Origin of the sequence: Streptomyces flavidovirens DSM 40150 (assembly GCF_000429085.1) — a bacterium.
Taxonomy (GTDB): domain Bacteria; phylum Actinomycetota; class Actinomycetes; order Streptomycetales; family Streptomycetaceae; genus Streptomyces; species Streptomyces flavidovirens.
The window spans coordinates 227,789-284,741 of record NZ_AUBE01000001.1 but is presented as its reverse complement, the minus strand read 5'-3'; the positions used below and the strand labels follow the sequence as shown (position 1 = coordinate 284,741).

Annotated in this window: 53 protein-coding genes and 1 pseudogene (2 of these 54 cut by a window edge); 39 read left to right on the top strand and 15 right to left on the bottom strand. The window is 70.7% G+C overall.

What is annotated here, in order from left to right:
• The 5 genes and pseudogenes from G412_RS0101330 to G412_RS32845 all read left to right on the top strand — a co-directional run.
• Positions 1 to 704 carry the 3' portion of a 3-deoxy-7-phosphoheptulonate synthase gene (locus G412_RS0101330; RefSeq protein ID WP_028810483.1) on the top strand. It extends 469 nt beyond the left edge of the window, so 704 of the gene's 1,173 nt are visible here — the last part of the coding sequence; its start codon lies beyond the left edge, outside the window; its stop codon occupies positions 702 to 704.
• A pseudogene (locus G412_RS40400) lies at positions 661 to 1,548 on the top strand (isochorismatase family protein); the annotation flags it as partial. The gene G412_RS0101330 and the pseudogene G412_RS40400, both read left to right, overlap by 44 nt.
• Positions 1,549 to 1,650: 102 nt before the next feature.
• Positions 1,651 to 3,543, top strand: coding sequence for an anthranilate synthase family protein (locus tag G412_RS0101325; RefSeq protein ID WP_028810482.1), 1,893 nt, complete (start codon positions 1,651 to 1,653; stop codon positions 3,541 to 3,543).
• Positions 3,544 to 3,645: 102 nt separating this feature from the next.
• Positions 3,646 to 4,341 carry an acyl carrier protein gene (locus G412_RS32850; protein WP_051338039.1) on the top strand — a complete coding sequence of 232 codons (696 nt, stop codon included), beginning with the start codon at positions 3,646 to 3,648 and terminating at the stop codon, positions 4,339 to 4,341.
• Positions 4,342 to 4,354: 13 nt separating this feature from the next.
• Complete coding sequence (locus G412_RS32845; RefSeq protein ID WP_078606715.1) at positions 4,355 to 5,326, top strand: 4'-phosphopantetheinyl transferase family protein; 972 nt, start codon at positions 4,355 to 4,357, stop codon at positions 5,324 to 5,326.
• A 45-nt stretch (positions 5,327 to 5,371) separates the two neighbouring features.
• Here G412_RS32845 and G412_RS0101310 read toward each other — a convergent pair whose 3' ends face one another.
• The gene (locus tag G412_RS0101310) at positions 5,372 to 5,992 is read right to left on the bottom strand and encodes a ScbR family autoregulator-binding transcription factor (protein WP_028810481.1); all 621 of its coding nucleotides are present in this window, start codon (positions 5,990 to 5,992) and stop codon (positions 5,372 to 5,374) included.
• 170 nt (positions 5,993 to 6,162) lie between these two features.
• Between G412_RS0101310 and G412_RS32840 the strand changes: the two genes are divergently transcribed.
• Complete coding sequence (locus G412_RS32840) at positions 6,163 to 7,182, top strand: ScbA/BarX family gamma-butyrolactone biosynthesis protein (RefSeq protein ID WP_051338038.1); 1,020 nt, start codon at positions 6,163 to 6,165, stop codon at positions 7,180 to 7,182.
• 130 nt (positions 7,183 to 7,312) lie between these two features.
• Here G412_RS32840 and G412_RS0101300 read toward each other — a convergent pair whose 3' ends face one another.
• Positions 7,313 to 8,086 carry an SDR family NAD(P)-dependent oxidoreductase gene (locus G412_RS0101300; RefSeq protein WP_078606713.1) on the bottom strand — a complete coding sequence of 258 codons (774 nt, stop codon included), beginning with the start codon at positions 8,084 to 8,086 and terminating at the stop codon, positions 7,313 to 7,315.
• Positions 8,087 to 8,242: 156 nt separating this feature from the next.
• The gene (locus tag G412_RS32835; protein WP_078606712.1) at positions 8,243 to 8,848 is read right to left on the bottom strand and encodes a TetR/AcrR family transcriptional regulator; all 606 of its coding nucleotides are present in this window, start codon (positions 8,846 to 8,848) and stop codon (positions 8,243 to 8,245) included.
• A 186-nt stretch (positions 8,849 to 9,034) separates the two neighbouring features.
• On the opposite strand from G412_RS32835, the gene G412_RS32830 reads away from it, so the two are divergent.
• The 8 genes from G412_RS32830 to aroB all read left to right on the top strand — a co-directional run bounded on the left by G412_RS32830 (position 9,035) and on the right by aroB (position 18,922).
• The gene (locus G412_RS32830) at positions 9,035 to 10,225 is read left to right on the top strand and encodes an IS701 family transposase (protein ID WP_051338037.1); all 1,191 of its coding nucleotides are present in this window, start codon (positions 9,035 to 9,037) and stop codon (positions 10,223 to 10,225) included.
• Between the two features lie 93 nt (positions 10,226 to 10,318).
• Complete coding sequence (locus tag G412_RS32825; RefSeq protein ID WP_244282816.1) at positions 10,319 to 11,560, top strand: IS701 family transposase; 1,242 nt, start codon at positions 10,319 to 10,321, stop codon at positions 11,558 to 11,560.
• Between the two features lie 257 nt (positions 11,561 to 11,817).
• On the top strand, positions 11,818 to 13,920 hold the full coding sequence (tkt, locus tag G412_RS0101280) for a transketolase (protein WP_078606711.1): 2,103 nt from the start codon (positions 11,818 to 11,820) through the stop codon (positions 13,918 to 13,920).
• Positions 13,917 to 15,200 carry a 3-phosphoshikimate 1-carboxyvinyltransferase gene (aroA, locus tag G412_RS0101275; RefSeq protein ID WP_037647262.1) on the top strand — a complete coding sequence of 428 codons (1,284 nt, stop codon included), beginning with the start codon at positions 13,917 to 13,919 and terminating at the stop codon, positions 15,198 to 15,200. The genes tkt and aroA overlap by 4 nt, the downstream gene beginning before the upstream one ends.
• On the top strand, positions 15,200 to 16,093 hold the full coding sequence (locus G412_RS32820; protein WP_078606710.1) for a shikimate dehydrogenase: 894 nt from the start codon (positions 15,200 to 15,202) through the stop codon (positions 16,091 to 16,093). The genes aroA and G412_RS32820 overlap by 1 nt, the downstream gene beginning before the upstream one ends.
• Entirely contained in the window at positions 16,090 to 17,274 is a 1,185-nt protein-coding gene (gene aroC / locus G412_RS0101265; protein WP_028810477.1) for a chorismate synthase, read from the top strand. The genes G412_RS32820 and aroC overlap by 4 nt, the downstream gene beginning before the upstream one ends.
• Complete coding sequence (locus G412_RS0101260) at positions 17,271 to 17,798, top strand: shikimate kinase (protein ID WP_028810476.1); 528 nt, start codon at positions 17,271 to 17,273, stop codon at positions 17,796 to 17,798. Before aroC ends, G412_RS0101260 begins: the two co-directional genes overlap by 4 nt.
• On the top strand, positions 17,795 to 18,922 hold the full coding sequence (gene aroB / locus G412_RS0101255; RefSeq protein WP_028810475.1) for a 3-dehydroquinate synthase: 1,128 nt from the start codon (positions 17,795 to 17,797) through the stop codon (positions 18,920 to 18,922). Before G412_RS0101260 ends, aroB begins: the two co-directional genes overlap by 4 nt.
• On the opposite strand, the gene G412_RS0101250 is transcribed toward aroB, so the two are convergent.
• Positions 18,859 to 19,749 (bottom strand): NAD(P)H-binding protein, encoded by an 891-nt coding sequence (locus G412_RS0101250; RefSeq protein ID WP_028810474.1) that lies wholly within the window; start codon positions 19,747 to 19,749, stop codon positions 18,859 to 18,861. The two genes, aroB and G412_RS0101250, sit on opposite strands and share 64 nt — an antisense overlap.
• Before the next feature lie 337 nt (positions 19,750 to 20,086).
• Between G412_RS0101250 and G412_RS32815 the strand changes: the two genes are divergently transcribed.
• The 10 genes from G412_RS32815 (at position 20,087) to G412_RS0101195 (ending at position 30,416) form a co-directional block, all read left to right on the top strand.
• On the top strand, positions 20,087 to 21,592 hold the full coding sequence (locus G412_RS32815; RefSeq protein WP_425274427.1) for an MFS transporter: 1,506 nt from the start codon (positions 20,087 to 20,089) through the stop codon (positions 21,590 to 21,592).
• A gap of 79 nt (positions 21,593 to 21,671) precedes the next feature.
• Positions 21,672 to 22,295 carry a TetR/AcrR family transcriptional regulator gene (locus G412_RS32810; protein WP_279626749.1) on the top strand — a complete coding sequence of 208 codons (624 nt, stop codon included), beginning with the start codon at positions 21,672 to 21,674 and terminating at the stop codon, positions 22,293 to 22,295.
• A 169-nt stretch (positions 22,296 to 22,464) separates the two neighbouring features.
• Positions 22,465 to 23,307 (top strand): tryptophan 2,3-dioxygenase family protein, encoded by an 843-nt coding sequence (locus G412_RS0101230; RefSeq protein WP_028810473.1) that lies wholly within the window; start codon positions 22,465 to 22,467, stop codon positions 23,305 to 23,307.
• The gene (kynU, locus tag G412_RS0101225) at positions 23,300 to 24,517 is read left to right on the top strand and encodes a kynureninase (RefSeq protein ID WP_028810472.1); all 1,218 of its coding nucleotides are present in this window, start codon (positions 23,300 to 23,302) and stop codon (positions 24,515 to 24,517) included. Before G412_RS0101230 ends, kynU begins: the two co-directional genes overlap by 8 nt.
• A gap of 126 nt (positions 24,518 to 24,643) precedes the next feature.
• Positions 24,644 to 25,528: an alpha/beta hydrolase gene (locus tag G412_RS0101220; RefSeq protein ID WP_028810471.1), complete on the top strand. Its 885-nt coding sequence runs from the start codon at positions 24,644 to 24,646 to the stop codon at positions 25,526 to 25,528.
• A gap of 84 nt (positions 25,529 to 25,612) precedes the next feature.
• A complete protein-coding gene (locus tag G412_RS0101215; protein ID WP_028810470.1) occupies positions 25,613 to 26,440 on the top strand; it encodes an NAD(P)H-binding protein in 828 nt (275 codons plus the stop codon).
• A gap of 88 nt (positions 26,441 to 26,528) precedes the next feature.
• Positions 26,529 to 27,857 (top strand): sensor histidine kinase, encoded by a 1,329-nt coding sequence (locus G412_RS32805; RefSeq protein ID WP_051338075.1) that lies wholly within the window; start codon positions 26,529 to 26,531, stop codon positions 27,855 to 27,857.
• A complete protein-coding gene (locus tag G412_RS0101205) occupies positions 27,854 to 28,513 on the top strand; it encodes a response regulator (protein WP_028810469.1) in 660 nt (219 codons plus the stop codon). The genes G412_RS32805 and G412_RS0101205 overlap by 4 nt, the downstream gene beginning before the upstream one ends.
• Positions 28,514 to 28,604: 91 nt before the next feature.
• The gene (locus G412_RS0101200) at positions 28,605 to 29,198 is read left to right on the top strand and encodes a Uma2 family endonuclease (protein WP_028810468.1); all 594 of its coding nucleotides are present in this window, start codon (positions 28,605 to 28,607) and stop codon (positions 29,196 to 29,198) included.
• A gap of 9 nt (positions 29,199 to 29,207) precedes the next feature.
• The gene (locus tag G412_RS0101195) at positions 29,208 to 30,416 is read left to right on the top strand and encodes a cytochrome P450 (RefSeq protein ID WP_028810467.1); all 1,209 of its coding nucleotides are present in this window, start codon (positions 29,208 to 29,210) and stop codon (positions 30,414 to 30,416) included.
• An 18-nt stretch (positions 30,417 to 30,434) separates the two neighbouring features.
• Here the strand turns inward: G412_RS0101195 and G412_RS0101190 are convergent, their stop codons facing one another.
• The 3 genes from G412_RS0101190 to G412_RS0101180 all read right to left on the bottom strand — a co-directional run bounded on the left by G412_RS0101190 (position 30,435) and on the right by G412_RS0101180 (position 32,095).
• A complete protein-coding gene (locus G412_RS0101190; RefSeq protein ID WP_028810466.1) occupies positions 30,435 to 30,710 on the bottom strand; it encodes a hypothetical protein in 276 nt (91 codons plus the stop codon).
• A 15-nt stretch (positions 30,711 to 30,725) separates the two neighbouring features.
• Entirely contained in the window at positions 30,726 to 31,106 is a 381-nt protein-coding gene (locus G412_RS37060; RefSeq protein ID WP_208857826.1) for a hypothetical protein, read from the bottom strand.
• A 170-nt stretch (positions 31,107 to 31,276) separates the two neighbouring features.
• Complete coding sequence (locus G412_RS0101180) at positions 31,277 to 32,095, bottom strand: diacylglycerol kinase catalytic domain-containing protein (RefSeq protein ID WP_167546434.1); 819 nt, start codon at positions 32,093 to 32,095, stop codon at positions 31,277 to 31,279.
• A 165-nt stretch (positions 32,096 to 32,260) separates the two neighbouring features.
• Between G412_RS0101180 and G412_RS0101175 the strand changes: the two genes are divergently transcribed.
• The gene (locus G412_RS0101175) at positions 32,261 to 33,544 is read left to right on the top strand and encodes an adenylosuccinate synthase (RefSeq protein WP_028810464.1); all 1,284 of its coding nucleotides are present in this window, start codon (positions 32,261 to 32,263) and stop codon (positions 33,542 to 33,544) included.
• A 62-nt stretch (positions 33,545 to 33,606) separates the two neighbouring features.
• Here G412_RS0101175 and G412_RS0101170 read toward each other — a convergent pair whose 3' ends face one another.
• The 3 genes from G412_RS0101170 to G412_RS0101160 all read right to left on the bottom strand — a co-directional run bounded on the left by G412_RS0101170 (position 33,607) and on the right by G412_RS0101160 (position 36,717).
• Positions 33,607 to 35,589 carry a serine/threonine-protein kinase gene (locus tag G412_RS0101170; RefSeq protein ID WP_028810463.1) on the bottom strand — a complete coding sequence of 661 codons (1,983 nt, stop codon included), beginning with the start codon at positions 35,587 to 35,589 and terminating at the stop codon, positions 33,607 to 33,609.
• 82 nt (positions 35,590 to 35,671) lie between these two features.
• A complete protein-coding gene (locus tag G412_RS0101165; RefSeq protein WP_028810462.1) occupies positions 35,672 to 36,121 on the bottom strand; it encodes a MarR family winged helix-turn-helix transcriptional regulator in 450 nt (149 codons plus the stop codon).
• On the bottom strand, positions 36,118 to 36,717 hold the full coding sequence (locus G412_RS0101160; RefSeq protein WP_028810461.1) for a DJ-1/PfpI family protein: 600 nt from the start codon (positions 36,715 to 36,717) through the stop codon (positions 36,118 to 36,120). Before G412_RS0101160 ends, G412_RS0101165 begins: the two co-directional genes overlap by 4 nt.
• Positions 36,718 to 36,877: 160 nt before the next feature.
• Between G412_RS0101160 and G412_RS0101155 the strand changes: the two genes are divergently transcribed.
• From G412_RS0101155 to G412_RS0101140, 4 genes are all read left to right on the top strand, one after another.
• Positions 36,878 to 38,239: an aspartate aminotransferase family protein gene (locus tag G412_RS0101155; protein ID WP_028810460.1), complete on the top strand. Its 1,362-nt coding sequence runs from the start codon at positions 36,878 to 36,880 to the stop codon at positions 38,237 to 38,239.
• 118 nt (positions 38,240 to 38,357) lie between these two features.
• Positions 38,358 to 39,056: a GntR family transcriptional regulator gene (locus G412_RS0101150; protein ID WP_028810459.1), complete on the top strand. Its 699-nt coding sequence runs from the start codon at positions 38,358 to 38,360 to the stop codon at positions 39,054 to 39,056.
• Positions 39,053 to 41,482, top strand: coding sequence for a dolichyl-phosphate beta-glucosyltransferase (locus G412_RS0101145; RefSeq protein ID WP_028810458.1), 2,430 nt, complete (start codon positions 39,053 to 39,055; stop codon positions 41,480 to 41,482). Before G412_RS0101150 ends, G412_RS0101145 begins: the two co-directional genes overlap by 4 nt.
• Positions 41,483 to 41,576: 94 nt before the next feature.
• Positions 41,577 to 42,227, top strand: a complete 651-nt coding sequence (locus tag G412_RS0101140) for a hypothetical protein (protein WP_028810457.1) — start codon at positions 41,577 to 41,579, stop codon at positions 42,225 to 42,227.
• Between the two features lie 315 nt (positions 42,228 to 42,542).
• On the opposite strand, the gene G412_RS0101135 is transcribed toward G412_RS0101140, so the two are convergent.
• On the bottom strand, positions 42,543 to 43,298 hold the full coding sequence (locus G412_RS0101135; protein WP_028810456.1) for an SLATT domain-containing protein: 756 nt from the start codon (positions 43,296 to 43,298) through the stop codon (positions 42,543 to 42,545).
• 353 nt (positions 43,299 to 43,651) lie between these two features.
• On the opposite strand from G412_RS0101135, the gene G412_RS0101130 reads away from it, so the two are divergent.
• The 7 genes from G412_RS0101130 to G412_RS0101100 all read left to right on the top strand — a co-directional run bounded on the left by G412_RS0101130 (position 43,652) and on the right by G412_RS0101100 (position 50,109).
• Positions 43,652 to 43,987 carry a YbaB/EbfC family nucleoid-associated protein gene (locus G412_RS0101130; protein WP_078606709.1) on the top strand — a complete coding sequence of 112 codons (336 nt, stop codon included), beginning with the start codon at positions 43,652 to 43,654 and terminating at the stop codon, positions 43,985 to 43,987.
• A 79-nt stretch (positions 43,988 to 44,066) separates the two neighbouring features.
• On the top strand, positions 44,067 to 44,666 hold the full coding sequence (gene recR, locus G412_RS0101125; protein ID WP_028810454.1) for a recombination mediator RecR: 600 nt from the start codon (positions 44,067 to 44,069) through the stop codon (positions 44,664 to 44,666).
• Positions 44,659 to 45,327 carry a DUF5063 domain-containing protein gene (locus G412_RS0101120; RefSeq protein ID WP_028810453.1) on the top strand — a complete coding sequence of 223 codons (669 nt, stop codon included), beginning with the start codon at positions 44,659 to 44,661 and terminating at the stop codon, positions 45,325 to 45,327. Before recR ends, G412_RS0101120 begins: the two co-directional genes overlap by 8 nt.
• Positions 45,328 to 45,533: 206 nt before the next feature.
• A complete protein-coding gene (locus G412_RS0101115) occupies positions 45,534 to 46,805 on the top strand; it encodes an aspartate kinase (protein ID WP_028810452.1) in 1,272 nt (423 codons plus the stop codon).
• Between the two features lie 7 nt (positions 46,806 to 46,812).
• Positions 46,813 to 47,871 (top strand): aspartate-semialdehyde dehydrogenase, encoded by a 1,059-nt coding sequence (locus tag G412_RS0101110; RefSeq protein WP_028810451.1) that lies wholly within the window; start codon positions 46,813 to 46,815, stop codon positions 47,869 to 47,871.
• Between the two features lie 268 nt (positions 47,872 to 48,139).
• Positions 48,140 to 48,799: a SigE family RNA polymerase sigma factor gene (locus tag G412_RS0101105; RefSeq protein ID WP_078606708.1), complete on the top strand. Its 660-nt coding sequence runs from the start codon at positions 48,140 to 48,142 to the stop codon at positions 48,797 to 48,799.
• Positions 48,796 to 50,109, top strand: a complete 1,314-nt coding sequence (locus G412_RS0101100; protein WP_244282815.1) for a hypothetical protein — start codon at positions 48,796 to 48,798, stop codon at positions 50,107 to 50,109. Before G412_RS0101105 ends, G412_RS0101100 begins: the two co-directional genes overlap by 4 nt.
• Before the next feature lie 76 nt (positions 50,110 to 50,185).
• Here the strand turns inward: G412_RS0101100 and G412_RS0101095 are convergent, their stop codons facing one another.
• Positions 50,186 to 51,013, bottom strand: a complete 828-nt coding sequence (locus G412_RS0101095; protein WP_028810448.1) for an SURF1 family protein — start codon at positions 51,011 to 51,013, stop codon at positions 50,186 to 50,188.
• 178 nt (positions 51,014 to 51,191) lie between these two features.
• Positions 51,192 to 53,006, bottom strand: a complete 1,815-nt coding sequence (locus G412_RS0101090) for a S9 family peptidase (protein ID WP_051338035.1) — start codon at positions 53,004 to 53,006, stop codon at positions 51,192 to 51,194.
• An 86-nt stretch (positions 53,007 to 53,092) separates the two neighbouring features.
• Here G412_RS0101090 and G412_RS0101085 point away from each other — a divergent pair, with 86 nt between their 5' ends.
• The gene (locus tag G412_RS0101085) at positions 53,093 to 53,461 is read left to right on the top strand and encodes a VOC family protein (RefSeq protein WP_028810446.1); all 369 of its coding nucleotides are present in this window, start codon (positions 53,093 to 53,095) and stop codon (positions 53,459 to 53,461) included.
• A gap of 113 nt (positions 53,462 to 53,574) precedes the next feature.
• Here G412_RS0101085 and G412_RS0101080 read toward each other — a convergent pair whose 3' ends face one another.
• Together G412_RS0101080 and galE are read right to left on the bottom strand one after the other, a co-directional pair.
• Positions 53,575 to 54,129: a hypothetical protein gene (locus G412_RS0101080; protein WP_028810445.1), complete on the bottom strand. Its 555-nt coding sequence runs from the start codon at positions 54,127 to 54,129 to the stop codon at positions 53,575 to 53,577.
• 333 nt (positions 54,130 to 54,462) lie between these two features.
• Complete coding sequence (gene galE / locus G412_RS0101075; protein ID WP_028810444.1) at positions 54,463 to 55,449, bottom strand: UDP-glucose 4-epimerase GalE; 987 nt, start codon at positions 55,447 to 55,449, stop codon at positions 54,463 to 54,465.
• Positions 55,450 to 55,783: 334 nt separating this feature from the next.
• On the opposite strand from galE, the gene G412_RS0101070 reads away from it, so the two are divergent.
• Both G412_RS0101070 and G412_RS0101065 read left to right on the top strand, forming a co-directional pair.
• Positions 55,784 to 56,488 carry a beta-ketoacyl-ACP reductase gene (locus G412_RS0101070; RefSeq protein ID WP_028810443.1) on the top strand — a complete coding sequence of 235 codons (705 nt, stop codon included), beginning with the start codon at positions 55,784 to 55,786 and terminating at the stop codon, positions 56,486 to 56,488.
• 55 nt (positions 56,489 to 56,543) lie between these two features.
• Positions 56,544 to 56,953 carry the start of an NADH:flavin oxidoreductase/NADH oxidase gene (locus G412_RS0101065; RefSeq protein ID WP_028810442.1) on the top strand. 685 nt of this gene lie beyond the right edge of the window, so only the first 410 of its 1,095 coding nucleotides appear in the window; the start codon lies at positions 56,544 to 56,546; its stop codon lies beyond the right edge, outside the window.

Below are 56,953 nucleotides of genomic sequence, written 5' to 3'. Positions count from 1 at the left end.
GCGCCGCCAGCGACATCATCCATTTCCTGGGCTGGCGCGGCACCGAGAGCAGGAAGGACCTCGACGTACCGGTCTGGACGAGCCATGAGGCGCTGCTGCTCGACTACGAACTGCCCCTCCTGCGCCGCGAATCCGACGGCTCGCTGCTTCTGACGTCGACCCACTGGCCGTGGGTGGGGGAGCGCACCCGGCAGCTCGACGGCCCGCACATCGGACTGCTTGCCGCGATCTCCAACCCGGTCGCCGTGAAGGTCGGGCCCACCATGACGCAGGACGAGATCCTCGCGCTGTGCGACCGGCTCGACGCGCAGCGGCAGCCGGGCCGGCTGACGCTCATCGCGCGGATGGGCGCGGAGCAGTCCGCTCGCACACTTCCCGCGCTGGTCAAGGCGGTTCACGAGGCAGGGCACCCGGTGCTGTGGCTGTCGGACCCCATGCACGGCAACACGGTCAGCGGTCCCGACGGGATCAAGACCCGTTTTGTGAAGACGGTGGTTCAGGAGGTCCGCAACTTCCAGGAGGCCGTGACCCAGAACGGCGGAGTGGCGGCCGGGCTCCACCTGGAGACCACCCCCGAGAACGTGGTCGAGTGCGTGCACGACGACACCGAGACCGGGCGTCTCGGGGAGAAGTACGTGAGCTTCTGCGACCCGCGGCTGAATGCCCAGCAGGCGGTCGAGGTCGTCTCGGCCTGGCACGGCTGAGCCGGCGTATCCGGCGGGGCTGTGGGCCCGCCTCCCGTGTTGGCGCCATGGGCAGGCCGGTCGCCCCTTGCGGGCCGCGCCCTTACCGGTGGCCCGCCTGGCGGTGGCCCCCTGCCCAAGATCTTCCCCTTGGCCGGCCGAGCCCACGGCCGGCCAAGCGGCGCCCCGGCGCCCGCGCCGCGACCGCGCCCGCGCCCCGAACCGCGCCCCGCGCCTCGTCACCGAAAGGACGTCATCCCCCATGCCGAGCATTCCCCCCGTTGAGCCCTACCCGCTGCCGGGAGAAGGGGACCTCCCCGACAACACGGTGAGCTGGGTGCCCGACCCGAGTCGGGCCGTGCTGCTCCTCCACGACATGCAGGAGTTCTTCCTCCGGCCGTTTCCCCGTACCGGCGAACCCGGCGGCGCCCTGGTCTCCAACGCCACACTCCTCCGGGAAAGCTGCGCCGAGCTGGGCATTCCCGTGGCCTACACCGCGCAGCCCGGTGGCATGACCCCGGAGGAGCGCGGCCTGCTCAAGGATTTCTGGGGGCCGGGCATGAACCCGACCCCGGAGCACCGCAAGGTCGTCGACGGACTCGAACCCCGCGACGGCGACTGGATGTTCACCAAATGGCGGTACAGCGCCTTCCATAAGTCCAGCCTTCTGGAACGCATGCGCTTCCACCGGCGCGACCAGCTGATCGTCTGCGGTGTGTACGCACACATCGGCGTATTGATGACCGTGGTGGAGGCCTTCACCCATGACATCCAGCCCTTCCTGGTCGCCGACGCCACAGCCGACTTCTCGGCCGACGACCACCGGCTCGCCCTGAACTACACCGCACAGCGCGCGGGCCGGGTGCTCACGGCCAAGACCGCGCTGAGCGAACTGCGCCGGTCCGGGATGCCCAGTGAACACGCCGTCCCGACGCCTTACTCGACGCCTTCCTCAAGGGGGAACACCATGACATCGCCGAATGAAGTTCCCGAGCTCCTGGCACGGATACTCGACGGCAGCGCGGAGGAGTTCGCGCTGCTGCACCGGCCGGAACAGGCCGGGGCGGACACCCTGGAGATCCTCCTCGGCGAGGTGTCGGAGGTCGCTGCCCTCAAGGACCTGCCGCTTCCCCCGGACCCGGCGCCGGGCGCGGGACACGACCTGCTGGTCCTCGTGCCGTACGGGCAGATCACCGAGCGGGGCTTCCAGGCCCGCGACGACGGGGAGTCACTGCTCTCCATGGCCGTGCGCGAGCATGCCGCGGTGCCGCTCGGTACGAACCTGTCGCATCTTCCGGGAGAACCGGTCAAGTTCACCGATGGCCGGTTCGACGTGTCGGACGACGACTACGCCGACATCGTGCGCCGGGTGATCGCCTCGGAGATCGGCACCGGGGCCGGCGCCAACTTCGTGATCAAGCGCTCCTTCACCGCGCAGCTGCCCGACTTCTCCCGGCAGGTGGCCCTGTCCGTCTTCCGGCGGCTCCTGGAGCGCGAGGCCGGCGCCTACTGGACCTTCCTGGTGCACACGGGCGGCCGGACCTTTGTGGGTGCCACGCCGGAACGGCACATCAGCGTGCACGACGGGGTGGCCGTCATGAACCCGATCAGCGGGACCTACCGGTACCCCGCCGACGGTCCCACGCTCGACGGCGTCATGGAGTTCCTCGCGGACCAGAAGGAGGCCGACGAGCTCTACATGGTCGTCGACGAGGAACTGAAGATGATGGGCCGGATCTGTCCGTCGGGCGCCCGCCTGGTGGGCCCGTATCTCAAGGAGATGGCCCGCCTGGCGCACACCGAGTACTTCATCGAGGGCACGACCGACCTGGATGTCCGCGACATCCTGCGCCAGACGCTGTTCGCCCCCACCGTGACCGGCTCCCCGCTGGAGAACGCCGCCAGGGTGATCCACCGGTACGAGCCTGTCGGCCGCGGTTACTACAGCGGAGTGGCCGCCCTGATCGGCCGTGACGCGGCGGGAGGCCGCACACTCGACTCCTCGATCCTCATCCGTACCGCAGACATCGACTCCTCGGGGCGGATGAGCATCGGGGTGGGAGCGACTCTGGTGCGCCACTCGGATCCCGAGTCCGAGGTACGCGAGACACGGGCCAAGGCGTCCGGACTGCTCGCGGCACTCGGTGCGGCCGAGCCCGTCCGTTTCGGTTCCCACCCTTCGGTCCGCGAGGCGCTCGACCGGCGGAACGACAAGATCGCCGATTTCTGGCTGCGTGACACGGCCGGCCCGGCCTCTCCGGAGCACCCCTTGGCGGGACGCAAGGTCCTGGTGGTGGACGCGGAGGACACCTTTACCGAGATGATCGCCCACCAGGTGCGGTCACACGGCTGCGAAGTGACGGTGCGGCGTTTCGACGAAACGTACGACTTCGACCGGCACGACCTGGTGATCATGGGTCCCGGTCCGGGGGACCCGCGGGAGACGGACCACCCCAAGATTGCGCATCTGCGGGGCGCGATCACCACACTGCTTCAGGAGCGCAGGCCCTTCCTGGCCGTGTGCCTGAGCCATCAGGTGCTCAGCACCCTCCTGGGACTGCCGCTGCGTCGCCGGCCAGTGCCCAATCAGGGGGTCCAGCACGAGATCGACTGGTTCGGCGAGCCCGCCCGCGTGGGCTTCTACAACACCTTTGCCGCCCATGCCGAACACGGCGGCTTCGAGCATCCCGAGTACGGGCCCGTACAGGTCAGTCACGACCCGGCGACCGGTGAGGTGCACGGCCTGCGGGGCCCCGGCTTCGCCTCCACTCAGTTCCACGCCGAATCCGTACTGACCCAGGACGGTCCGGGCCTCATCGCCTCGCTCCTCCAGGAGGTGGACACCGTACGCGTCGGATAGGCGCGGCAGAGATTCCCCCCACCCGGACCTACTTGGACGCATCCGTGACACTCCCCGGGCCGAGATGTCGGCCGGCCGGGACGGACCCTCTGGAGCCAGCCCATGTCCCATGAACATCAAACCCTCACCGGGGCGGCCGCCGACGCACCGCCGCCCGCCCCGCTGACCGAGCTCGTGGAGATGCTTGCCGGTCTGCTGCGGCTGCGGCCCGAGCAGATTGACCCCCGACAGAGCTTTCGGTCGCTGGGGGTCAGATCCGTACTGACCGTGAAGTTCGTATCCCTGGTGAACGCCCGCTGGGGCGGCGAGGTCAAGGCCACCTCACTGTTCGAGCACCCGACTCCGCTGGCCCTCGCCGGTCATGTGGCACAGGAGACGGAGAGCTTGAAGGCCTCGGCACCGGTCCCGGTCTCCTCGGCCACTGCGCTGGAGCCCGCCGCGCGGGACGTGCTCGACCTGCTGTGCGAGCAGCTGGCGGGCATCCTGCACTGCGCTCCGGGGGACATCGACTCCTCGGCCCCCTTCAACCTGCTGGGCGTGGACTCGATCCGCGGGGCGAAGTTCGTAGCGGCCATCAACCTCGCCCATGGCATGAACGAGCGTGCCGTCGCCCTGTACGACCACCCGAACCTCGCCGCCATGGCCGTACACATCGCTCACCTCACCAAGACAGCCGCGCCGCCGCCGGTCCCGGCCGGGCCGGCCGGTGCCATCGAGCTGGAGGCACTGCTCGACGCGGTGCAGGCGGACCGACTCTCCGTCGAAGAGGCGCTCACGCGACTGCCTCGACGGGTGTGAATGGGCGGAAACAATGGACGAACGAGACATACTCATCCGGTTCAAGGCCGGGCTCATCGACCGACGGCAGGCCGTAGAGCTCCTTGTGGCGCTGGAGAACGCGGCGCGTCCCGGCCCGGCTCCCGAGCAGGTCCCGGACAGCGGCCGGCCGGCCGGTTCCGACGGCGTCCCCGGTGCTTCTTCCGGCGAGCCGGGACAGGACCGGCCGGAACCCGTCAAGCTGTGGTTCTGCTCCAATGACGAGCTCGATTCCGCACTCGCGACGACCCTGGCCAGGCACTGGCTGGACGAACACGAGCAGGAGATCGCGAGCCGGTTCCTGTTCGAGTGCGACCGGCGTCAGTACCTGGTCGCCCATGCGCTCGTACGACGCGTACTGGCTCTGGAGAGCGGCATGCCGGAGGCGGAAGCCGTGATCTGGCGCTCCTCACGGGGGCGGCCCTTTCTGCAGAGGCCGGCCGAAGGGCTGCCACGCGGCGGACCGGAGCTGGACTTCAACCTGTCCCATGCCCAGGGCCACAACCTGCTCGGTGTGGTGCGCCGCCACCGCATCGGGGTGGACGTGGAGCGGGTCGACCGCGGGGAGCAGGGGCTCGACGCGATCATCGAGACCTTCGCGCGGGACGAGCGGGACTGGGTGGCGCGAGCCGCGCCGGGCCGCAGCCGGGACTGCCGGACGCTGCGGCTGTGGACGCTGAAGGAGGCGTACTCCAAGGCGCGGGGCCTGGGACTGGGACTGCCCTTCGACAGCTTCTCCTTCACTCTGGACGAGGACAGGGGCGTCCTGGGATTCCGGCCGCCCGAGGACGAGGCGGCACTGCCGTGGCGATTCCTGGAACTGGAGCCGGCGCCCGGTGTGCTGGCGGCCGTGGCGCTGCTCGCCGACTCCGGGGCGCCGTCCGCGCTCCAGCTGCACCGCGGATTTCCCTGGAGCCGGGAGGCACCGCAGCTCCTTGCGCTGCCGGAGGCGGTCGCGGGGGCATGACGCCGTACGCGTGGTGCGCGGCGGTGTCGTAGACGGCGGTCCGGGTCAGGACCTGCTGTGCGGCGGGGTGAGATCGATACGGGTCAGGGCTCCGGGGGTGGCGATCCCCGGCAGCAGCAGCCGCCACATCTCCACCGTGCGCTCCGGCAGGTCCGCCCGGCCGTTCACGAGCTGGGCGTACAACTGCACGCCCGTACACGCGCTGACGACGAACTCCGCCACCCATGCCGGGTCGACCGCGGGCAGCAGCTCACCGTTGTCGCGGGCGTCGCGCAGGCACTCCTCCATGATGTTCCGCCACTCCAGGAAGGCGGTGGCGTCCTGCATGCCGAAGCTGCCCTGCTCCACGGAGAGGCGTACGCCGGCCCGCAACAGCGGGTCCTCCAGCAGCCGCCGTGACCACACCAGGGTGATGTCCACGAGCCGTTGCAGCCCCCGTGAGTCGAGATGCGGCTCGATGGTCTGCGGCTGCGCCTGCATGACCGCCTTGGCGAGGCCCTCCTTCGACTCGAAGTGGAAGTACAGCGCGCCTGCCGTCACCCCGGCGCGTCGCAGGATCTTGTTGATCCCCGTTCCGGCGAACCCGGACGCGTCGAACTCCTCCGCTGCCGCCCGCAGCAGCACTTCGCGCGTGCGCAGCGCGCGCTCCTGCATCTGTCGTGCCATGACGGCCCTCCGATCTTGGCTGATTAAGGCCGTTCCTCTTAGCTGGTAAAGCCTGGACAAAAAAAAGAATGAAACTTATTTTATCTCTCAGCGCCCTCGCCGTCCAGGCGGATGCGCCTGTTCCTGCTGCTCTGCGCGTTCGCGATCGTCCGATTTCGGGGAGTATTCGTATGCCAAGCACAGCCACCCACGCCGCCGCCGTCGAACAGCGCCCTGACTTCGTGGCGAGGCAGCTCATCCACAAGGCCAATCCGGCAGAGGTTCTCATGACGGGCTGGCGGCCCGACGGAAATGGCGGATTTGTCGCCTCGGCCCACTGGCCCGCGTCCCATGGGTGCTACGCCACCGGGCGGACCGCCGTCGATCCGCTGCTGCTCACCGAGACGGTGCGCCAGTCGCTTCCGCTGCTGTGCCACGGCGCGTACGCCGTCCCCATGGGCCACCATCTGCTCTGGGACACCTTCAGCTATGAGCTCACCCCTCAGGCGCTTGCCTCGAAGGATCGCTCCGGGCCGCTCGAACTCCATGTCACCTGCCTGGACTTGACCCGTCGAGGCACGCGGGCAGCCGCGCTGACCCTGCTCGTCTCCGTGGTGCAGGGCGCCGACCTGCTCGCCCAGTGCACCACACGGCTGACCGTTCAGGCTCCTGCCGTCTACCAGCGGCTGCGGGCGGGTCGCGGAACCCCTGAGGCCGTCACCGCTCTGCCGGCCTCCGCCGCCGCTGCGATATCCCCGTCCGCCCTGGGGCGCGCGAGACATCGCGATGTGGTGCTCAGCCCTGCGGGCAGCGACACGTCCTGGAGGCTGCGGGTGGACACCACGCACCCTCTCTTCTTCGATCACCCGCTCGACCACGCGCCGGGCATTCTCCTCCTGGAGGCGGCCCGCCAGGCCGCCCGGATGCTTCCTGCTCCTCGCCGCCTGCCCGTCATGGCCATGGAGACCTCTTTCTTCCGTTACGTCGAACTCGACGCGCCCTGCTGGATCGAGGCGCAGCCGCTGCGGCTCGGCCCGGACGGGCACCGCCGTACCGTGATCTCCCTGCGGCAGAACGGTGTCGAGCACTTCTCCGCCGTGGTGAAGCTCGGCCGGGAGCCGGACCACCGGCCCCTTCCCTCCGCGCAGACCGGCGCCCGGATCATCCCCTCTCCGGCCAGGGGAAACGTCGCCGTGCCGGTGCGGGCCTGACATCCGCCGGACACGCCTCCGGGCGTGTCCGGCACTTCGGCCCGCACGCGCAGGCCGCACGGGCCCGGCACAGACAGGGCAGCCCACTCCGATTCCGGAGTGGGCTGCCCTGTCTGTGGCCGTACTGGCGTCAGGCGGCGGTCCAGCCGCCGTCGACGGGCATCGCGACACCCGTGACGAACGACGCCTGATCGCTGCAGAGCCAGGCCGCGCTCCGGGCGATCTCCTCCGGCTCGGCCATCCGCTTCTGGACCGAACGCCCGACGAACTCCTCCTCCAGTGAAGGAGTACCCGCCAGCACCTGGTCCATCATCTCGGTCCGCGTGCTGCCCACCACCAAGGCGTTCACCCGGACCCCGCCCCGGCCGTACTCGGCCGCGGCCGCCCGGGTCAGCCCCAGCACCGCGTGCTTGGCTGCCACATAGGCGGAGGACGCCCCCGTGGCCAGCACCCCTGCCACGCTTGAGGTGTTCACAATCGCCGCCGGGCGGCCGGAGCCGAGCATGGCCGGGATCTGGTGGCGCAGGCAGTTCCACACACCGCGGACATTGACATCCATGATCTCGTCGAAGACCGCGGCGTCCGTCTCGTGCAGCGGAGTGCCGGCCGCCGCGCATCCGGCGTTGTTGAAGGCCCCGTCGAGTCCGCCGAACCGTGACACCGCCCGGGCGACGGCCCGTTCGACGTCGCTCTCGCGAGTCACATCTCCGGCCACCGCCATGGCCCGGCCGCCGTCCGCGGCTATCTTCGCCGCCAGGTCGTGCAGCCGCTCCTCGCGGCGGGCCATGAGCACCACGGCCGCGCCCTCGGCGGCGAACACCCGCCCGGCCGCCGCGCCGATTCCGCTGGACGCTCCGGTGATCATCACAACTCTGTCCTGCAGCAAACCCGTTCCTCTGCTCATGCGAGCGCCTCCCCCTGGTCTGTGCGGAGGCCGGCATCGCAACGGCCCCCGCCCGCAAGATGTTCCGTTTCAAGATTAATATAATTCTTCTTATGTTTTTTGGCTACACCCGGATCCGGTGCGGGCGCGCGGACCCGGCCGGGGAGTCGGCCCGGCTCAGCCCGATCCGGTCGGCTGAACGGCCGAGACGCCGTAGAGCAGCAGGTCGCAGACCTGGGTGAAGCGCGCTCTGGCGGCCGCCATGTCCTCCCCGTGGAGCTCATGGCTGCGGGCGCGCACCTCCGCCCCGGAGACGATGTAGAGAGCCATCTCGGTCACCGCTTCCGGGGTGACGCCGCTCCTCAACTGCCCGCTCTCCTCGGCGTGCTGGAACATCTCGCGGGCAACCGGGAGCCAGGATCGCGCCCAGCCGTCGACGCCGGGGAGCTCTTCGGTGAGCCGGGCGGCCGCGCGTACGACGGCATCGCGATGCAGCAGTTCCATCAGGGTGAACAGGAGCATGCGGGCCCTGCGCAGCGGTGAGGCCGGCGGCTCGGTCACTTCCCGCACCTTCTCCGCGATCCGCGCGAGGCCGAGCTCCACCAGCTCTGCCACCAGGCGGTCCTTCGTGGGGAAGTGGAAGGTCAGTGCGCCCATCGACACCTCGGCCGCCCATGCGATGCGGTGCATGGCCGCGCCGCTGGGGCCGTGTTCGCCGATCTCCCGCGCGGCGGCGTCAAGCAGAGCGCGTCGCGTCAGCACCGACCTTTGCTGCTGTGCCATGAGGTCCTTCCTCTTCTACTCACTGAGCGCCCCATACGGTCCACCGCTCGTCGGCCGGTCCACAACGGCGACTTGACGAAGTTGCATCCGGAAGCATCCCGTCCTCTTCAAAAGAATAAAAACTATCGCTATGTTTTTAGTGTCGCCGACGGCCGCAGTCGGCCAGCATCGATCAAGGAGTCAGTCATGTCTGCACAGGCCACGGCCGTCCTCGGTGCGCCGCTGCGCGCGGGGCACGGGAGCCACGAAGGCCTGACTGCCTACAGCGAGCGGGTCTTCGGCTATCTCCCGCGCAGCGACCAGCGCCGCTGGGCCGCCACCTACTTGCGCGGGCTGCTGTACACACCGGGCCGCAAGACGATCCGGCGGATGGCGCAGGCACTCGCCCTGCCCGACAGCGCGCCGCAGGCGCTGCAGCAGTTCATCACCGCCAGCCCCTGGGAGTGGACGACGGCGCAGGCTGAACTCGCCCGGTCAGCCGTGGAGTTGATGCCCGATGCCGTGTGGACGGCGAAGTCCGTGCTGCTGCGCAAGCGGGGGAACCACTCCGTCGGCCTTCGCCCGCGTCTCCTTCCCGAAACCGGCCGGCGGGTCAACTGCCAGGTCGGCATCGGCCTGTTCCTCTCCGACGGCCGGCGCAGCCTCCCGGTCGCCTGGCGTCTTCTCCTGGACGACACCTGGTGCGCCGATCCCGAACGCCGCCGCCGGGCGCGGATTCCGCACGAGGTGGCGCCCCGGCCGGCCTGGGCGCTCGTACTGGAGATGGTCGACCAGTTCGCCGCCGTGGGGGTGGGCGAGGCCGCGCCGCTGGTGCTCGGCCACGACTACGCCCATGGCGCCTCCCGGCTGGCCGCCCATCTCGCCCGAAGGGGACGGGACTTCATCGTCGAAGTGCCGTCCCACCAGCCGCTCAGCCCGGTCCCGCTCCGTGGGGCCCGCCCGTCCATGGCCACCGTGGCCATCAGTGACGCGGCTGCCCTCGCGGAGGCCCGCTGCCCGCGAACACCCGCCGCGCAGCCGGGGCACTCGTACATGTACTCGACAACGGTCCGCATTCCCTCCTCCCGGCCCTCGGCGCCCACCGCTCACCAGGCCCACCGCCTCGTCGCGGAGGTCTCCGCCGCCCGGAAGCGGCCGTCCCGCTTCTGGGTCACCTCGCTGCGTGACGCGCAGCCCGCCACCGTACGGGCGCTCGCTCACCGCACCGCCGTGACCGATGCGGCCGTCCGGGACATCCAGAACGAGCTGGGGCTCCTCGACTTCGAGGGGCGCTCCTTCCCCGGCTGGCATCACCACATGACGCTGGCCTCCGCCGCCTACCTCTACCGCCACCTGGAACCGACGCTCACACCACAGCGGTGGCCGCGCCTCACCTGACCCTGGCCCCGCAGGCGTCGCTCCGCCGGACACCCACCGCACCGCCAACGCTTCCCCAGCGGCCCGGCCTCCGGGCAACAGTGAGGAACCCCCATGACTGACGTGTATGTGCACGATGCGCATGCTGTCCACGACATACCGAACCCGCTGCGCTCCGCGTCCCGCGACGTGATCCTCGCCGAACTCGCCTCCCGCGTCTTCACCTCGCTGACCCGAAGTGACCAGCGCCGGAAGGGAATCCAGTACCTGAACGGCCTGCTGGAGATCCAGGGGCGCAAGTCGATCCGCAACATCGCGGCACTGCTCGGAGAGCACGTCTCGGAACAGAACCTGCATCACTTCATCTGCGACTCCACCTGGGACTGGGTGCCCATCCGCCGGGCCCTCGCCGGCGCCCTGCTTCCCGAGGCGTGGGTGGTGCGGCCTGTGATCATCCCCAAGGCGGGACAGCACTCCGTAGGGGTGGACCGGCATTTCTCCCGGACCCTGGGACAAACGGTCAACGCGCAACGCGCCATCGGTGTCTGGGCGACGTCGGAACACCTGAGCGCACCGGTCAACTGGCGCCTTCACCTCCCTCCCTCCTGGCTCATGGACGACTCCCGCCGCAGTCAGGCGGCCATTCCGGACGAGATGAACGCCGAGACGATGGAGGAATGCTCGGTCGAGGCGGCTCTGGAGACCGCGATGGGATGGGGACTTCCCGTACGCCCCACCGTTCTCGACCTCGACGAAGCGCACGCACCTCTCCTGGAGAGGCTCACCACCACACGTACGCCGCTCCTGGCGAGAGTGGGCCCCACCACCCCGCTCACGGTGACGGACCCCGTCGTCCCCGGCCGGGGCCAGGGCATCCGCACCGCACACGAGATCATGGTCATGGCCAAGAACATGCGGCGGCCGGTGTCCGGGAGGCGCCACGCGCCGGAGCCGGTGGGGCGCAGGGCCCTGGCCGCTGCCGTCCGCGTGGGATTCCCGGCGCGCCCCGCACGGCTCACGGGGAACTCCCCGGCCTCGGAGCGCAGAGGGCTGGTGCTCGTGGGGATGGGGGAGGACGGCGGACGCTGGCCGGCCGAGCTGTGGCTGTCCAACCTCACCACGGTGCCCACGGACTACCTGGTGAGGCTGCGCAGGCTCGCCGACCGGGTGGACCACGATGCCCTCGGCATCGCGGGCCGCGTGGGCATCCGGGACTTCACCGGACGCTCCTTCAACGGATGGCACCGGCACATCACGCTCGCCTCGATCGCCCATGCGGTCGTCGCGCTGGCCGAAAACGCCCATGGTCCGCAGACCGCCAGACATCGGCTGCCACACGCTAGTTCTCGAAGTTGAGCTTGGGCCGTGACCGGGTTGCCCTCCATAGTTCTGAGCGGCGGCCGGCAACGGCATGGTCCCTCTGGCGGCCTCCTCGCCGCCAGGTAACCCCGGAGCGCGGCAGCACCCGCGCCCCGCGCAGCGAGGTCCGGCACCGGGCAGGGACACACACCCGGACCCACCTCCCGCGCACCCCTCGACCGCGCTGTTCCCAGCGCCCCATCATCAGCCTTCCGCGGTCCTCCGAGGCCGCCGACCTCTGTAGGGACGACGCCATGCAGGCACCAGAGCAGACCGCACCGCAGTGGCCGATGCCACGCCCCGAGGAATGGAGCACGCTCGACCAGCGCGCCGTGGACACCGCCCGCGCCCTGGCCATGGACGCGGTGCAGCACGCCGGCCACGGGCACCCCGGAACCGCGATGAGTCTCGCCCCGGCCGCGTACGTCCTGTTCCAGAAGGTCATGCGGCACGATCCGGCCGCTCCCTCCTGGGCGGGACGCGATCGCTTCGTACTCTCGGCGGGCCATGCCAGCCTGCTGCTGTACGTCCAGCTGATGCTGGCCGGTTATCCGCTCACCCTGGACGATCTGAAGGCGTTCCGCCGCTGGGGCAGCCGCACTCCGGGGCACCCGGAGCACGGGCACACCCCCGGGGTGGAAACCACCACCGGACCGCTCGGGCAGGGCGTCGCCAACGCCGTGGGCATGGCCATGGCCACGCGCTACGAGCGAGGGCTCCACGACCCGGACGCCCCGGCCGGCGCCTCCGTCTTCGACCACACCATCTGGGTCGTCGCGGGCGACGGCGACCTCCAGGAGGGGGTGTGCGCCGAGGCGTCCTCCCTGGCCGGACATCAGAAGCTGGGCAATCTCGTCGTGCTCTACGACGACAACCACATCTCGATCGAGGGCGACACCAGCACCGCCTTCTCGGAGGACGTCGTCCAGCGGTACGCCTCCTACGGCTGGCATGTGCAGCGAGTGGAGCCGAAGCCCGACGGGGACCTGGACCCCCGTGCGCTGCACGAGGCGTTCCTCGCGGCCCGGCAGGAGAAGGACCGGCCCTCGCTGATCGCCGCACGCTCGGTCATCGCCTGGCCCGCCCCGCACGCACGCGGCACCGCCGCGGCGCACGGCGCCGCGCTCGGCGAGGCGGAGGTCGCGGCCACCAAGGAAATGCTCGGCCTCGACCCCGGCCGGTCGTTCCAACTGCCGGACGACGTACGGGCCCACACCCGCAAGGCCCTGGACCGGGGCCGTGCCGCGCACGCCGCCTGGGACAAGGAGTTCGCGCGCTGGCGGCAGGCCCACCCCGGACGGGCCGAGGAGTACGAGCGGATGTCCCGGGGGCGGCTGCCGGCCGGATGGGAGAACAAGCTCCCCACCTTCGAACCCGGCACCGCCATGGCCACCCGCAAGGCGTCGGGCACCGTACTCGCCGCGCTCGGCCCGCTGCTGCCGGAGCTGTGGGGCGGCTCCGCCGACCTCGCGGGATCCAACAACACCACCATCGACCCCACGTCCTCCTTCCTGCCCGTCGGCAACCCGCTGCCGGAGGCGGACCCGTACGGCCGCACGGTGCACTTCGGGATCCGGGAACACGCCATGGCGTCGGTGATGAACGGCATCGCGCTGCACGGCGCGACCCGCGTCTACGGCGGCACCTTCCTGACCTTCTCCGACTACATGCGTCCCGCGGTGCGGCTGGCCGCGCTGATGCGACTTCCGGTCACCCATGTGTGGACCCATGACTCGATCGGGCTCGGCGAGGACGGCCCCACCCACCAGCCGGTCGAACACCTCGCCTCGCTGCGCGCGATACCCGGCCTGAACGTCGTACGGCCCGCGGACGCGAACGAGACGGCCGCCGCCTGGGCGGAGATCCTCCGCAGGCACCGTACGGATCCGGCCCCGCACGGACTCGTACTGTCCCGGCAGAACCTGCCCGTACAACCGCCCAACGAGCAGGTCTCACGCGGCGGTTACGTCCTGCTCGAAGCCGAGGGCGGCACTCCGCAGGCCCTGCTCGTCGCCACCGGCTCCGAGGTGTCCCTGGCGGTCGCCGCACGGGAGCTGCTGCAGGAGCAGGGCATCGCGACCCGTGTGGTGTCGATGCCGTGCCTGGAGTGGTTCATGGAGCAGGACCGTGCCTACCGCGACCAGGTGCTGCCGCCCGGCGTACGGGCCCGGGTGACCGTCGAGGCCGGTGTCGGCATGTGCTGGGACCGCATCGCGGGCGAAGCGGGACACGTGATCTCCCTGGAGCGGTTCGGCGCCTCGGCCGACGGCGCCCTGCTCTTCCGTGAATTCGGCTTCACCCCCGAGGCGATCGCCGCCGAGGCGCGCGCCGCTGTGGAAAGGACGACCCGTTCATGACGACGCAACTCTCCCGGCTGCGCCCGCTGACCGCGCGGATCCCCGGATCCAAGAGCATCACCGCCAGAGCCCTGCTGCTCGCCGCGGCGGCACGGGGCACCAGCACCCTGTGGGCTCCGCTGATCAGCCACGACACCCTGGCCTTCAAGGCGGCACTCGGTGACCTCGGAGTGGCCGTCGAGAACAGCCCGAGCGACCAGTACTGGGACGTCACCGGCATCGGGCGGGCCCCGGTGGGAACGGCGAAGGTGTGGTGCGCGGACGCCGGCACCGCGGCCCGCTTCCTGCCTCCGTTCAGCGCGGCGGGCGAGGGCACCTTCACCTTCGACGGCTCCGAGCAGCTTCGGGCCCGGCCGCTGAGCCCTCTCCTCGAAGCCATGACCGCCCTGGGTGCCCAGGTGGAGACCCCCTCGGCGGGACGCCTTCCGCTGACCGTACGGGCGGCCGGCCTGGAGGGCGGCACACTGCGGGTGGACTCCTCGATGAGCAGCCAGTTCCTCAGCGGTCTGCTGATGGCCGCTCCGCTGATGCGCCGTCCGGTACGGGCCGACCTGCGCGACTCGGTCAGCCGTCCCTACCTCGACATGACGCTGTCCCTCATGCGCCGCTTCGGTGCGGACGTCAAGGAACCCGGGAACGGCGTGGTCGAGGTGCATCCGGGAAGCTACCGGCCGACCGCCCTGGTCATCGAGCCCGACGCCTCCACCGCCTCGTACGTCTTCGCCGCCGCCGCGGCGACCGAGCACAAGGTGACGCTGCCCGGCCTCGGCGTGCACAGCCTCCAGGGCGATCTGCGGTTCGTGGAGGTGCTGAGCCGGCTCGGGGCGCTGGTGGAGGTGTCGGAGGGGTCCGTCACCGTCACCGGCACCGGCCGGCTGCGCGGCGGCTTCAGCATCGACATGGGCGACATCTCGGACACCTTCATGACTCTCGCCGCCCTCGCCCCACTCGCCGACGCACCGCTGACGATCCGTGGTGTGGCGCACGCACGGCTCAAGGAGTCGGACCGTATCGCCGCGGTGACGCACAACCTGCGCGCCTGCGGGATCGAGGTGGACGAGACCGAGGACGCGGTCACCATCCATCCCGGTCCGCTGCGGCCGGCCCGCATCGCCTGCTACCGCGACCACCGGATCGCCATGGCGTTCTCCGTCCTGGGGCTGGCCGGGCGGGTCCGGCTCACGCTCGACGACCCGTCCTGTGTGGGGAAGACCTTCCCCGGTTTCCACCAGGAGATGGCACGGCTCTTCACCGGGTACATCACCCCGGAGTTCCACTGATGCAGACGTACACGCGGCACCGGGCGGCCGTGCTCGGCTCGCCCATCGGGCACTCGCTCTCCCCGCAGATGCACCGTGCGGCCCATGCCGCGCTGGGTCTCACGGGATGGAGTTACGGGCGCTTCGAGGTGGACGAGTCGGGGATCAAGGAATTTCTGGAGTCCCTGGGGCCCGAGTGGGCAGGGCTGTCGCTCACGATGCCGTTGAAGCGGGCAGTGCTCCCGCTCCTCGACGAAGTGAGCGAGTGCGCCGCCTCGGTGGAGGCGGTGAACACCGTTGTGCTCCATCCGGACGGGCGGCGCACCGGCGACAACACCGATGTTCCGGGCATGGTCGCCGCCCTGCGCGAGCACGGTGTGCGGCGGGTGGAGACCGCCACCGTGCTGGGCGCGGGGGCCACCGCCTCCTCGGCGCTGGCAGCGCTGCGCACGGTGTGCACGGGTGAGGTGACCGCCTATGTGCGCGGTACGGCGCGAGCGGCTCAGCTGCGCGACTGGAGCGAACGGCTGGGGACGGCGGTGCGCACCGCCCCGTGGGAGCGGGCGGCGGAGGGTCTGCGGGCCGATCTGGTCATCGCCACCACCCCGCACAGCGCCACCGACGGGCTGGCCGCGGCCGTGCCGTCGCTGCCGGGGGTGCTCTTCGACGTGCTGTACGACCCGTGGCCGACCGCGCTGGCCGCCGCCTGGCAGCGGGCGGGCGGGGCGGTGGTGGGCGGCCTCGATCTGCTGGTCCATCAGGCCGCCGGACAGGTCGAGTTGTTCACGGGATGTGGCGCGGCACCGCTCGACGCGATGCGGGCCGCCGGAGTACGAGCACGAGCACGCGCGGCAGGCGGTCCCGCACCGGAAACCGCCGGCCATGACGACGAGATGAAAGCAGGGGAACGATGAGCAGGTTGCGCTGGCTGACCGCGGGGGAATCGCACGGACCCGCACTCGTGGCCATCCTTGAGGGCCTGCCCGCCGGCGTCCCGGTCACCACCGGCGTGGTGGCGCAGGAGCTGGCGCGGCGCCGGCTGGGTTACGGGCGTGGCGCCCGGATGAAGTTCGAGCGGGACGAGGTCACCTTCCTCGGCGGGGTGCGGCACGGGCTGACCATGGGATCGCCGGTGGCGGTGATGGTGGGGAACACCGAGTGGCCCAAGTGGGAACAGGTGATGGCGGCCGACCCGGTGGACCCGGCGGAACTGGCGAGCCTGGCCCGCAACGCGCCGCTGACCCGGCCCCGGCCGGGGCACGCGGATCTGGCGGGGATGCAGAAGTACGCCCTGGGGGAGGCGCGGCCGGTTCTGGAGCGCGCTTCGGCGCGGGAGACGGCGGCGCGGGTGGCGCTCGGCGCGGTGGCCCGGTCGTATCTGAGGGAGACCGCCGGGATCGAGATCCTCTCCCACGTCGTGGAACTGGGCGCGGCCAGTGCCCCGTACGGGAGCCTCCCCACGCCGGCGGACGTGCGGCGGCTGGACGCGGATCCGGTGCGCTGCCTGGACGCGGACGCCTCGAAGGCGATGGTCGCGGAGATCGACCAGGCACACAAGGACGGCGACACCCTGGGCGGTGTGGTGGAGGTCCTGGCCCATGGGGTGCCGGTGGGTCTTGGCTCGCATGTGCACTGGGACCGGCGGCTGGACGCCCGCCTGGCGGCCGCCCTGATGGGCATTCAGGCGATCAAGGGCGTGGAGGTCGGTGACGGCTTCGGCCTGGCCCGGGTGCCGGGCTCGCGTGCGCACGACGAGATCGTGCCGAGTGCCGCGGGCGTCCGCCGGACATCGGGCCGCGCGGGTGGCACCGAGGGTGGCATGTCCACCGGTGAACTGCTGCGGGTGCGGGCGGCGATGAAGCCGATCGCGACCGTGCCGCGGGCGCTGAAGACCATCGACGTCACCACGGGGGAGCCCGCCGAGGCCCATCACCAGCGCTCCGACGTCTGCGCGGTACCGGCGGCCGGGATCGTGGCCGAGGCGATGGTGGCCCTGGTCCTCGCGGACGCGGTGGCGGAGAAGTTCGGCGGCGACAGCGTCACCGAGACCCGCCGCAATGTGACCGGCTTCCTCAGCGCCCTGGAGATCACATGAGGTCCCCCCTCGCCGTGCTCGTCGGCCCGCCCGGCGCGGGCAAGTCCTCGGTCGCGGAGATCCTCGCGGCCCGGACAGGTACGACGGCGCGCGACACCGACCAGGACATCGTGCGGCTGACCGGCCGCTCCATCGGGCAGATCTTCGCCGAGGAGGGCGAGCCGGGGTTCCGCTGCCTGGAGCACGAGGTGGTGAGCGCGGCCGTGCGCGAGCACTCCGGGGTGCTGGCCCTGGGCGGCGGAGCCGTCGTACACCCGGGGACGAGGGAGGTCCTGCGCGGGCTACCGGTCGTCTTCCTGGACACCGGGCTTTCCGATGCCGAACAGCGGCTGCGCGGAAACGGCTCCCGGCCGCTGCTGCGGGAGGACTTCTCGCGGCGCTGGCTGACCTTGATGGCCGAGCGGCGTCCGCTGTACCTGTCGGTGGCCCGGCTGGTGGTGTCCACCCGGGGACGCACCCCGCAGCAGGTCGCCTCCGCGGTGCACTCCGAGCTCGTCGGTACGGCCGTGGGAGCGACGTCATGAGTGTCACTCGCATCGCTGTGGGCGGGCCCGTGGATACGGAGCCGTACGAGGTCCTGGTGGGCCGTCAGCTCCTCGGTGAGCTGGGCGGGCTGATCGGCGACCGCGCCCAGCGGGTCGCGGTGGTCCACCCGGAGGCGCTCGCGGACACCGGTGAGGCGATCCGGGGGGACCTGGCCTCGCGGGGCTTCGAGGCGGTCGCCGTCCGGGTGCCCGACGCGGAGGAGGCCAAGACGGCCGAGGTCGCGGCGTACTGCTGGAAGGTGCTCGGGCAGGCCGGGTTCACCCGCACCGATGTCATCGTCGGTGTCGGCGGCGGCGCGACCACCGACCTGGCGGGCTTCGTCGCGGCGACCTGGCTGCGCGGGGTGCGGTGGATCGCGGTGCCGACCACGGTGCTCGGGATGGTCGACGCGGCCGTCGGCGGCAAGACCGGCGTCAACACCGCCGAGGGCAAGAACCTGGTCGGGGCCTTCCACCCGCCGGCCGGCGTGATCTGCGACCTGGCGGCGCTCGGTACGCTGCCGGTCGACGACTACGTCTCCGGGCTCGCCGAGGTGATCAAAGCCGGCTTCATCGCCGACCCGGCCATCCTCGACCTGATCGAGTCCGACCCCGAGGCCGCGCGGACGCCGGACGGCCCGCACACGGCGGAGCTGATCGAGCGCGCCATCCGGGTCAAGGCCGAGGTCGTCTCCAACGACCTCCGCGAGTCCGGACCGCGCGAGATGCTCAACTACGGGCACACGCTCGCCCACGCCATCGAGAAGAACGAGCGCTACACGTGGCGGCACGGCGCGGCCGTCTCGGTCGGCATGGTCTTCGCCGCCGCACTCGCTCGCCTCACCGGCCGCCTGGACGACGCGACGGCCGACCGGCACAGCGGCGTACTCGCCTCGGTCGGCCTCCCGCTGACCTACCGCGGCGACCAGTGGCCGGCCCTCGTGGAAACCATGAAGGTCGACAAGAAGTCCCGCGGTGACCTGCTGCGCTTCATCGTCCTCGACGCTCTGGCCGAGCCCGCCGTCCTGGAGGGCCCGGACCCCGCCGTCCTGCTCGCCGCCTACGCGGAGGTCTGCACCGCACTCCCGTCGGCCGCCGGGCCCGAAGCGAAGGACGAGACATGACGCCGCGCCCAGGCCCGGAAGGTACCGGGTTCCCGGCCGGTCGCCTCCCGTACTCCCTCGCGGACCTCGCCCTTGGCTCCGCGGGCCTGCCGGCGCGCACTGTCGAGGAGGGCCTGTGCGAGCGGCACCGGGAAGCGGGAGCTCCAGGCCTCCAGAGCCTGCGCTTCGGTCAGCTCCTCGTGCCGCAGCCGGCGTCCGAGCACCTCCGCCAACTGCTCGACCTGCCGGCGGGCCGAGAGGGGGGCGGGTCCGGTCAGCTCGTACGTCCGTCCCGCGCATTCCGGGTCGGTCAGAGCGCGCGCCGCCGCACGGGCCACGTCCGCGGGGTCGACGCAGGAATTCACGGAACCGCCGTGCAGCGTACGCACCACGCCCTCCTGGCGGACGGTCCCCGCCCAGGCCAGGGAGTTGGACATGAAGGCGCGGGGGCGCAGCAGCGTCCAGGACATTCCGGAGGCGCGTACCCGTTCCTCGCACTCGCGCTGCCACTGTGTGATCACGTCCTGCGCCTCGGGGTCGGTGACCGCGAGAGCCGAAAGCTTCACCACATGACGTACGCCGGCCTGGCGGGCGGCGGCGAGAAGGCGCTCGTCGTGGACGGGGTTCAAGGGGTCGAAGGTCACCGCCAGGACCGACTCCGCCCCGGCCAGTGCCCGTGTCAGTGCGGCCTGGTCACCGAGGTCCGCTTCGACCATCAGGCCGGGCGTCCGCAGGCGGGCCGTGCGCTCCGGGGAGCGGGTCACGCAACGGAGGTCATGCCGGGGGGCGAGGAGGCGGGCCACCTGGCTCCCCACCATCCCGGTCGCGCCTGTCAGCGCAATCTGCACGGTCTCTCTCCCCTCACCGGCGGCGTCGGCTCGACGCAACGCCCACTGGCGAAGAAAAATAATAAACTTTACGCTTTATGTCGAGGGATCGATGATGCTGTCGGGACCGCGGTCGGTCGGCCGTCACGCGGACGAGTCGTGAACTTGACGCCAAATCCGCGCAGGTGAGGGTGAGTCAGCCCTTGCCGTACCAGAAGTCGGGAGTGGGCGTATCCACCGTCGCGCCCCTCTTTTACTGACTAGAGCGTTCGTTCCAGAGGTGTGCTAGCTTTGCCTCGCATCCTAAATGGAGCGCTCGTTCTAGCGCTTGGACGGTACACACCATGGAGGAAGTGCCTTGAGTACACGTGACACCACACCCCGCCGGGCCTGGCTCGGCTTCACCCTTGTCCTCGGCCTGGTCGCCCTGGTGGCGATGGACGGCTCGGTGCTCTATCTCGCGATGCCGGGCATCACCGAGGCGATCACCCCAAGTGCCGGTCAGGCGCTGTGGATTCTCGACATCTACGGCTTCGTGGTCGCCTCGCTGCTCATCGCCTTCGGCAACCTCGGCGACCGGCACGGCCGGCTGAGGTTCCTGCTCGGCGGCGCGGCACTCTTCGGGATCGGGTCCGCCGGTGCGGCGTTCTCCCCCAGTCCGGAACTCCTCATCGCCTCCCGCGCGTTGATGGGCCTCGGCGGCGCGACCCTGCTGCCGTCCGGCCTGGCGATCATCAGCAATCTCTTCCCGGACCCCAAGCAGCGCGCCCGCGCCATCGGCATCTTCGCGGCCACCTTCGCGGCCGGCTTCGCGGTCGGCCCGGTCGTCGGCGGTCTGCTGCTCAACCACTTCTGGTGGGGCTCGGTCTTCCTGATCAACCTCCCCATCGTGGCGGTCTTCCTGGCCTTCGCCCCGGTGCTGCTCAAGGAGGTCCGTGAGGCGCTGCCCGGCCGGGTGGACGCGCTGAGCGTGGCGCAGTCGGCGATCGGCATCCTGCTCGCGGTGTACTCGGTCAAGGCCGCCGCGGCGGAAGGGATTTCGCTCCACCAGGTCGTCGCCGGAGTGGCGGGCCTCGCCATCCTGTGGTGGTTCGTCCGCCGCCAGCTCACGCTCGCCGACCCGCTGCTCGACCTCACCCTGTTCCGTGACCGCGTCTTCACCGTCGCCGTCCTGACCGGACTGCTCTCCCTGGTGGCCTGGTCCGCGGCCGGCTACCTCAGCGGGGTCTACCTCCAGTCGGTGCTCGGCTTCGACGTGCTCGCCGCCGCGTTCCTCGCCCTCCCCGGCGCGGCCGTGCTCACCGCGGCCTGCATCGGTACGACCGGTGTGGTCGACCGGATCGGCAAGCGGTCCGCGCTGATCGCCTCGCACTTCTTCATGGGCACCGGGCTTCTGCTGCTGCTCCTGGCCGGAGTCTCCGGCGGCGCGGTCGCGTACGTCGCCTCCACGGTCGTCGCGGGTGTCGGTTACGGCCTGTCCTTCAGCCTGGTCGCGGAGACCGCCGTCGCGGCGGTGCCCCAGGAGCGGGCCGGTTCGGCCGGCGCGATCGCCGAGATGAGCAATGAGCTGGGCAACGCCCTCGGCATCTCCCTACTCGGTTCACTGGCCGCATTCCTCTTCCGGCTGCTCGGCCCCGGCACCGCGGGCACCCTCGACGAGACCTTGTCCACACCGGGCCTGGCCGCCGAGACCGCCGCGCAGGCCAAGGACGCCTTCGTCACCGGACTGCACACGGCGATCGGTGTCGCCGCTGTGCTCACCTTCGCGCTCGGCTTCCTCGCGGTGCGCTGGCTGCCGCGGGAGGAGCGGAGCGAGAAGGCCGCCCCCGCGCGTCACCCGGAGCAGGATCTGGAGAACGTATGAACAGCGCCGAGCAGCAGCTCTCCGTCGTCCCGCCGCTGGGCAGCGCGGGGAGGAAAGCCCAGCTTGGTAGCCTCGCGGCGTGAAGAAGAAGCCAGCGAGTGAGGCGCGGCCGGCGGCCAGGGACGCGGGGCAGACCTTCGGGACCCGCGAGCGCGTCGTCCGGTCGGCCTCACGGCTGATGCAGCGGCAGGGGTACGACGGCACGGGCATCAAGCAGATCGCCCAGGAGGCCGAGGCCACCCTCGGCTCCGTCTACCACTTCTTCCCCGGCGGCAAGCAGGAGCTGGCGGTCGCCGCGATCGCGCATGCCAATGGCGAGTTCGTGGCCGACCTGAAGGCGGTGCTCGACAGCGAGCCCGATCCGGCCCGCGCCGTCACCGCCTTCAGCAAGCACCTCGCCGAGGAACTCCGCGCCTCGGACTGGACCGCCGGCTGCCCGATCACCACCACCGCGCTGGGCGCGGCCGGCCGCCTCCCGGACGTCCAGGTCGCCGCCTCCGAGGCGTTCGCCCGCCAGCGCGAACTGGTCTCGGCGAAGCTGAGCGATTGCGGCTTCGGCGAGGAGGAGGCACGCGAGCTGGCCCATATGGTGATCAACACCCTGGAGGGCGCGGAGATCGCCGCCCAGGTGGCCCGGAGCGACGATCCGCTGGAGATCGCCGGCCGTCACCTCGCGCGGATGATCAGCGCACACCGCGCATAGCGACACCCTGAGCGCCGCCGTGTACGTCTCGGCGGCGCTCCTCGCACGGGGGTGGCGGGCGTTCGTGCCGTCTCGCGCGGCACCTCTTATGATGCCGGGAAGGGACCGGGGCTCCGTAGCCACAAGGAAGGGGCGGACCGCTACCTGGAAGTTCGTCGAGGAGACAGTGATGTCGCAAAACCCCGATGCCCCCGGTACAGGTTCGGACACCCCGAACCTGGATTTCGCGGGCACCACTCCCTATGAGGACTACGTCCAGGCGGACGTTCTCACCCACCTCCAGCACCCCCTCTCCGACGACCCCGGAGAGATGGTCTTCCTGGTGACGACCCAGGTCATGGAGCTGTGGTTCACCGTCATCGTCCACGAGTGGGAAACCGCCGCGAAGGCGCTCGGTGAGGACGACCTGCGGGTCGCGACGGACGCGCTCAAGCGTTCCCTGCGCCAGCTTGAGGCCCTCAACGCCTCGTGGCGGCCGCTCGCCCACCTCACCCCCGCCCAGTTCAACTCGTACCGCAGCGCACTCGGCGAGGGCTCCGGATTCCAGTCCGCGATGTACCGGCGGATGGAGTTCCTGCTCGGCGACAAGTCCGCCTCGATGCTCGTCCCGCACCGCGGCGCCCCGCGCGTGTACGCCGAGCTGGAGAAGGCGCTGCACCAGCCGAGCCTGTACGACGAGACGCTGCGGCTGCTCGCACGGCGCGGCCTGCCGGTGCCCGCCTCCGTACTGGACCGGGACCTGTCGCAGAAGTACGAGCCATCGGCCGAGGTCGAGGCGGTCTGGGCCGAGCTCTACCAGGGTGATCAGAACGCGGAGCTGGTGCGCCTGGGCGAGCTGCTGACCGACGTCGGTGAGCTGGTCTGGCGATGGCGCAACGACCATCTCGTCGCGACCAGGCGTGCCATGGGCTCCAAGGTCGGCACCGGCGGCTCCGCCGGTGTGGCCTGGCTGGAGAAGCGCGCCACCAAGAACGTCTTCCCCGAGCTGTGGACGGCGCGCAGCCATGTCTGATGCCACCAGTGAACTTCAGCAGCGGGCCGTCGCTCTCGACTCCGCCGACCCGCTCGCCAAGCACCGCGAGCTGTTCGCGCTGGACGACGCCGAGACCGTCTACCTGGACGGGAACTCGCTGGGCGCCCTGCCCCGCCACGTACCGGAGCGCATGGCCGACGTCATCACCCGCCAGTGGGGCGAGCTGCGCATCCGCTCCTGGGACGAGAGCGGCTGGTGGACCGCGCCCGAGCGGATCGGTGAGCGGATAGCGCCGCTCATCGGCGCGGGCGCCGGTCAGGTCGTGGTCGGCGACTCGACAAGTGTCAACGTCTTCAAGGCGGTTGTGGGCGCTGCCCGGCTGGCGCCGGAGTCCAGGGACGAGATCCTCGTCGACGCCACCACCTTCCCCACGGACGGTTACATCGCCGAGTCCGCCGCCCGCATGACGGGCCGGCGGGCCGTGCCCGTCGCCCCGGACGATCTGCCGGCCGCCCTCGGCCCGCGTACCGCCGCGGTGCTCGTCAACCACGTCGACTACCGCACCGGGCGCCTGCACGACCTGCCCGGACTCACCGCCGCCGCCCACGAGGCCGGGGCCCTGGCCGTCTGGGACCTGTGCCACAGCGCGGGCGCGCTGCCGGTGGGCCTCGACGCGCACGGCGTCGACTTCGCCGTCGGCTGCACGTACAAGTACCTGAACGGCGGCCCCGGTTCGCCCGCCTATCTGTACGTCGCCGAGCGCCACCAGGGCGCCTTCGACTCCCCGCTGCCGGGCTGGAACTCGCACACCGACCCCTTCGGCATGACGCCCGGTTACGCCCCGGCGGACGGCGCGGTAAGGGGAAGGGTCGGCACCCCCGACATCCTGTCGATGCTGGCGCTGGAGGCCGCGCTCGACGTGTGGGAGGGCGTCAGTGTCGAGGACGTACGCGAGAAGTCGCTCGCTCTGACGGACTTCTTCCTGGAATGTGTGGAGGCGTACGTGCCACGGGGGCGGGTCACGTCGGTGACTCCGGCCGCACCTGAGGAGCGCGGCAGCCAGGTCTCGCTGCGGTGCGAGGACGGAGCCGACACGGGCGAAGTCATGCGGGAGCTGATCGCACGTGGCGTGGTGGGCGACTTCCGCCGCCCCGACGTGCTGCGTTTCGGCTTCACCCCGCTCTATGTCGGCTTCGCGGACGCGGAGCGGGCGGCGCGCGTGCTGGGTGAGGTCCTGGCCGGGTCCTGAGCCGAATCCTGGTCGGGTCCTGAGCCGGAATACGGGTCAGGACCTGCCGGAAGCGCGGGCCTGAGGGCTGGTAGCGTCCCGACACCTAGATCAATTGGCTGTACGTAGCGAAGGGTTGGTCACCGCATGCCGGACCCCTCAGCCGAACGGGACGCTGTCGAGGCCCGGTCGGCCTTCTCCCACCCGGCCGTCGCGCCCGACGCCACCGCCGCGTACGGCGAACACCCCGACCAGGTGATCGACTTCTACGCGCCGCGCGACGGCCGGGACCGGGCACCGCTGGTCGTCGTGCTGCACGGCGGCGCCTGGCGGGCCCCGTACGACCGGCAGCACATCTCACCGTTCGCGGACTTCCTGGCCCGCCGGGGCTTCGCCGTCGCCAGCGTCGAGTACCGGCGGGGCGGCGAACCGGGTGGTGAGCTCCCGCAGCAGCGCGGCACGGAACCGGTCGCCGGGCGCTGGCCGCAGACGTTCGACGACGTGGCCGCGGCGATGGACCTGCTCCCCGGTCTCGTACGGGAGGCCCTGCCCGGCGCCGACCCGCGGCGTGTCGTCGTCACGGGCCACTCGGCCGGCGGCCACCTCGCGCTGTGGGCGGCCGCCCGGCACGTACTGGCCCCCGATTCGCCGTGGCACCTGCCGGCGGCGCCCGCGCTGCGCGGCGTCGTCGCGCTCGCGCCGATCGCGGACTTCGGTGTCGCGTGCGAACTGGGGGTGTGCTCGGAGGCGGCCGTACAACTGCTCGGCGGCAAGGAGCACTTCGACGAGCGCCGGCCGTACGCCGATCCGGCCGCACTGCTGCCGACCGGTATCGCCACCGTCCTGGTGCAGGGCCGCACCGACATCGTCGTACCGCGGGCGGTCGCGGAGGCCTACACCGAAGCGGCGGCCAAGGCAGGCGAGCCGGTCTGGCTGACGCTGCTGGAGGACGTCGGGCACTTCCCGCTGATCGACCCGGCGGCGGACGCGTGCGCGGTGGTCGCGGAGGAGATCGAGCAGCTCGCGTACTGAGCGACCGGGCAGCGCGAATTGCGGACAGTACCTGTCCGCAAGGGTTCCTACGGTGGTGGAACAAGCCGAGCAGAGGAGCCCTCAATGACGATTCTCGTAACCGGAGCGACAGGGACCGTGGGCCGCCAGGTGGTCGCCGAGCTGGTCCGCAGGGGCGAGCGGGTGCGGGCGCTGACCCGTGACCCGGCGAAGGCGGACTTCCCGGCCGGCGTCGAGACCGTACGCGCGGACCTGACCGACCCCGAGACGCTGGTCCCGGCTCTCGAAGGCGTCACGGGACTGCATCTGATCACCTTCGGTGGAGAGTACTTCGCCCCGCTGACCACGGGCCCCGAGATCGTCGCGCTGGCGTCGAAGGCGGGCGTACGGCGCATCACGGTCCTCAACGGCGGCGGGCCGAGCGACCTCCAGGACGCGGTGGAGGCCGGGGACGTGGACTGGACGCTGGTGATGCCGGTCGAGTTCATGTCGAACACGCTGGAGTGGGCCGAGGGAGTCCGTACGCAGGACAGCGTCTTCGAGCCCTTCGTCGACCGGCTGAGCGCCATGGTCCACGAGGCCGACATCGGCGCGGTCGCGGCGGTCGCCCTGACGGAGGACGGACACGCGGGGCGTACGTACGCGCTCACCGGTCCCCAGACGCTGACCGTGCGCGACAAGGTGCGGATCCTCGCGGCGGCGCGCGGCAAGGACATCGGCCTGACCGAGCTGAGCGCGGCGCAGGCGGCCGAGCGGTGGCAGCGGGCGGGGATGGACCAGGAGACCATCGACTTCCTGCTGGACGTGTACGAGAACACTCCCGAGGTGGGCCGCACCGTGGTGGACACCGTCGAGCGGGTCACGGGCCGCCCGGCGCGCACCTTCGACCAGTGGGCGCGGGAGCACGCGGACGTGTTCCGGGCGCGGGACTGACGAGGGCGCCGTAGTACCTGGGACGGACGCGGGAGGATCCCCACGGGGGCGGACGCCCGCGGCCGTCCCCTCGCCTACCGTCTTGTACGTGACCGAGAAGACCCGCAGTCCCGAGTTCCACCTGGCCATGGGCGCCCTGAGCGGCCTGCGCCAGGACCTCTTCCACGACGCCTTCGCCTACCGGCCGCTGCCGCCGATGCGTACGGACGGGCCGCTCACCCGGAGGCTGCCGGGGCGGCTGCGGAAGTACGCCGCCTGGACCCCGCACGCCGTGGTGGTGGGGCTGGCGATGTTCGTGATGCTGCTCTCCATGGTCGTCGCCGACAGCGAAGGGGGAGGCCTCGGCGTCGCCCTGATCGGGTTCATACCGGCCGCCGCCCTGGTGATGACGCTGGTCAGGCCGGCCGGGGCCTGGTGGGTCTCGCTGCTGTCCACGCCCTTCGTCGGCGTCGTCGGCCACTACTCGGACGGCTGGCCGTGGTCGCCGTCCTCCTTCGTCGCGCACCTCGGCGTGATGGTGGTGGTCGCGGCCAGGACCCGGCCGCGCACCGCCGCCTGGATGTGGGCGTGCACAGCGGCGTACGCCGTCTTCGCCGAGACCTTCCTGGGGCGCGGCTACAGCACGGACAGCCCGCAGATGCTGGTTTTCTCCGCGTTCGCGCTGCTCGTCACCGCGCTGGTGAGCATCCGCCGCGAGGCCAAGCGCGAGGTTACGGTCCAGAAGACCGTCACCGCCGTGGAGCGCGACCGGCGCACCCTGCTGGAGGAGCGCACGACGATCGCCCGCGAGCTGCACGACGTCGTCGCGCACCACATGTCGGTGGTCGCGATCCAGGCGGAGGCGGCCCCGTACCGGGTCGAGAACCCGCCGCCCGAGCTGGAGCAGGCCTTCGTCACGATCCGCGAGAACGCGGTGGCGGCGCTGACCGAGCTGCGGCGCGTGCTGGGCGTCGTACGGGCGGAGGACTACGCGGCACCGGACGCGCCGCAGCCGACGCTGGCCGAGCTGGACGGGCTGATCGCCAATGTCCGGGACGCGGGCCTGACGGTGGACAAGACGGTGACGGGTTCGGTACGTGAACTGCCGCAGGGCGTGGAGCTCTCGGCGTACCGGATCATCCAGGAGGCACTGAGCAACGCACTGCGCCACGCGCCCGGTTCGACGGCGAAGGTGGAGGTGTCGTACGTGCTCGGGGGCCTGGGCCTGCGGATCGTGAACACCGCGCCGCAGGGCCTGGCCAAACCGTCGCCGGGGGCCGGGCACGGGATCACGGGGATGCGCGAGCGGGTGTCGATGCTGAACGGGGAGATGACGGCGGCGGCGACGGAGGACGGCGGCTACGAGGTGGCCGTGTTCATCCCTGTCGCGCCGTCCGAACCGGCCGCGACCGTGGTGACGCCGGAGCCGGCGGCATGACCATTCGCGTACTGATCGTCGACGACCAGATCATGGTCCGCGAGGGCTTCACGGTCCTGCTGAACGCGATGCCGGAGATCGAGGTCGTCGGCGAGGCGGTGAACGGCCGCGAGGCGATCACGAAGGTGGCCGAGCTGCGCCCGGACGTCGTGCTGATGGACATCCGTATGCCGGAGCTCAACGGCATCGACGCCACCCGCGAGATCGTCGCCGCCGACGCGGACGCGAAGGTGCTGGTCCTGACGACGTTCGACCTGGACGAGTACGTCTACCAGGCGCTGCGCGCGGGGGCTTCCGGTTTCCTGCTGAAGGATGCCTCGGCGCGGCAGCTTGCCGACGGGGTACGGGTGGTGGCGGCCGGGGAGGCGCTGCTGGCCCCGACGGTCACCAAGCGCCTGATCTCCGAGTTCTCGAAGCTGGCGGAGGCCCCGCGCCCGCCCGCGCTCGCCCAGATCGGCGACCTGACGGAACGCGAGACGGAGGTACTGGTCCTGATCGCCCAGGGCCTGTCGAACGCGGAGATCGCCTCGCACCTGGTGGTGGCCGAGTCCACGATCAAGACGCACGTGAGCCGGGTCCTGGTGAAGCTGGGGCTGCGCGACCGGACGCAGGCGGCGGTGTTCGCGTACGAGGCGCGGCTGGTTACGCCGGGGTAGCCGGTCACTCGCACGGGTGGTCGGAGAGGGAAGCCGATCCGAACGGGCCCAGGCGTGGCCGCACTGGTGCCCGCACGGAAGGAGGTGCACCATGACGGTTATGGCAGAGCGCACGGTTCAGATTCCGGTCGAGGAGTTCGAGAGGATCGCCGCACTCGTCGAGAGGGAGACCGAATCCGTCAGGTTCGAATTCATCGACGGACGGATCAGGGTCAAAGGGATGACGGATGGAGCTCACGGGGCGATCACCATGTGGCTGGTGCGCCTGTGCATGCAGGCGCGGCCCGATCTGGACCTCAACCCGACCCAGGGCTTGAAGGTCGAGGAGTACCGCAAGGGCCGTGCCCGTCCCGACGGAGTGCTCGCTCCCGTCGACCACTTCGACGGGCAGGGCGACTGGGGTGATCCCGACGGCGTGCTCATGACGGTCGAGATCACGTCGTACGACTCCGACACCGACCGGCGGGACCGGCACGAGAAGCCTGCTGCCTATGCCGCCGCCGGCATCCCGGTGTACCTGCTGATCGACCGTGACGCCTGTACCGTCACTGTGTTCAGCGAGCCGGAGCCGGACGGAGGAGGCTACCGCGACAACCACACCGTGAGGTTCGGAGCGAGAGTGACGCTCCCGGATCCCGTGGGCATCGAACTCGACACCGAGCGTCTGAAGAAGTACGTCCGCTAGCGTCTGCTCATGGCAGAGACGTTCGACCCCTGGTCGCCCTCCTTCGTCGCCGATCCGTACCCCGCCTACGCCGAGCTGCGCGGCCGGGGCCGTGCCCACTGGTACGAGCCGACGCGGCAGTGGCTGATCCCGCACCACGCCGACGTCTCCGCGCTGCTGCGCGACCGCCGGCTCGGCCGTACGTACCTCCATCGCTTCACGCACGAGGAGTTCGGCCGTACGCCGCCGCCCCCCGGCCACGAGCCGTTCCACGTCCTGAACGACCACGGCCTGCTGGACCTCGAAGCCCCGGACCACACGCGCATCCGGCGCCTGGTCTCCAAGGCGTTCACGCCGCGTACCGTCGAGCGACTGGCGCCGACCGTGCGGCGGCTGGCGGCGGAGCTGGCCGGGGCGTTCGTCGCGGAGGGCGGCGGGGACCTGCTGTCCGCCGTCGCGGAACCCCTCCCGGTCGCCGTCATCGCGGAGATGCTCGGCATACCGGAATCGGACCGCGGGCTGCTCCGCCCCTGGTCGGCGGACATCTGCGGGATGTACGAGCTGAACCCGCCGCAGGAGACGGCCCGGCGCGCGGTCCGGGCGTCGGTGGAATTCTCGGCGTACCTGCGGGATTTGATCGCCGTACGCCGCAAGGCGCCCGGCGAGGACCTGGTCTCGGCGCTGATCGCCGCGCACGACGAGGGCGGCGACCGGCTCAGCGAGCAGGAGATGATCTCGACGTGCGTGCTGCTGCTGAACGCGGGGCACGAGGCGACGGTGAACACGACGGCCAACGGCTGGCGGACGCTGCTGCGCCACCCGGAGCAGCTTGCGGCGTTGCGGGCGGACCACGGGCTTCTCCCCACCGCAGTGGAGGAGTTGATGCGCTACGACACTCCGCTCCAGCTCTTCGAGCGCTGGGTGCTCGACGACATCGAGGTAGGTGGGACCGTGATCCCGCGCGGCTCGGAGGTGGCGCTGCTCTTCGGCTCCGCGAACCGGGACCCGGCGGCCTTCGCCCGGCCGGAAGCGCTCGATCTCGGCCGCTCGGACAACCCGCACGTGTCGCTCGGGGCGGGCATCCACTACTGCCTGGGGGCGCCGCTCGCCCGCCTGGAACTGGCCGCGTCCTTCGGGGAGTTGCTGCGCCGGGCGCCGGGGATGCGGCTGGCTGCCGAGCCGGAGTGGAAGCCGGGATTCGTCATCCGTGGGCTGCGGGAGCTGCGCGTCGAGGTGTGACGGGCCGGCGTACCGGGGCTAGAGGAGCTCGATGGCGCCGACCAGGGGCACGGGTGCGATGGCCAGAGCGAGGACCGCCATCCCGAGCCCCGGACGGATGTCCCGCTTCGCCAGGAAGCCCAGGAACGCGGTCAGCGGCGGCAGCGCGCAGAACACGAGGAAGCTCCAGTGCCATCCCTCCTCACTGGTGAGGAACAGCATGAGCGCCAGGTACGCGGGGACGGTCATGAGGCTTCCGAAGCGGACCTTCGACAGGAACGTCTCAAGGCTGTCGATGTTGTCGTACGGGAACATGCGGGCCGATCCTTCCTAGACCGCTTGGTGGTCGTAGCCGCTGGACGCCACCTCGGGGAAGCCGTCCGCCGCGGAGAGTTCCTCGGCCATGCTCCGCTCACCCTCGGCGGCGAGCGCCTCACGTTCGGCCGAGGGGAGCGCCGCCCACTTCTCGGCCATGGGAGCCGCCTGCGCGACGAGCTGGTCGGAGTAGGCGGACACGTCCAGCGCGTCCCGCAGGCCCGCGCGTCCCGACAGGACCTCCTGGGCCATTTCCTTCAGGGCGTCGCCGCCCCGGCCCGAGGCGAGCTCCTCCAGGGACTTGCGCAGCACTCTGGCCTGCGCGGGGTCCTGTCCGCTCATTTCGAGGAATTCGGATTCGTCGACTCGCCTGGTCGACTCCGGGCCCTCGGCCACGTGCCCTCCCGGTGCGTGGATCGCAGTCTCATGTGCCGGTACGACGCTACCGACCTTCCGGCCACGCTCCCGATGCGGAGCCGTCACAGAAGTGTCACAGGGCCCCGGGCGCCGCCGGCAGCACCGTACGCCAAGCGGTCAGCGGGCCGGCGCCCCTGGGCGGGCCGGTCTCAGGCCGGCAGCGTCAGCGACCACGCCTCCGGCCGCACCGTCCACGTCCGCCTCCGGACCGGGCCCGCCACCAGTGCGTCGGCCCGGTAGCGGAAGTCCGGGCCCGACACCGTCACCGCGAGCGCCTCCACCCGCACCTGCTCACCGTCCTGCGGGCGGATCACCACCTCGGCGCGCCCGCCGCGCGAGCACACCGACACGTCCTCCACCGGCCGGTCCAGGTCGTTGAGGAGGACCCCGTCCGCCTCGACGCGCAACCGGTACGTACGGGCGAGCGGCGGCGGCGCGGACTGCGGCGCGGGCCGCACCAGTGTGCGTACCAGCGAACGGCACGTGCCCCAGACGGACGCGGCGGCCGCGACCGGCAATGGCGCGGCCGGGATCCGCAGGTCGCCCAGCACCACCCCGTCGCTGTCGTCCACCAGCAGATCCAGCCGCCGCACCACTCCCTCCAGGACCGCACGGGCCGCCGCCACCGCCCCTATCGGCACGCCGAGCGCCTGCGCGATGTCCACGGAGGCTCCCACCGGGATCAGCGCGAGCGCCCCGGCGCCCAGCTCCCTTTCCCGGTGCAGCAGGGCCACGGCGCGCAGCAGCGCCCGGTCGTCACCGACGACCACGGGGCGGCGGCTGCCCCTGCGGGCAAGGGCCCGCGCGAACTCCTCCGGCCCCTCGGGGAGGCAGATTCTGACGTTGGCGCGGGCGCACAGGACGTCCTTGGCGATCCGCACGGACTCGCCGTCCGTGCGCCGGGCGACCGGGTCGATGACCACGAGCAGCGGGTGCGCGGTGCTCGCGGCGGGCTCTGGAGCCGACACCTCGGTCCTTCCTCGGGTAGCATCTTTGTGCAAGAGCCCCTTGCGCTATTGCGCCAGGGGCTTCGTCTATTCCGGGGCAACCGGTCCGACGGCTCAGTATCGGGTGTACGCCGTACGTACTCCCCCTGACCTTGGACATGCCCCGCCCGGAAGGGGTGTACGCCTGTGCCCGCACTTGTGCTGCTCGGTGCTCAGTGGGGTGACGAAGGCAAGGGAAAGGCCACCGACCTGCTCGGTGGGTCCGTTGACTATGTAGTGCGCTATCAGGGCGGCAACAACGCCGGCCACACGGTCGTCGTCGGCGACCAGAAGTACGCGCTGCATCTTCTCCCTTCCGGAATCCTCTCGCCTGAGTGCACGCCGGTCATCGGTAACGGCGTCGTCATCGACCCGTCGGTACTGCTCTCCGAGCTGAGCGGTCTGAACGAGCGAGGCGTCGACACGTCCAAGCTCCTGATCAGCGGCAACGCCCACATCATCACGACGTACAACGTCACGGTCGACAAGGTGACGGAACGCTTCCTCGGCAAGCGCAAGATCGGCACCACGGGCCGCGGTATCGGCCCGACGTACGCGGACAAGATCAACCGCACCGGCATCCGCGTGCAGGACCTCTACGACGAGTCGATCCTGACCCAAAAGGTCGAGGCGGCTCTGGAGATCAAGAACCAGCTGCTCACGAAGCTGTACAACCGCCGCGCGATCGAGGCCGGACAGGTCGTCGAAGAGCTGCTGACGCACGGCGAGAACATCAAGCAGTACGTCGCCGACACGACGCTGATCCTGAACAACGCGCTCGACGAGGACAAGGTCGTCCTCTTCGAGGGCGGCCAGGGCACGCTGCTCGACGTCGACCACGGCACGTACCCCTTCGTCACGTCGTCGAACCCGACCGCCGGCGGTGCCTGCACGGGTACGGGCGTCGGACCGACGAAGATCAGCCGCGTCATCGGCATCCTCAAGGCGTACACCACGCGCGTGGGTGCCGGTCCGTTCCCGACCGAGCTGTTCGACGAGGACGGTGAGGCGCTGCGCCGCATCGGTGGCGAGCGCGGTGTCACCACCGGCCGCGACCGGCGCTGCGGCTGGTTCGACGCGCCGATCGCGCGGTACGCGACGCGGGTCAACGGTCTGACGGACTTCTTCCTCACGAAGCTGGACGTGCTGACCGGCTGGGAGCAGATCCCGGTGTGCGTGGCGTACGAGATCGACGGCAAGCGCGTCGAGGAGCTCCCGTACAGCCAGACCGACTTCCACCACGCGAAGCCGGTGTACGAGAACTTCCCCGGCTGGTCCGAGGACATCAGCAAGGCCAAGACCTTCGACGAGCTTCCGAAGAACGCGAAAGCGTACGTGAAGGCGCTGGAGGAGATGTCGGGCGCGCCGATCTCGGCGATCGGTGTCGGTCCCGGCCGCACCGAGACGATCGAGATCAACTCGTTCATCTGAGCGGACGGTACGACGCGGGGCCCCGGCGGGTTTTCACGCCGGGGCCCCGCGTCGTACCGGCGTCAGCCTGATCTCACGTACGTGAGGGACTCGCCGGTGGCCGGGTTCACCCGGCGCAGGCGGCCGTCGGGGAGCAGGGTCACCTCCGTGGCGGCGCCCGGTGAGCAGGAGCTCATGGGCTCGCCGACGGTGACCCTGGACGGGCCGATGCGCAGGGGGGAGCCGGTGCCGCGCGGCGGCGCGGTCAGTTCCGCCTCGAAGACGCAGTGGTACGTGCCGCCGCCTGCGGCCGGTCCTTCGGCGGTGAGGGACAGGACCGTGTCGCCGGTCTTTCCCTGCTGGATGACCAGGCGTCGCGTGCTGCGGCCCGCCGCGCCGTCCAGGCCGCCGCTCCAGGTGCCGAGGTACTCGGCGGGTATGGAGGCGTCAGCGGTGGTGGGGGAGGGGGAGGGGGTGGTGGCTGTGGGCGAGGGGGTGGTGGTTTTCTCGCTCGCGGGGGGTGGGGAGGCGTGGTCGCGGTTGTCCGTGGCCGAAGTGTCCGTGTGCGGTGTTTCGTCGTCGGCGGTCATGAAGGCGTACACGGAGCCGCCCGCGGTGAGCGCGACGACCAGCGCCACCGCGATCAGGGCGGCCGTCGAACGGCTGCTGCGGTGTGGTGGTTCGGGGGCGGCGGCGGCCGGTGGCTGGTAGAGGTACTGCGGCGTGGGGTAGCCGTAGCCGCCGGGTGCGGTGTGCGGCTGGTGGTGCGGCTGGGCGTGGTGCGGCGGTGGGGTGTGCGGGTGTGGGGTGTGCGGCTGGGCGTGGTGCGGCGGTGGGGTGTGTGGCTGGGCGTGGTGCGGTTGTGGCAGCGTGTAGCCGGCGGGCAGTGGTGGGAGGGCGCCCGGCGGCGGGGGCGCGGTGGGCGGTGTGACGACTGTCGGGGTCGCATGCGGGCCGGGGGTGGCCCCGGAAGCCGGGGCCGAGGGGCCGGTGCCGTTCCGGGGCGTCTCCTCGGGCGCCGAACCTTCGGGCAGGTCCTGGTTCGTTCGCGGGGGTTGCGTTCGACGCCCTGCGGGGAGCACCCCGGCACGTCCCCTCCCGGCGCCGTCGTGCGCGAGGCCGGGGGCTCCGGGCGGTCCGGCCGCCGGGGTCGTGGTGGTGTCGGCCGGGTTCTCGACCTCCAGGAGCTCTATGGCGTGGCGGCCGAGCTGGGCCACCAGGGCCGCCGGGAGCCAGGGGTCGCCGCTGTCGCCGCCACGGGTGCGCTCCAGCACCCGGGCGAGGGAAGGGCGTGCCGCGGGGTCTTTGTGCAGGCAGGAGCCGATCAGGTCCTGGAGGCCCTCCGGGATGCCGTCCAGCGTCGGCGGTTCGGTCGCTATGCGGTACATCAGGGCGTGGACTCCGCTGTCGGCCGTGCCGAAGGGGAGGCGGCCCGTCGCCGCGTAGGCCATGACCGAGCCCAGGCAGAAGATGTCGCAGGCCGGTGTGATGCGCTCACCGCGGACCTGTTCCGGGGCCATGAAGCCGGGGGAGCCGACCAGGGCGCCGGTTCTGGTGAGGCCGGCCGCCTCCGTGACCGTTTCCAGGGCGCGCGCGATGCCGAAATCAATGACGCGCGGGCCGTCGATGGTGATCAGGATGTTGGACGGCTTCAGGTCGCGGTGGATGAGACCAGCCGTGTGGATGTCCCGCAGTGCGTGCGCCAGCCCTGCCCCCAGGATGTGGACGGAGCGCTCCGGGAGCGGGCCGTCGGCGCTGACGACCGTGTGGAGGTCCGGGCCGGCCACGTAGCCGGTGGCCACCCAGGGGACCACCGCTTCCGTGTCCGCGTCGAGCACCGGCGCCGTCCACCGGCCGCCGACCCGTCTCGCCGCCGCCACCTCCTGGCGGAAGCGGGCGCGGAACTCCTCCTGCTCGGCGAGCTCTCGGCGTACCAGCTTGACGGCGACCGTACGGCCACGGCCCGAGCGGGCCAGATAGACCTGCCCCATCCCGCCCGCGCCGAGGCGCGCCAACAGCCGGTAGGCGCCGATCTGCTGTGGGTCGGCCGGTCCCAGTTTCTCCATGGCAGCGCCACCCCTCCCCCGAGAACTCCCCCAGTTGCCTGAGGATAGTGCGCCGGTACGACAAGGACGGGTGCGAAGCGGCCTACGGTTCCGCCACCGCGTCCAGCGCCCTGGAGAGCCGCTCCAGTACGCGTACCGTCTCGGCGAAGCCCTTCTCGCCCAGCTCCGCCTTGAGCCGCGCCGCGAGCGCCGCGTGCCCCGGCTCTATCTTCCGTACGGCCTCCCGGCCCGCCTCGGTGGGCCGCAGCAGTTTGGCTCTGCGGTGGGCGGGGTTGGGGACGTACTCCGCGAGGCCCTTGGTGACGAGCAGGTCGGCGATGCGCTGCACGCTCTGCCGGGTGATCCCCATGGTGCGGGCGATGCCGGCCACCGGCAGTGGATCGCGCAGTACGGCGCCGATGACCTGCCACCAGGCGGCGGTCAGCCCGGCCGGGCGGGCCAGTTCCTCGGAGAGCGCGAGGAACTGGCCGTTGAGGCGGAAGGTGCCGAGCGCGGTACGGCTGAGCAGCTCCTGCTCCGGGGTGCCGCTCACGACTCCAGCACCTCGAAGGCGGACGCGTCGGAATCGTGGAACAGCCGGTACCAGGCGTCGAGCTTCTCGCCCTCGTACACGCCGAGCCGCGCGAACACCTCGCGGGCGAAAGCGACCGGCTCGGTGGGCCCGGCCGTGATCAGGAGGCCTTCCTCGTCGGTGACGGCGTCCTCGTCGCGGTAGTGGTCGCCGCCCTTGTAGCCGGTGGCGGCGAGGTAGAAGGGGACGGCGCTGGTGTGGGTGCGGTCGTCGAGTACGCCCTCGCGTGCCAGGCCGGCCGTCGCGCCGCAGATCGCCGCGACCGGTACGCCCGCGTCGAGGAACGCGCGTGCCTTGCGGGCGAAGGGGGCGAGGTCGTCGGACGTGTCCCACAGGCTCGCGCCGGTGAGGACCAGCAGGGCGCTGTCCTCGGGGTTCAGGTCGTCGAGCGTGAGGTCGGGCTGGATGCGTACGCCGCCCATGGTCGTGACGGGGGCGTCGGTCGCTGCGACGGTGTTGACGGTGTGGCCGTTCCGGGCCAGGTGGGCGGTGGTGTGGCCCGTCTCCCAGTCGGCGAACGTGTCGTAAACGGCGAGGTGCACGGTCCTGTCTGCCATGACGGTCTCCTCGGATCGACTGCTACGGCAGGATGCTGTCACTGTGACAGTGTGTTGTCAATGGAGTGTCGGGATCCATCGACACCCTGCCCACCAAAGTGGCGCAGGCCATACAAGGTGGCCATGTCGGCTCCCACCAGCGCGTCCCTACCCTGGGGCCATGACCCCTCATGCCCACTCGCAGTCCGGCGCGGCCGTGAAAGCCGCAGACCGCGCGCACGTGTTCCACTCCTGGTCCGCCCAGGGTCTGATCGATCCGCTCGCCGTCGCCGGCGCCGAGGGTTCGTACTTCTGGGACTATGACGGCAACCGCTACCTCGACTTCACCAGCGGCCTCGTCTTCACGAACATCGGCTACCAGCACCCGAAGGTCGTCGCGGCGATCCAGGAGCAGGCGGCGAAGCTCTCCACCTTCGCGCCCGCCTTCGCCGTCGAGCCGCGTTCCGAGGCCGCACGCCTCATCGCCGAGCGCACCCCCGGTGACCTCGACAAGATCTTCTTCACCAACGGCGGCGCCGAGGCCATCGAGAACGCCGTCCGCATGGCCCGTCTGCACACGGGCCGCCACAAGGTCCTGGCCGCCTACCGCTCGTACCACGGCGGTACGACGACCGCGATCAACCTGACCGGCGACCCGCGCCGCTGGGCGTCCGACAACGGCACGTCGGGGACGGTCCACTTCTGGGCGCCGTTCCTGTACCGGTCGGCCTTCTACGCCGAGACCGAGGCCCAGGAGTGCGCCCGCGCGCTCCAGCACCTCGAGGACACGATCGCCTTCGAGGGGCCGGCCGCCATCGCCGCGATCGTTCTGGAGACCATTCCGGGCACGGCGGGCATCATGACGCCGCCGCCCGGCTACCTCGCGGGCGTACGCGAGATCTGCGACCGGTACGGCATCGTCTTCGTCCTCGACGAGGTCATGGCGGGCTTCGGCCGTACGGGCAAGTGGTTCGCCTCCGAGCACTTCGACGTCGTACCGGACCTGATGACCTTCGCGAAGGGGGTCAATTCCGGTTACGTGCCTCTCGGGGGTGTGGCGATCTCCGGTGCGATCGCCGAGACCTTCGAGAAGCGGCCGTATCCCGGCGGTCTGACGTACTCGGGCCACCCGCTGGCCTGTGCGGCCGCCGTCGCCACCATTCAGGTGATGGAGGAGGAGCGGGTCGTCGAGAACGCGGCGCACATCGGCGAGACGGTGATCGCCCCCGGCCTGCGCGAGCTGGCCGAGCGCCACCCGAGCATCGGCGAGATCCGTGGTACGGGCATGTTCTGGGCCCTCGACCTGGTCAAGGACCGCGAGACCCGCGAGCCGCTCGTCCCGTACAACGCGTCGGGCGCGGACAACGCCCCGATGGCGGCGTTCGGCGCGGCCTGCAAGAAGAACGGCCTGTGGCCCTTCATCAACATGAACCGCACGCACGTCGTCCCGCCCTGCAACGTCACCGAGGGGGAGGCGAAGGAGGGTCTGGCCGTCCTGGACATCGCCCTGTCGGCGGCGGACGAACACACCACCGCCGCCTGACAGCCGGCGCCGACCGCGCGGGCGGGGGCCCCGGCCCCTGCCCGCGTACGACACCCTCCGGCAGGCTCCCGGCCGCACCGCCTAAGGTGTCCGGAGCCATACGAAGGGGAAAGACGCCATGCCCGCGAGCGGACCTGTCACCCGCAACACCCTGCGGCAGCAGATAGCCGACGCGCTGCGTGACGAGGTGCTCGCCGGCCGTCTGCGGCCGGGGCAGGGATTCACCGTCAAGCAGATCGCCGACCAGTACGGGGTCTCCGCGACCCCCGTCAGGGAAGCGCTCGTCGACCTGGCGGCACAGAGCCTCCTCGACTGCGACCACCACCGCGGCTTCCGCGTCCGCGAGATCTCCGTGGCGGACTTCCGCGGCATGGTCGAAGCCCGTTCCCTGATCACCGACGGCCTCTTCCGCAAGCTGGTGGCAGGCGGCTGGAGCGGCGCCTGCGCGGACGTGCTCATGGCCATCAGGCGCCGGGCCGAAGAGGCGGCGCGGGCGGCCCGCGCGGGCGACCTGGACATCTTCATCGGGTACGACCTGCGCTTCTGGCGCGAGCTCGGCGCCCTCAACGACAACCCGCACATCTCCGGCTTCCTGCACCAGCTCCGGCTGCGCTGCTGGGTCTTCTCCGTCCCGTACCTGCGCGGAGACCCGAGCCTCAGGGCCCGGATGTGGAACGGCCACTCGGAAGTCGTCGACGCGGTGACGCGGGGGGACGCCGAGGCGGTACGGGCCGTCATCGCGGCGTATCACGCGCAGATGCTGGCCTGGGCCGAGCGACTCGAGAGCGGCGAGCGGCCGGAGCGGCCGCAGCAGTGAGAGCCGACCTGACGGTCGTCGTTCCCGCGTACAACGAGGAACGGCGCCTGGGCCCCACCCTGGAGGCGATCTGCGCCCACCTGGACGCGCACCCCGGCCGCTGGAGCCGCTGGGAGCTGATCGTCGTCGACGACGGCTCCACGGACGGCACGGCCGACGCGGTACGGGCGGCCGCCGCCCGCGAGCCGCGCATCCTGCTGGTGGAGGCCGACGAGAGGGGCAACCGCGGCAAGGGCCACGCCCTGCGCCGAGGCGTCATCGCCTCGCGCGGCGCCCGGGTGCTCGTCACGGACGCGGACCTGGCCACCCCCATCGAGGAACTCGACCGCCTCGACAAGGAACTCTCCCAGGACGGCGAAGGGCTCGCCGCCGCCATAGGCTCGCGCGCCCACCCCGATTCGTCCATCGACGTACACCAGCGGCGCCTGCGCGAGTGGCTCGGACGGATGGGCAACCGGCTCATACGGGCCGTCGCCGTGCCCGGCATACGGGACACCCAGTGCGGCTTCAAGCTCTTCGACGGCGACAAGGCGCGGACCGCCTTCGCCGACGCCCGTCTCGACGGGTGGGGGACGGACGTGGAGATACTGCAGTTCTTCCGGCGGGCGGGCTGGCCGGTGGCCGAGGTCCCGGTCCGCTGGGCCCACCAGGAGGGCTCCAAGGTCAGGCCGGCCGACTACGCCAAGGTGCTTTTCGAGCTCGTACGGCTGAAGGCCCGCCGGATCCGGCGCGTCGATGTTGCTGTTGCCGCCCTTTTCCTCCTCGCCTCCGTGCTGCTCTACAAGGGGCTGTGGGCGGACCTGGACCGTCGCTATCTGGCCGACTCCGGGCAGGACCAGAACCAGTGGGAGTGGTTCTTCGCGGTCACCGCCGACAACATCACCCACCTGCGGAACCCGCTCTTCACGACCGCGCAGAACTATCCCGACGGCGTGAACCTCATGGCGAACACGGTCATGCTCGGGCTGTCCGTACCGTTCATCCCCGTGACGCTGGCCTTCGGGCCGACCATGACCTGGGCGCTCGTCCTGACCGGCGGCCTCGCCGCGACCGCCGTCGCCTGGTACTGGCTGATCGCAAAGCGGCTCGTACGCAACCGCTGGGCGGCGGCCGCCGGCGCCGCGCTGTGCGCCTTCGCGCCGCCGATGATCTCGCACGCCAACGCGCACCCCAACTTCACCGTGCTCTTCATGATCCCGGTGATCACCGACCGGGCGCTGCGGCTCTGCGAGGGCGAGAGGGTCGTACGCGACGGCGTCCTGCTCGGCCTGTTCGCGACGTACCAGATCTTCCTCGGTGAGGAGCCGCTCCTCCTCGCCGCCATGGGCATGCTGCTCTTCGCCCTCTCGTACGCCCTCGCGCACCGCGAAGTGGCGCGAAAGGCGTGGCGCCCGCTGCTCAGGGGGCTCGGGGTGGCGGCCGCCGTGTGCGTACCGCTGGTCGCCTTCCCGCTGTACTGGCAGTTCTTCGGCCCGCAGAGCTACCACAGCGTGCTGCACGGCGACAAAGCCGGCAACAGCCCGCTCGCCTTCCTGGAGTTCTCCGGGCGCGCGCTGCTCGGCGACGAGGCACGGGCCGACCCGCTCGCCATGAACCGCACCGAGCAGAACGCCTTCTACGGCTGGCCGCTGGCCGGCCTCGCCTTCGCCATCGTCCTGGCCCTCTGGCGGCTGCCGCTGGTCAAGTCGCTCACCTTCACCGGCCTGGCCGCGGCGCTTCTCTCACTCGGCCCCAGGTTCCGCATCCCGTACACCGAGGTGATCCTGCCGGGACCGTGGCGGGCCCTCGCCCACCAGCCGCTCTTCGAGTCGGTCATCGAGTCGCGGGTGGCGATGATCTGCGCCCCGGTGCTGGGCATCCTGGTGGCGCTGGCGGCGGACCGTGTCCGCACCGCTCCCGACCGCCTCTCGCGCACCCTGGGGCTCACCGCGATCGCCCTCGCGCTCCTGCCGATCGTGCCGACGCCGATGCCGGTGCGGGAGCGCCCCGAAGTCCCCGCGTTCATCGCGGAGGGCAGGTGGAGGTCGTACGTCGCCGAGGGCGAATCGGTGGTCCCCGTCCCGCTCCCGGACGCCGGCAACGCGGAGGCACTGCACTGGCAGTCCGCCACAGCACCTGATTTCGCGGTCCCCGGCGGCTACTTCAACGGCCCCTGGGGCCCGGACCGCATCGGCATCTACGGCGCGTCCCCCCGCCACACCTCCAACCTCCTGCGCGACATCCGCTACGGCGGCCCCGTCCCGGTGATCGGCGCCAACTGGCAGGCCCAGGCACGCGCCGACCTTGAATTCTGGCGGGCGGGAGTCGTCGTACTCGCGCCGCAGGACAACGCTCCGGCGCTGCGCGACGCGGTGTCGCGGCTGCTCGGGCAGCCGGGAAAGCCGGAGGGCGGGGCCTGGATCTGGGACGTGGGCAGCGGCAGTTGAGGAGACCGCTGTACGCCCGCCAACTGTGCGCGGCGACTTGGTAGCACTACGCTGCCTGGACCGTCGCACGAATCCAGTGGAGAGCGAGCCGTACGTGGCCTGTGACCTGTGGCTGGTCCCCCTCGTCGATGTGCTGTGCCACAGCCCCGACAACCCCTTCGCCGAAGAGATCGCGTCGTACGACAAGGCCCTCACCGACGCGGGCCTGCCGACCGTTCCCGTCTTCGCCTACATGCCGGGCCTCTCGGGCGATGTCGCCCCGGTGGCGGGCTTCGACTACGACGCCCTGCACTTCCTGCGGCGCGCGTACCTGCTCCAGCTCTGCGGTCTCGAAGTGACGCCGGTGGACGCCCTGGGCGGCGACTACGAGCAGCTCTTGGAGATGTTCGAGTCGACAGCGCAGCAGTCCCACCTGGTCTGGCACTACGACCACGCGGGCGCGTATGTCCCGGTCGACTACGCGGCGCCCCTGTCCAACGAGGAACTCCTGGCGGGCGGTGGACCCCTGGGCTCCACGCAGGGCCTGCTGCGGGAGCTGGAATTCGTCGCCCCCGCGATCGGCATCGACCCGGCGAACCCACCGTCGGCGCCCCGGCCGCCCGAGCGCCCGACCACCCTGGAGGAGCCGGCCGGCGCTCTTCCGTACGACGACAGCCCCTTCGCCCGCGAACGCCACGTCTGGCTGGGCCTGCACGCGGCAGCGACCCGCAGCCTAGGCCAAGGCTCCATGATCATATTCAGCTGACCGACCCCCGGAAAACCCGGCCACATCGATCCCGCCCGCCGACACCCACCCCTTTCCAGCCGTCCGGTGGCACCCACCCGTTTCCAGCCGTCCGGCGTTTGAGGACCGGGGCCTGGGGCGGAGCCCCGGCAACCCCCGGCTACCTCAGCCCGTCCGGCGTTTCAGGACCGGGGCCTGGGGCGGAGCCCCGGAAGACCCCTGGCCACTTCAGCCCGTCCGGCGTTTGAGGACCGGGGTCTGGGGCGGCGCCCCAGTTCGGGAAGGGGCGGGTCGGGGAAAGCCCCGCGCAGCGGCCTCCCGCACCCCCGCCCACCCTCAGCGGGGCGATTCCGGCGGCCGCTGCCGAGGCATGTTCGGCCGCGCACCCGGAGGCAACGGGTACCGCCCCACCGACGCGCTCCCGTCCGGCCGCCCCACCCCACCCGGCGCCCCCGCCGACTGCATCACCAACGGCGCCGGCCCCGCCCGGAACTCCACCATCCAGTCCGCCGTCTCCGACCGCACCAGCTCCGAGATGTCCTCGGAGAACCGCCGGAGAATGCCGAGGCAGCGCTCGGCCGCCTCGCTCGCCGTCCCCTCCGTGGGCCCGAGCATCTCCCGTACGCTCTCCGACGCCCAGTCGAACTGGAGCGCCTGCAACCGCCGCTGCACCGCCTGCGCCGCGGCCAGGTCCCGCATCCACCCCGACGTGAGCCCGAAGTACCGGTCGCAGGCCACGCACGCGGCTCCCAGCAGCAGCGACAGGTAACCCCAGCCCGCCGCGCCGTCCACCGCCCCCGCCAGATCGACGAGCGGCAGCGCGGCCCCGACGATCACACCGGCGGCCGTGCCCGTCCGCAGCGCGCGCGCCGCGCGGCGCTTGCGGGCCCGGTCGGCGAGGTACCAGTCGGCCGTGTGCAGCGCGCCCGCCTCCACCCACCGGTAGAGCTCGTCGAGACGCTCCGCCGGCTCGCCCCAGTCGCCGAGCGGGAACGGCCGCCCGGTCAGATCGTCCTCGTCGTGCGACTGCTCGGTCGCACCCCCGCCCTCCCTCCAGGCGGGCCCCTCGGGCTGCATCTCCGGCTGGCTCACCGGGCACTCCTCTGCGCTTGCGCTCTGTCCGTGACATTGCGAGACGTGGTGCGGCTGGTGCGACGTGGTGCGACGTGGTGCGGCTGGTGTGGCGTGGTGCGACGTGCTGCGGCGTGCTGTGACATGGTGCGACGTGCTGTGACGCAGTGCATACGCATGCCCTTCCTACCGCCGAATGGTGGGCCGTGGGGCCGATATACCGGTATTTCCAGCCCGAACCGCGTCGTGGTCAGCCGCACGAGCCCCCAGGTCTCACTCGAAAGAGTCGCTTCGTACGGCATGGGGCACGGCGCCCGGCGAACACGTAGGCTCGCCTTACCGAAACAATCGTCGTCGAAGTGCCAGGAGTGACCGTGATTCCCGGTGGTGGCCAGCCCAACATGCAGCAGCTGCTTCAGCAGGCCCAGAAGATGCAGCAGGACCTCGCCAAGGCGCAGGAGGAGCTTGCCAGGACCGACGTCGACGGCCAGGCCGGCGGCGGCCTGGTCAAGGCGACCGTCAACGGCTCCGGCGAGCTACGTGCCCTGGTGATCGACCCCAAGGCGGTCGACCCGGAAGACACCGAGACCCTCGCGGACCTGATCGTCGCCGCGGTCCAGGCCGCGAACGAGAACGCGCAGCAGCTCCAGCAGGAGAAGCTCGGCCCGCTGGCCCAGGGGCTCGGCGGGATGCCGGGACTGCCCTTCTAAGGCGGCCCCGCAGCAACTACCGTACGTACCAGGCAAGACCGCAAGACCGCAAGACCGGCAGGACAAGGAAGGCAATCCGTTGTACGAAGGCGTGGTCCAGGACCTCATCGACGAATTGGGCAGGCTGCCCGGCGTCGGTCCCAAGAGCGCGCAGCGGATCGCCTTCCACATCCTCCAGGCCGAGCCGACCGATGTACGCCGCCTCGCCCATGCCCTCCTCGAGGTCAAGGACAAGGTCCGTTTCTGCGCGGTGTGCGGCAATGTCGCGCAGGAGGAGCAGTGCGGGATCTGCCGTGATCCGCGCCGCGACCCGGCGGTCATCTGCGTCGTCGAAGAGCCCAAGGATGTCGTCGCGGTCGAGCGGACGCGGGAGTTCCGCGGCCGCTACCACGTGCTCGGCGGGGCCATCAGCCCCATCGAGGGCGTCGGCCCCGACGACCTGCGGATCCGCGAGCTGCTGGCCCGCCTCGCGGACGGTGCCGTCACCGAGCTGATCCTGGCCACCGATCCGAACCTGGAGGGCGAGGCCACCGCCACCTACCTCGCCCGGATGATCAAGCCGATGGGTCTGCGGGTGACACGCCTGGCCAGTGGACTCCCCGTCGGGGGAGATCTTGAGTACGCCGACGAGGTCACGCTGGGCCGTGCCTTCGAGGGGAGACGATTGCTCGATGTCTGACGCCAACGCAAAGCTGCTGCACGCGGTCGCGCAGGACCCGGACGATTTCGCCGTCCAGATCGCCGACCAGATCGAGAGCTTCATCGTCGCCGTCACGGAAGTGGCCAAGGGTGACGAGCCGGACAGCGCTGTCCCGTTCCTGCTGCTTGAGGTGTCCCAGCTCCTGCTGGCAGGAGGCCGGCTCGGCGCGCACGAGGACATCGTTCCGGACGAGCGGTACGAGCCGGACCTCGGCCCGGAGCCCGACCCGGACGATCTGCGGCAACGTTTCGCCGTCATGCTCGACCCGATCGACGTGTACTCCGAGGTCTTCGACCCGTACGAGCCGCGCAAGGCGCCCGTCGCCTGCCGCATCTCGGACGACCTGGCCGACATCATCACGGACCTGCGCCACGGCCTGGCCCACTACCGGGCGGGCCGCACCAGCGAAGCGCTGTGGTGGTGGCAGTTCTCGTACTTCTCCAACTGGGGCCCCACCGCCTCCGCCTGCCTGCGCGCCCTCCAGTCCCTGGTGGCGCACGTCCGCCTCGACCAGCCGCTCCAGGAGCTGGACGGCCTGGACACGGACGAGGACCTGGGCGAGGAGGACCTGGAGAAGGAGGCGGGAAGGGTCATGGCCGAGGAGCTCGCGGGTCCGCTGGGTCTGCGTACGGTGACCTGACGGCCCGCGTGATCCGCGTGATCCGTGTGAGCCGGACCACGTTCCGCGTACCGCGAGTGGTCCGGGGCAGGCATCCTCACCGAGCGGGCAGGGCCGCCGCATGATCGGATCGTGAGCGCGACATCTCACGATGTGGTATCACGTGGGCCGGACCGGCGCGCTCGGTAGACTGAGCCGACCGCAGTAATGACTAACGAGGAGCGCACGTGGGCCTTGTCGTGCAGAAGTACGGAGGCTCCTCCGTTGCCGATGCCGAAGGCATCAAGCGGGTCGCCAAGCGAATCGTCGATGCCAAGAAGAACGGCCACCAGGTCGTTGTCGTGGTTTCGGCGATGGGCGACACGACGGACGAGTTGATCGATCTCGCCGAGCAGGTATCCCCGATCCCTGCCGGACGTGAATTCGACATGCTGCTGACCGCGGGTGAGCGGATTTCCATGGCCCTGCTGGCCATGGCGATCAAAAACCTGGGCCACGAGGCCCAGTCGTTCACGGGCAGCCAGGCAGGTGTCATCACCGACTCGGTCCACAACAAAGCGCGCATCATCGATGTCACGCCGGGCCGGATCCGCACCGCTCTCGACGAGGGCAACATCGCCATCGTCGCCGGTTTCCAGGGTGTGTCCCAGGACAAGAAGGACATCACCACCCTCGGCCGGGGCGGGTCGGACACGACCGCGGTCGCCCTCGCGGCAGCGCTGGACGCCGAGGTCTGTGAGATCTACACCGATGTGGACGGTGTCTTCACCGCCGACCCCCGGGTCGTGAAGAAGGCCCAGAAGATCGACTGGATCTCCTTCGAGGACATGCTGGAGCTCGCCGCCTCCGGCTCCAAGGTGCTGCTGCACCGGTGCGTGGAGTACGCACGCCGATACAACATCCCGATCCACGTCCGCTCGTCCTTCTCCGGACTGCGCGGCACCTGGGTCAGCAACGAGCCGCAAGGGGACCAGCAGGTGGAGCACGCCATCATCTCCGGAGTCGCCCATGACGTCTCCGAAGCCAAGGTCACGGTCGTCGGCGTACCGGACAAGCCGGGCGAGGCCGCGGCGATCTTCCGGTCCATCGCGGACGCCGAGATCAACATCGACATGGTCGTGCAGAACGTCTCGGCCGCGTCGACCGGTCTGACCGACATCTCCTTCACCCTTCCCAAGACCGAGGGCCGCAAGGCCATCGACGCCCTGGAGAAGACGAAGAGCACCATCGGGTTCGACTCGCTGCGTTACGACGACCAGATCGGCAAGATCTCCCTGGTCGGCGCCGGTATGAAGACGAATCCGGGTGTGACGGCGGGCTTCTTCGAGGCGCTGGCCGACGCGGGCGTGAACATCGAGCTGATCTCGACATCCGAGATCCGCATCTCGGTCGTGACCCGCGCCGACGACGTCAACGAGGCCGTGCGCGCCGTGCACTCCGCGTTCGGTCTCGACAGCGACTCCGACGAGGCAGTCGTCTACGGCGGCACCGGAAGGTGACTCGCAAGTGACGGGCAAGCCGACGCTCGCGGTCGTCGGAGCGACCGGGGCCGTCGGCGCCGTCATGCTCCAGATCCTGTCCCAGCACGCCGATGTCTGGGGCGAGATCCGGCTCCTCGCCTCCCCACGCTCGGCCGGCCGCAAGCTGGTCGTGCGCGGGGCGGAGACGGAAGTTCTGGCGCTGTCGGAGGAGGCCCTGGAGGGCGTCGACGTCGCGATGTTCGACGTACCCGACGAGGTGGCCGCGCACTGGGCGCCGATCGCCGCGGCCAAGGGCGCGGTGGTGGTGGACAACTCGGCGGCCTTCCGGCTGGACCCGGACGTTCCGCTGGTGGTTCCCGAGGTCAATCCCCACGCTGTACGGACCCGCCCGCGCGGCATCGTGGCGAGCCCCAACTGCACGACCCTCTCGATGATCGTCGCGGTGGGCGCCCTGCACGCCGAGTTCGGCCTCGCCGGCCTCGTCGTCTCCTCGTACCAGGCCGTGAGCGGCGCGGGCCGGGCCGGCGTCGACACGCTGCGCGCCCAGCTCTCGCTGGTCGCCGGTACGGAGCTGGGCACGAACCCGGGCGACGTACGGCGCGCGGTGGGCGACGACACCGGGCCCTTCGCCGGGCCGATCGCACTGAACGTGGTGCCGTGGGCCGGGACGCTCGCCGACGACGGCTGGTCGTCGGAGGAGCTGAGGGTCCGCGCCGAGTCGCGCAAGATCCTGGACCGGCCCGGCCTGCCGGTGTCGGTCACGTGTGTCCGGGTGCCGGTGCTCACCACGCACTCGCTGGCCGTGCACGCGCGCTTCGAGAACGAGGTCTCGGTCGAGCGGGCGCACGAGATCCTGGCCACCGCGCCGGGCGTGGTGCTCTGCGACAATCCGGCGGCGGGGGAGTTCCCGACCCCGGCCGACGTGGTGGGCACGGACCCGACGTGGGTGGGGCGGGTGCGGCGGTCGCTGGACGACCCGGCCGCGCTCGAACTCTTCGTGTGCGGCGACAACCTCCGCAAGGGCGCCGCGCTGAACACCGCGCAGATCGCCGAGCTGGTGGCCGCCGAAATCGGGGCGGCGTAAACCGGAACACTGCGTAGAATCTGTGAACGCTCTGTGAGTAAGTCGAAGTCTGTACTACTTGAACCGGGGCGTTGTTCTGTTCGACTATGCGCTCCCCGCCCTACTGCAACCGGCAGTCGGCAGGGGAGCGTCTTTGCGGTCGCCCCGGCAAAGTGCCGCGACAAACGGGGCATTCAGGAGGGTGAGTACGCATGGGGGCGTTCGTAACACCGTCAAAAGCGGTGCCTCGCGCGTACAACCCTGTCGGGGGGAAGAGTGTCCAACAGGCGTGGCAGAGGTTCTCGACATCACAGTGGTCCCGGTGCGCGGCGCGGCAGTGCGCTCGCTCCGCAGGACCCGCACGCCCGGCGGCATGCCGGTGATCGCTCCCATGCCGACGGCACGTACCGCCCGCATACCGTCCCCGCGCGAGGGCGCTGAAGACGCCATGACCGCGGGCACCACAGTTGACCACCTGACCGAGACCTATCGAGCCCATTACCGCTCCCTGCTGGGCCTGGCGGCCCTGCTGCTCGACGACACGGCCTCATGTGAGGACGTCGTGCAGGAAGCGTTCATACGGGTGCACTCCGCGCGCAACCGCGTGCGTGACCCGCAGAAGACCCTGGCCTACCTGCGCCAGACCGTCGTCAACCTCTCCCGCTCGGCGCTCCGGCGCCGCATTCTCGGCCTGAAGCTGCTGTCGAAGCCGATGCCGGACATGGCGAGCGCGGAGGAGGGGGCGTACGACCAACTCGAGCGCGACGCGCTGATCAAGGCGATGCGCGGACTCCAGCGACGTCAGCGCGAGGTGCTGGTCCTGCGGTACTTCGCGGACATGACCGAGGCCCAGTGTGCCGAGACACTGGGCATATCCCTGGGCTCGGTGAAGGCGTACGGATCGCGCGGCATAGCGGCGCTGCGCGTCGCCATGGAGGCCTCGGCATGAGCGGCAAGCAAGAGCGGCACGGGCCGGACGGGCCGTTGAACGACCTGACTGGAAAAGCGATTGTGAACGACGGGCCGAACGAGCGCGAAGAGGGCAAGCTGCCGGCCAACGAGCCGGCCGACCTGCCAGACACCGAGCCGGCCGACGCGGCGGCCATCGACGAGGGGTCGGCTCCGGAGGAGCCGGCCTCCGACGGATCCGTTCCCGACGAGCCGGGCTCCGACTCCAACGGATTGGATTCCGACGGATTCGGTTCCGACGAGCTGGCCCTGCGCCGGATGCTGCGTGGCGCCGTAGAAGAACTGGAACCCTCGCAGAACGCCCTGGACCACCTGCGCAAGGCGGTCCCCGCCCGGCGCGCCAGACGGCGCCAGGCCATCGTCGGTATGGCAGCCGCAGCCCTCTTCGTGGGGACGGCCGTCCCGGCCTTCGTCCACGTGGCGAACTCCGGCGACGCGGCCGACGACCGCCCCTCGATAGCGGGCCACGGGCAGCACACGCACGGTGGTACCGGCTGGGAGAAGGGCGCCGAGGAGGGCAAGAAGAAGACGGACAAGCCTTCCGGCAAGTCGAGCCCCAAGAGTGAAGAGGAAAAGCGGAAGGACAAGAAGAAGGGCTCCAGAAAGGGTTCTTCGGGCACCGGTACGGGCCGCGGCAGCGGCGCCGGCGGCGCCGACACCTCGGGCAGCGTGCCCGCGTCCTCACCCGCGTGCACCGCGAGCCAGCTCGCCGTCGCCTCGGCGGGCGCGCTCCCGGCCGACGGCGAGGGCAAGGTGTACGGGACGTTCCGGATCTCCAACGTCTCGCAAATGGCCTGCGTGATCGCCGGCCGCGGCTCGGTGTACGCCCAGCCGATGGGGGCGGCCGACCCCGCCCGCATCAACGTCGTCGACCACACCTCGGGGGACGCGGCCGCCGGCCTGCCGGACCCGTCCCTGGAGATGACCGGCCTGCTGCTGGAACCGGACATGGCGTACGAGGTGAAGTTCGCCTGGGTACCCACGGAGACCTGCCCGACGACCGACCCCTCACCCGACCCCACGCCCCCTCCGGAAGACCCCGAGCCGGGTACGACGAGTGGCGGCACAGGAACCGGTGAGAACGGCGGCGGGGAGGCAGCCGGCGGCAACGGGGGCGAGGCCGAGCCGGCCGGCACGGAGCCGCAGCTCGGCACCGAGGACGGTGGCACGGCGGACGGCAGCGTATCCGTGAGCCACACCTCGGAGGCGGGCGCGCCGACCGCGGCGGTGACGGTTCCGAACGCGTGCGCGGGAACGATCTACCGCACGGGCGTGCTGGCGGCGTCGTAACGACGGAGGGACCAGGGGACGGGACGGTCGGCCGGAGACGGCGCCGCCCCGTTCGCGTACGACGACAGCAGCGCGACTAGGACCCGGAACCGGAACCGGAACCCGAACCGGAACCCGAACCGGAATTCGCGCCTACGCCCACGGGGCGTTCCGCTTCGTCGGGCGCGATGCCGAGGGCGAGGTCACGGGCGGCCTCCGCCTCGCGGCGCATCAGCCGGAACCACATGAACAGGACAAAGCCGGCGAAGACGAACCACTCACCGGTGTAGCCGAGGTTCTGGAAGGCCTTGAGGTCGAGGCCGCTGCCCTGCGGCGCGACCGCGGGGACGGGCAGCAGGCCCGGATCGCTGTCGGTGAGGGTGATCCAGGCGTCGTAGACGTCGTACGGCACAAGATTGACGAGCGAAGCGGCGCTGATCATCCCGAGCTGCCCCTCCGGCAGCCCGCCACTGGCGTGCACACCGTCGGTGCCCGGGTTCTCGGACGCCTGGAGCGCGCCGGTCACGGTGACTTCGCCCGAGGGCGCGGCGGGGACCTTCGCCCCGGCGGGCAGCCAGCCGCGGACGACGGGCAGCGCCTTGCCGCCGTCCGTACGCAGCAGAGTCAGCACGTACGAGCCCCGCTTGCCGTCGACCTTCCGCTCGGGCACGACGAACTGCTCGGCGTAACGCCCGGTCGCGGTGGCGGGCCGCCCGGAGGTCTCCTTGTCGACGGGCAGCAGCTCGTCGAGCGGTACGGCGGCCTGCTTGCCCGGCTCGGGCTTCTCCTCGGCGGCCTGGTGGGTCTCGACACGGTCTTCGAACCGTCCGAGCTGCCAGGACCCCATGAAGACACAGAAGGGAATGGCCAGCACGACGAAGGCGTGGATCCCCCACCAGCGGGGCGTCAGCAGAAACCGGTACACCCCACCAAGGTACGGGCCACGGCCCCCCGGTCACAGTCCGGGGCCCGACGCCCGCAGGCCCCTGCCCCAAGGCTGAGCCGCGCCGGCGCGCTCGAGGAGCACGAACGGGTTCGGGAACGTGCCGCCCCCGGCGGCGCAGGAGCCACAATCAGCCCCTACACCTACAACCCCTACACCCCTACCCCAGATGCCGCGCCGCGAAGTCGATCTCCAGCCGGACCTGCTTGATCCGCTCCTCCACCACCAGCGACCCGTGCCCCGCGTCGTACCGGTACACCTCGTACGCCGCCCCCCGCGCCTCCAGCCGCTCCACGTAGTTCTCCACCTGGCGGATCGGACAGCGCGGATCGTTGACGCCCGCCGAGATGTAGACCGGCGCCCGCACCGCGTCGACGTACGTCAGCGGCGACGACGCCTCGTAGCGCTCGGGCACCTCCTCCGGCGTGCCGCCGAGCAGCGTGCGGTCCATCGCCTTCAGCGCCTCCATCTCGTCGTGGTACGCCGTCACGTAGTCGGCGACCGGTACCGCCGCCAGCCCCACCGCCCACGCCTCCGGCTGCGTACCGAGCCCGAGCAGCGTCAGATACCCGCCCCACGAACCGCCCGCCAGCACCAGCTTCGCCGGGTCCGCGAGCCCGGACGAGACGGCCCACTCCCGGACCGCGGCGATGTCCTCCAGCTCGATCAGCCCGACCCGGTGCTTGAGCGCGTCCGTCCACTCGCGCCCGTACCCGGTCGAACCGCGGTAGTTGACCCGTACGACCGCATAACCGTGGTCCACCCACGCCGCCGGTCCCGCCGCGAACGCGTCGCTGTCGTGCCACGTCGGCCCGCCGTGAACCTCGAAGACCGTGGGGAACGGCCCCTCACCCGTCGCGGGCCTCTGCACGAGCGCGTGGATCCGCCCGCCGGGCCCTTCGACCCACGCGTCCTCGACCGGCACCGAGGCCGGCGCCTTCATCCCCGGCGGGTCGAGCACCACGCGCCCCGACGTCGAGCGCACCACCGGCGGCTCGGCCGCCGAGGACCAGAGATACTCCACCGACCCGTCGGGCCGGGCCGTCGCACCCAGCACCGATCCGGCGGGTACCGGCACCTCCACCAGTTGCTGCGTGGCGAAGTCGTACCGCCACAGCTCGCTGCGCGCCTCGAAGCTGTGCGAGACGAGCAACGCGGACCCGTCCGGATACCACTCGGCGGACACATCGCCCGGCAGCTCGATCCCGAGCTCGGTCTCCTCGCCCGAGGCCACGTCCCACACCATCGGCTCCCAGCGCCCGCGCCGCTGGTGCCGGACGAGCAGCCGCGTGTCACCGTCGACCGGAGCGAAACCGAGCACTTCGATGCCCAGCTCGACCGTGCCGCCCTCGGTGTCGTCCAGGTCGGCCACCGCCGTACCGTCCAGCCGCAGCACCCGCAGCGCGGAGTGCATCGCGTCGCCGTGCTCGGTGTGCTCGATCGCGATCAGCGTCCCGTCGTGCGACAGGTCCCCCACACCCGCCGACTCCCGGTGCCGGTAGATCTCGACGGGCCCGGCGCCCGGCCGTACGACATGCACCGTGGACCCGTCCTCGTCGGTCGAGCGCCCCACGACCGCCGTCCCGTCCCGCCCGAGCGCCAGCCCGGCGGGGTACGACGCCTGGAGCCCCGGAGCCGCAGGCTGATCCTCACCACCCGCGAACGGCTGCCGCATCCAGACACCGAACTCGTCCCCGTCCGTATCGCTGAACCACCAGATCGACTCGCCGTCGGGCGTCAGCACCCCCTCCGTGGTGCCGTTCGGCCGGTCGGTCGCCTGCCGCTGGACTCCGGTCGCCCGGTCCCACGCGTACAGCTCGTACGTCCCGGTCGCGTTGGAGATGAACAACGCGCGGTCAGGCGCGTCCTCGGCCCAGTCGGGCAGCGAGACGCGCGGCGCCCGAAAACGCTTCTCCCAGTCGGGCATGGAAGGCATGGCCATGTCCGGTGCGGCGGACCCGGTGTTCTCAGTCATCCCCCCATTCTGCTTCGTCGTACGACCGATGAGTTTCCGGCCGCCTGCCGGTCCTACAGTTAAAACCCACGCCCTGGGAGGCGATCATGTTCGGTACGACGAAGGCGTACAGCGGCTTCTCGGTGGACGACATCGACGCGGCCAGGAAGTTCTACGGCGAGACACTCGGACTCCGGGTGTCCGAGCAGAACGGCATGCTGACCCTGCACATCGCGGGTGACCGGGACATCCTGGTCTACCCCAAGCCCGACCACACCCCGGCGACGTACACGATTCTCAACTTCCCCGTCGACGACATCGAGGCGGCGGTGGACGAGCTGAGCAGGAGGGGCGTGCGCTTCGAGCGTTATGACCACCTCAAAGCGGACGACAAGGGCATCTTCCGCGGCGGCGGCCCGCTGATCGCCTGGTTCACCGACCCCGCCGGAAACGTGCTGTCCGTCCTCCAGGAGTAAGCAGGAAGCGAGCCGCCGCCGGCGTTCAGAACCCTGCCAAGGAGCGCGACGCGGCAGCTTGATCCACTCCCAGCGGCCCCCCGTCCGGCTCCTGGGAACGCGAAAGAGGGCAGTTACTGAATAAGTAACTGCCCTCTGACCAGCTGTCGGGGTGGCGGGATTTGAACCCACGACCTCTTCGTCCAGAATGAGGTTCGTGCAAGATCGACGCCTGCGACGTCCGCGCCGGGCACCGCGTTTTTGTACCGGGCCCGGGTGCCGTCGAGGACAGGGGTGGGAAATCCGCCCTTCCATTGCAGGGTCACCTTGTCGTCGCCGGATCCCAGTGTGACCAAGTCCCGTGCGGGGGCGTCCTTCGCGCCCAGGAGCGAGAGGGGCGCGGGGCCGCCGCTCTTGCCCGACAGGCGCAGACCGTTGGGGCGATTCTTCGCCGTGACTATTCCGTCCGCGCCGGCGGCGAGGGAGATGTCGACCTTGTGCCACTTGCCGCCGCGCCAGACCCGTTCGGGGCCGGAGGTCAGTTCCGTGGTCAGGGTGCCGTCAGGGTTGGCGACGGTGTAGATGGTGGCGCTTGTTTCGTCGGTGGCCACCACCTTTTTACCCGTGCGCTTAGCCTCGACGATCGCCCACGCCTTGGATCCCTTGGCGTGTTTGTGGGCCCATGCCATGTCGGACTTGAGGAGGTCCGCCCGGGTGGGCTGGGTCGCAGTGACGGTTTTTTCGTGGGCTCGGGTGTGCGGCGGCTGCCTGAGTGCCGGTGACTAACGCGACTTCGGCAACCAGGAGCAGTGCGGCGCCTATCGCGAGGCGGGGATCCAGGCGTCCACTGTGAGGCCGCGTTGTTCGCCCGCTGGCCCCTGGCGCTGCAGAAAAGACGTACGGGCCGCTGGCCGGCAGCCACCGGCTCTGAAGTCGATGTGGCCCCTGTGCTCATACGACGGCACCCTCGTTCGCATCCCCTTGGCCCCGCTCGACCCGTAGAGCATGCGTACGGAAAACGGTCAGGCGGTCCTGCGCGCCTCGGGGTGGCGCAGGCACCAGCCTTCCCAGGCTGAGGAGACCATGTCGGTCACGCTGTACCGGGCGGACCAGCCCAGGTGCTGCTTGACGGGAGTGGCGTCCGCGACGACCTTCGCCGGGTCTCCCGGGCGCCGGTCGACCACGACCGGCTCGATCCCGTGGCCGGTCACCGTGGTAACGACCTCGATCAGTTCACGCACCGAAAGGCCCTCGCCCTGGCCGACGTTGAAGGTCCGTGCGACGCCGTCGTGCTCGCGCAGGTAGCGGGTGGCGGCCAGGTGTGCGGAGGCGATGTCGACCACATGGATGTAGTCACGCACGCAGGTGCCGTCCGGCGTGGCGTAGTCGTCGCCGAAGATCTGGGGCGCCTCACCGGCGGTGAGCTTCTCGAAGACCATCGGGACGAGGTTCAGCACGCGCTTGTCGGCCATGGCCGGGGTAGCGGCCCCGGCGACGTTGAAGTAGCGCAGGTTGATCACGTCCACGCCGTAAGCCTGATGGGCCGCCATGCCGAGCCATTCGCCGATGAGCTTGGTCTGGCCGTACGGGCTCATCGGTGCACACGGGGTTTCCTCGGTGACCAGGTCCACATCCGGCATCCCGTAGACGGAGGCGCTGGAGGAGTACACCAGCTTCCGCACCCCGGCGGTGTTCATCGCGGACAGCAGAACGCGGAAACCCTCGACGTTCTGGTGGTAGTGAGCCAAGGGGAGTTCGACGGATTCGCCGACCTGTGTGCGAGCTACCAGGTTGACGACGCCTTCCACCTGGTATGCCTGGAAAACCCGGTCCAAGGCCCGTTCATCGCGAACGTCGGCGATGACAAGGGGAACTCCCTCGGGCACATTGGACCTCGCACCGGTGGAGAGATCATCCACGACGAGCACGTGCTCTCCGGCGTCGTGCATTGCCTTCACGACGTGTCCACCGATGTAGCCGGCGCCGCCTGCGACGAGCCAGAACTTCATATCGCTGTTCCTTTGGTCGTGCTGTGTAGTCATCCGTGATACGCCCTGCCGAATTCGGGGCGATGCGTACCTCGGGAAGGTCAATCGGCTGAAGCGCGGCACTGTCATCGCGGTTCATGCGCCCCCGGAATCAGGAGGCCAGTGAAAGAGACCACCGCCGGGGTTGTCAACTCGCCTCTCTGTCCAGCCAAATGAACTTCTACCAGGCCCGATAGACAACCAGGACTTTCGGAAGTGCGAGTTATTGATCTTTGTTTCTACTCTCTGATCTGTCGGCGCCAACGGGGGAGCATCCGAATGGATGGCTGCCGCGCGCGACAGCAAGGAGAAGTCTGTGGGACGTTCAGTTCTCATCACCGGCGGGAATCGGGGAATCGGGCTGTCGATCGCCCGCGAGTTCGCCGCGGCCGGTGACCGGGTTGCCATCACGTACCGCTCGGGCGAACCGCCGGAGGGCCTTTTCGGGGTCCGCTGCGATGTGACGTCGGCGGCGGACGTGGAACACGCCTTTACCGAGGTGGAGGCGGAGCACGGGCCGGTCGAGGTGGTGGTGGCCAATGCCGGGATCACCCGAGACAGGCTGCTGCTCAGGATGGACGAAGACGACTTCGGTGCCGTGTTGGAGACCAACCTCGGCGGAGTCTTCAGGGTCGTCAAGCGCGCCGGCCGAGGGATGCTGAGGGCCAGGTCGGGGCGGATCGTGTTGATCTCGTCGGTGGTGGGCCTGTCGGGGGAGGCAGGTCAGTGCAACTATGCGGCGGCCAAAGCGGGGCTGATCGGTTTTGGCCGTTCGCTGGCGCGGGAGTTGGGCAGTCGCGGAATCACGGTGAACATCGTGGCGCCGGGCATCGTGGCGACAGACATGACAGCCGTGCTCCCCCAGGAGCGCAGGGACGAGATCTGTGCGCACGTCCCACTGCGACGGATGGCGGAGCCGGGCGAGATCGCCCCGGTCGTACGGTTCATCGCCTCACCGGAAGCCGCCTACATCACCGGCGCGGTCATTCCCGTCGACGGCGGCCTCGGCATGGGGCATTGAGCCCCGGCCCGGTCGCCTTCAGATCTCGTTCAGCGCCACTCCAAGGAAACCAGACATGAGCAAACTCTTCGAGCCCATCAGACTTCGCGATCTGACCATCCCCAACCGTGTGTGGATGGCCCCCATGTGTCAGTACTCGGCGGCATCCAGCGGCCCTGAGCTCGGCGTACCCAACGACTGGCACGTCACGCACCTGACCACTCGTGCGGTGGGCGGGGTCGGCCTGATCATGGTCGAGGCCACTGCGGTCAACCCGGAGGGCCGGATCACTCCCGGCTGTCTCGGACTGTGGAACGATCGCCAGCAGGACGCGTTCCGGAAGATCAACGACTCTCTGCTGGAGCACGGCACCGTTCCGGCGATCCAGCTGGCCCATGCAGGGCGCAAGGCGTCGACGGCGGCGCCCTTCCGCGGCGGGAAGCCGGTCGCCCCGGCCGACGGAGGATGGCAGACGGTGGGGCCGAG

Coding starts and splice junctions, on each gene's coding strand:
- G412_RS0101080 (WP_028810445.1), bottom strand. CDS start 54,129: ATGGCATGGGCCCACAAACACGCCAAGGGATCCAAGGCGTGGGCGATC.
- G412_RS0101190 (WP_028810466.1), bottom strand. CDS start 30,710: ATGTTCCCGTACGACAACATCGACAGCCTTGAGACGTTCCTGTCGAAG.
- G412_RS32820 (WP_078606710.1), top strand. CDS start 15,200: ATGCAGACGTACACGCGGCACCGGGCGGCCGTGCTCGGCTCGCCCATC.
- G412_RS32825 (WP_244282816.1), top strand. CDS start 10,319: ATGACTGACGTGTATGTGCACGATGCGCATGCTGTCCACGACATACCG.
- kynU (WP_028810472.1), top strand. CDS start 23,300: ATGTCTGATGCCACCAGTGAACTTCAGCAGCGGGCCGTCGCTCTCGAC.
- aroA (WP_037647262.1), top strand. CDS start 13,917: ATGACGACGCAACTCTCCCGGCTGCGCCCGCTGACCGCGCGGATCCCC.
- G412_RS0101310 (WP_028810481.1), bottom strand. CDS start 5,992: ATGGCACGACAGATGCAGGAGCGCGCGCTGCGCACGCGCGAAGTGCTG.
- G412_RS0101325 (WP_028810482.1), top strand. CDS start 1,651: ATGACATCGCCGAATGAAGTTCCCGAGCTCCTGGCACGGATACTCGAC.
- G412_RS0101220 (WP_028810471.1), top strand. CDS start 24,644: ATGCCGGACCCCTCAGCCGAACGGGACGCTGTCGAGGCCCGGTCGGCC.
- G412_RS0101085 (WP_028810446.1), top strand. CDS start 53,093: ATGTTCGGTACGACGAAGGCGTACAGCGGCTTCTCGGTGGACGACATC.
- G412_RS0101090 (WP_051338035.1), bottom strand. CDS start 53,006: ATGACTGAGAACACCGGGTCCGCCGCACCGGACATGGCCATGCCTTCC.
- G412_RS32845 (WP_078606715.1), top strand. CDS start 4,355: ATGGACGAACGAGACATACTCATCCGGTTCAAGGCCGGGCTCATCGAC.
- G412_RS0101260 (WP_028810476.1), top strand. CDS start 17,271: ATGAGGTCCCCCCTCGCCGTGCTCGTCGGCCCGCCCGGCGCGGGCAAG.
- G412_RS0101205 (WP_028810469.1), top strand. CDS start 27,854: ATGACCATTCGCGTACTGATCGTCGACGACCAGATCATGGTCCGCGAG.
- G412_RS0101120 (WP_028810453.1), top strand. CDS start 44,659: ATGTCTGACGCCAACGCAAAGCTGCTGCACGCGGTCGCGCAGGACCCG.
- G412_RS0101200 (WP_028810468.1), top strand. CDS start 28,605: ATGACGGTTATGGCAGAGCGCACGGTTCAGATTCCGGTCGAGGAGTTC.
- G412_RS0101155 (WP_028810460.1), top strand. CDS start 36,878: ATGACCCCTCATGCCCACTCGCAGTCCGGCGCGGCCGTGAAAGCCGCA.
- G412_RS0101150 (WP_028810459.1), top strand. CDS start 38,358: ATGCCCGCGAGCGGACCTGTCACCCGCAACACCCTGCGGCAGCAGATA.
- aroB (WP_028810475.1), top strand. CDS start 17,795: ATGAGTGTCACTCGCATCGCTGTGGGCGGGCCCGTGGATACGGAGCCG.
- G412_RS32830 (WP_051338037.1), top strand. CDS start 9,035: ATGTCTGCACAGGCCACGGCCGTCCTCGGTGCGCCGCTGCGCGCGGGG.
- G412_RS0101300 (WP_078606713.1), bottom strand. CDS start 8,086: ATGAGCAGAGGAACGGGTTTGCTGCAGGACAGAGTTGTGATGATCACC.
- G412_RS32840 (WP_051338038.1), top strand. CDS start 6,163: ATGCCAAGCACAGCCACCCACGCCGCCGCCGTCGAACAGCGCCCTGAC.
- galE (WP_028810444.1), bottom strand. CDS start 55,449: ATGAAGTTCTGGCTCGTCGCAGGCGGCGCCGGCTACATCGGTGGACAC.
- G412_RS32835 (WP_078606712.1), bottom strand. CDS start 8,848: ATGGCACAGCAGCAAAGGTCGGTGCTGACGCGACGCGCTCTGCTTGAC.
- G412_RS32850 (WP_051338039.1), top strand. CDS start 3,646: ATGTCCCATGAACATCAAACCCTCACCGGGGCGGCCGCCGACGCACCG.
- G412_RS0101170 (WP_028810463.1), bottom strand. CDS start 35,589: ATGGAGAAACTGGGACCGGCCGACCCACAGCAGATCGGCGCCTACCGG.
- G412_RS0101230 (WP_028810473.1), top strand. CDS start 22,465: ATGTCGCAAAACCCCGATGCCCCCGGTACAGGTTCGGACACCCCGAAC.
- G412_RS0101160 (WP_028810461.1), bottom strand. CDS start 36,717: ATGGCAGACAGGACCGTGCACCTCGCCGTTTACGACACGTTCGCCGAC.
- G412_RS0101100 (WP_244282815.1), top strand. CDS start 48,796: ATGAGCGGCAAGCAAGAGCGGCACGGGCCGGACGGGCCGTTGAACGAC.
- G412_RS0101195 (WP_028810467.1), top strand. CDS start 29,208: ATGGCAGAGACGTTCGACCCCTGGTCGCCCTCCTTCGTCGCCGATCCG.
- tkt (WP_078606711.1), top strand. CDS start 11,818: ATGCAGGCACCAGAGCAGACCGCACCGCAGTGGCCGATGCCACGCCCC.
- aroC (WP_028810477.1), top strand. CDS start 16,090: ATGAGCAGGTTGCGCTGGCTGACCGCGGGGGAATCGCACGGACCCGCA.
- G412_RS0101215 (WP_028810470.1), top strand. CDS start 25,613: ATGACGATTCTCGTAACCGGAGCGACAGGGACCGTGGGCCGCCAGGTG.